Below are 56,812 nucleotides of genomic sequence, written 5' to 3' on the forward strand. Positions count from 1 at the left end.
CGCGCTACACCGCCTACGTCGTCGGCGATGTGGACTACCTGCTGGGCTCGTGGCACCCCAGTACCCGCCCCGCCGAGCTCGAGCTCGATCCGGACCAGCGATGGCTGTTCCTCGAGATCGTGGGCACGCAGCGTGGCGGGCCGTTCGACGACAACGGCACCGTGGAGTTCATCGCCCACTACACACTCGACGGCGCGCGGGACACTATGCACGAGCTGAGTACCTTCGTGCGGGTCGACAGGGCCTGGGTCTACCTCGACGGGACATTCCAGGCCTGATCAGGGGATACTGCTCGGGTGCCCCGTATCGCGATCGAATACTGCACCCAATGCCGCTGGCTGCTGCGCGCGAGCTGGATGGCGCAGGAACTGCTCACCACGTTCGCCACCGAACTCGGTGAGGTGGCGCTCGTGCCCGGTCAGGGCGGCATCTTCCGCATCACCCTCGACGGCGAACAACTCTGGGAACGCAAGGCGGACGGCGGTTTTCCCGATATCGCCGTCCTCAAGCAGCGCGTGCGCGACCGGATCGCACCCGATCGCGACCTCGGCCACGTCGACCGCCGCGACTGACGGCCGGGCAACCGGCGGGGTCAGCAGCAGCCGCCGCCACCGCAGCAGCCCCCACCCGCCGGACGTGGCGCGGGCGCGGGGGCGGGCGCCGAGCCGCGTCCCACCGCCGCGAAGGTGGTGAGCAGTTTGACGGTGTCGTCGTGGCCGGCCGGGCACGTGGCCGGATCCGAGGACTGCGCCATCGGCCGGTTGACGTCGAACGTGTCGCCACAGGAGCGACACCGGAAGCTGTAGTTCGGCATCGGCCCAGTGTAAGGCCGATGCTTGCGATCACGCTGCGCCGAACGCTTCGTCGTGGCCGCTGCGCTCCGTACCGTGAGCGAACAGCGGTGATGGCGAGGTGGCGCATGGCGAACAGTAGCGCGGGGGCGGTATTGCGGGCGGTGCTCGACCTCGGGTCGGCACCGCGCAGCGTGGTGGCCAGACACGCCGGGGTTTCCCCGGCCACGGTCACCTGGCAGAGCCGGGCGCTGGTCGAGGCGGGACTGCTCGTCGAACTGCCGGAGTCACCCGGGCCGGGTGGCGTGGGCAGGCCACACAGTCCGATCGCGCTGGACGCGGGCGGCAATGTGGTGATCGCGGTGCACATCGCGGCGGTGCAGATCACCGTCGCGGTGGTCGACATCGCCGGTGCGGTGCTGCACAGCGAGCAGGTGCCCCATCGCACCCATGCCCCGTACGACATCCTCGACGCCGTGCTGGAGCGAGTGCGCGCGGTCGGGGCCGCCCTCGCCGACCAGGTGCGGATCCGCGGGCTCGGGGTGGCGATCGGCGGCCGTGTCGACACCGCCACCGGTTCGGTCGTCGAACACTCCTACCTGCGCTGGCGTGATGTGCCGGTGCGCGAATACCTGAGTGCCCGAACGGGTTTACCGGTCAGTGTGGACAGCCATACCCGCGCGACGGTGCACGCCGAGCAGCTCTACGGACGCCTGCGTGGCTCGGCGAGCTCGATCGTGCTGTTCGTCGGCAATGTCATCGACGCCGCCATCGCCGTGCACGGCCGCGTCCACTGCGGGCCACATTTCGGGGCGGGCTCCATCGCCCGATTGCTCGGCACGACCGACAGATTCGCGCTCGAGGCTCTCGGTGACCACGCGTTGCTGGCGCGTGCCGAAGCGGCCGGCCGGTACGACGGCTTCCCCGCATTGGTGGCGGCGGCCGCGGCGGGTGGCCCGGAACGCGAGTACTTCATCGAGCGCGCCACAGTGATGGGCGAGGTCGCCGCGGCACTGATCGATCTGATCGACCCGGAAGCGCTGGTACTGATCGACCGTGGCCTGATCACGGTTCCCGGCGTCCGCGAAGCCTACGACGACGCGGTGCGCGCCCACTCGACCATCAGCGCCGACCCGTCCGAGGTGATCTTCGCGTCGACGTTCCCCGGTCAGGTGCTGGTGATGGCGGCGGCCGGGGTGGTGTTGCAGGAGTTGTTCAGTGATCCTCTGAGCACGGTTGTCGCGCAGGCAGTTTGATTCGTGGTTATTTTAAGACAGTCGAATATTGACCGGAAGCGGCGTCACCCGCGACAGTTGACACTATGAACAAAATGCAGTCCGGCGTCGCCCGGGTTACGTCGGATGTGCTGTGTTGTCGCGGTTCGAATTCCGTCGCCGACAATTCTTCCATCAAATCCGGGAAATCACCTTGCGTAAAAATATTCGACGAATAGCACTTCTCGCCGCGGCGGCTTCGCTGCTCGCGGTCTCCTGCGCCACCGGCGACGAGGGCGGCGCCGCGCTGACGAATCCGCTGCCCACCCAGGTCCCCGCCGGGGTCTCGCTCGCGGTCGCGGCCAATACCGCCAAAGTGGCGCTGACCGCGTCGGGAGAACTGAACAAGCTCGGGTTCACGGTGTCGTCGTGGCCCGCCGTGCAGGCCGGCCCCGATGTCATCCAGGCTTTCCGTGGTGGCTCGGTCGACCTGGCCACCAACGCGGGCATTCCGCCGATCCACGCGCACGCCAGCGGGCTCGACGCGAAGATCGTCGGTGTCAAGGTGCGCACGACCCCGCTGTACAAGCTGGCCACCGCCCCCGGATCGACCTTTACCAACCTCGATGGGCTGCGCGGGAAGAAGATCGGCTTCTCGCCGGGCCAGGCGCAGGGGTTGGTGGTGTTGCGCACGCTGAAGGCGGCGGGCATCCGCACCGACGAGGTGCAGCTCGTGGAGCTGCCGAGCACGAAGTTCCTCACCGCCCTGCAGGCCAAGGAAATCGATGTCGCCCCGTTCGGCGAACCGACCCTGACCAAGTACCTCGACAAGTACCGCGTCGACGGTGCCACCGCGATCGACACTCCCGCCGTCGACGCGCTGACCGTGCTGTGGGCGCCGACCTCGGTGCTGCGTGACGACAGCAAAGCCGCTGCCGTCGCCGAATTCGTGAAATTCTGGGCACGCGGCGAAGTCTGGGCCTGGGAGCATCCCACGGAATGGATCGACGCGTACTACGTCAAAGATCAGTCGGTCTCGGCCGAGGACGGCAAACGCATTGTCGCCACGACGGAAAAGCCGTATTTCCCGGAGAATTGGAACGAGGCGATCACCTGGGAACAGGAGACGATCGATCTGGTGACGAAAGCCGGCTTCTTCGGTAATTCCTTCCCCGCCGGCGAACTGTTCGACCGCCGATTCGAGAAGATCGCGTTCGACGCGGTGTCGGCGCCGTATCGCACCAAGGGGCAGCAATGACCATCGCCCTGTCTCGCACCGCGATTCCGGTTTCCGCACCGTCCGGTGACGGATTCGTCGAGCGGCGCACGCTGCGCCGGCTCGGACTGCGCAAGGCCTTCCCCGCCGCCCGCCTGCTCGGTGTGGTCCTGGTGGTCGCGGCCTGGGCCGCGGGTTCACTGCTCGAACTGATCGACCCGCGCAAACTGTCAGCGCCGTGGACTGTCCTGGCGACCGGCTGGGAGTTGCTGGTCGACGGGCCACTGCTGGCCAACCTGGGGGTGTCGCTGCAACGGGTGCTGATCGGCATGGTCCTCGGCGTGCTCATCGGCACCACGCTCGCCGTGATCGCGGGACTTTCCCGGTGGGGTGAATCGCTCATCGACGGCCCGGTCCAGATCAAGCGGGCCATTCCCACCCTCGGCCTGATTCCGCTGATGATCCTGTGGCTCGGTATCGGCGAGGAATTCAAGCTCGTGCTCATCACCCTGGGCGTGGTCGTGCACATGTACATCCAGACCCACGCCTCACTCACCACGATCGACCAGAAACTGGTGGAACTGTCGGAGGTGCAAGGCGTTTCACGCGCGGAGTTCATTCGCAGCGTGGTGCTGCCCGGATCGCTGCCCGGCTTCTTCCTCGGTCTGCGGATGTCGGTCACCAGTGCTTGGCTGGTGCTGATCGTGGTCGAGACGGTCAACGCCATCGACGGTCTCGGCAAGATGATGTCGAACGCGCAGAACTACGGGCAGGCCGATGTGATCCTGGTCGGCTTGGTCGTCTACGCCGTCTTCGGACTGGCCTCGGATTCGGCGATCCGCCTGGTGGAACGGAGGGTGCTGTCATGGCGACGCACTATCGCGGGGTGAGCGAGCCGAAGGTCGCGGGTGTCGAAGTGCGCTCGCTCACGCGAAGATTCGGCGATCGCACGGTGCTCGACTCGATCGACCTGACCATCGCGCCCGGCCAGTTCGTCGCTTTGCTCGGACGCAGCGGCTCCGGCAAGAGCACGTTGCTGCGGGCGCTCGCCGGGCTGGACTACGACGTCGACGGCGGCGGCACACTGCGCATCCCGGCGAAGACCTCGGTGGTATTCCAGGATTCACGGCTGCTGCCCTGGCAGCGGGTGCTGCCGAACGTGCTCTACGGGCAGCCGCGCACGCGCCGCGCCGCCGGCGAGCAGGTCCTGGCCGAGGTCGGCCTGGCCGGTCGGGAACGCGCCTGGCCCAGAGAGCTCTCCGGCGGTGAGCAGCAACGAGTGTCGCTGGCCCGCTCCTTGGTCGGCGAACCGGATCTGCTGCTGGCCGACGAACCCTTCGGCGCGCTCGACGCGCTCACCCGGATCAAGATGCACGCTCTGCTGCGCGACCTGATCAGCCGGCATCGTCCGACCGTGCTGCTGGTCACCCACGATGTCGACGAGGCTGTCGCACTGGCCGACCGGGTGATCGTGCTCGACGACGGAAAGCTCGCGGTGGACATTCCGGTCGACCTGCCCGGCGAGCGTGATCCGAGCCAGCCCGCGTTCCAGCGCATCCGCCGCACTCTGCTCACCGCACTCGGGCTTGCCGAGACCGCGGCCTGAAAGGCACCCATCATGTCGAAGAAACTGCACCTCAACGCTTTCCTGATGTCGGTCGGTCACCACGAGGCGGCCTGGCGGCTGCCGGAGAGCGATCCCCACGCGCACACCGACATCAACTACTACGTCCGGCTCGCCCAGACCGCCGAGCGCGGCAAGCTCGACTCGATCTTCTTCGCCGACAGCCCGGTACTGATGGGCGACCCGGGTCGTCGGCCGAGCGGCAAACTGGAGCCGACCGTCATCCTGACCGCGGTCGCCGTGCAGACCAGCCGGATCGGCCTCATCGCCACGGCCTCCACCAGCTACAACGACCCCTACAACCTCGCCCGCCGGTTCGCCTCGGTGGACTGGGCGAGCAACGGCAGGGCGGGCTGGAACATCGTCACCACCGCCGGTGCCGACGCGGCCCGCAACTTCGGTCTCGACGACACCCCCGACCATCGGCTGCGCTACGAGAAGGCCGCCGAATTCGTCGACGTGGCAACGAAACTGTGGGACAGCTGGGACGACGACGCCATCCTGGCCGACAAGGAACTCGGCATCCACACCGATGCCTCGAAGGTGCGCAAGATCCTGCACCACGGCGAGCACTTCCGAGTGGACGGCCCGCTGAACCTGCCGCGTTCCCCGCAGGGATATCCGCTGCTGGTGCAGGCGGGATCATCGGAGGACGGCAAGGAGTTCGCCGCCCGCTACGCCGAAGCCGTGTTCACCGCGCAGCAGACGCTCGACGATGCCAAGGCCTTCTACACCGACCTCAAGGCCCGCACCGTCGCCGCGGGCCGCGACCCGGAGAGCATCAAGATCCTGCCCGGCATCGTCCCGATCATCGGCGACACCGAGGAGCAGGCCCGCGCACTCGACGAGGAACTGGCGCGGCTGATCTCGCCCGAATACGCGCGCAAGCAACTCGCCGAGCGGTTCAAGCTGCCCGTCGACGAGCTCGACCTCGACAGTGAGCTCCCCGAGGAGCTGCCCACCGAGGACGACATCGAGGGCGCCAAGAGCCGCTTCACCCTGATCGTGAATCTGGCTCGGCGCGAACGGCTCACGGTGCGCGAGCTGATCGCCCGGCTCGGTGGCGGACGCGGGCACCGCACCTTCGCGGGCACCGCGGTCCAGGTGGCCGACGCCATCGAGGACTGGTTCCGCCAGGGCGCCGCCGACGGCTTCAACATCATGCCCGCGGTACTGCCGTCGGGGCTCGAGCGCTTCGTCGACGAGGTGGTCCCGATCCTGCAGGAGCGCGGCCTGTTCCGCACCGAGTACACCGAGACCACGTTGCGCGGCCACTACGGTCTCGCGCGACCGGCGAACCAGTTCGACGACGCGGACGCGCTCGTGGCCGCCCGATGAGATCGGACTGGATCCGGTACCTGACCCGCCGCTGTCTCGAGCACCGGCGGCTGGTGATCGTCAGCTACACCGGTGCGCTGGCGGCGGCACTGCTCACCGCGGCGCTGCCGCTGGTGGTGCGGCATGTGGTCGACACACTCAGTGCCACCGCGGCGTCGGTGACGCCGTGGGTGGTGCTGTTGCTGGTGATCGGGGTGGCCAGGTTCGCGTCGTCGTACGCGCGCCGGGTGGCCTCCTCCGAGCTGTCGCTGGGGGTGCAACACGACCTGCGCCGCGACCTGTTCGCCGCGTTGCTGCGGCTCAACGGGCGCGAGCAGGCACAGTTGCGCACCGGGCAGGTGGTGAGCAGGGCGATCACCGATGTCACGTTGATCCAGATGTTCCTGCAGCTCATCCCGATGATCGCGGGCAATGTGGCGCTGCTGCTGGCGGTGCTGGTGCTGATGGCCGTGATGTCGCCTGCGCTCACCGTGATCGCGCTGGTCGTGCTGCCGGGGCTGTGGATCGTCACCCGGCGCAGCCAGCGTCAACTGTTCCCCGCGAACTGGGACGCGCAGGCGCGGGCCGCCGAAGTGGCGATGCAGGTCGAGGCCGCCGTGGCCGGTGTGCGGGTGGTGAAGGGTTTCGGGCAGGAGCAATACGAGCTGGATCAGCTGGGCGCGCGTGCGCGGGTGCTGTACCGGTCGCGGTTGCGGGTCGCCCGGATCACCAGCCGGTTCACCCCCGTCGTGCAGGCGGTGCCCGCGGCGGGGCAGGCGCTGATCCTGATCGTCGGCGGGTTGCTCGCGCTGCGCCAATCCATCACGCTCGGCACGTTTCTCGCGTTCATGACCTATCTGGGCGCTTTCGTGGGGCCGGTGCGGCAGTTCTCGATGCTGCTGACCGTGAGCCAGCAGGGCAAGGCGTCCCTCGACCGGGTGCGCGAGGTGATCGAAGCGCCGGACGACGCGGGCGCGGCGCTCGGCGCGACGGGGACGCCGGTCGCCGTCTCGAGCGGACTCGGCGCCACCGAGCCGCCGTCGATCGAATTCGACGCGGTCACTTTCGGTTTCGACGACACGATGATCCTGGACGGCGTCGACCTGCGGATCGGCTCGGGCGAGACCGTCGCCGTCGCGGGTGGTGCGGGCAGTGGCAAGTCGATCCTGGTGTCGTTGCTGCCCGCCCTGCTCGAGCCCGATTCCGGCGCGGTGCGTTTCGACGGGATCGACCTGCGAATGCTGCCCGACCCACGCGCGCAGGTGGCGATGGTCTTCGAGGACACGCACCTGATGGCCGATTCGATCCGGGCCAACGTCGCCTACGGCAGACCCGACGCGAGCGACGAACAGGTCTGGCACGCGCTGTATCTGGCCGCGGCCGACGAATTCGTCACCGCCCTGCCACAGGGCATCGACACCACCATCGGTGAACGCGGACAACGGCTCTCGGGTGGTCAGCGCCAGCGCATCGCGCTCGCCCGGGCCCTGCTCACCGAGGCGCCGGTCCTGGTGCTCGACGACGCCACCTCCGCCATCGACGCCCAGGTGGAGGAACAGATCTACCGGCGGATCGGCGCCGAGCTGCGCAAGCGTACGACCATCGTCGTCGCGCACCGGATCTCGACCCTGGCGCTCGCCGATCGGGTCGCGGTTCTCGACGGCGGTCGCGTCGCCGAACTGGGCACACTGCGCGAACTACAGCAGTCCGGCGAACTGTTCCGGGCCCTGTTCACTCCGCCGGAAGTCGTCGGCATCGGCGTCGATCCGCACCGCGACAGCACGCGGGTCGCCACCGAAGAGCTCTGGGTGGCACCGGAAGTCGACTCCGACGACGACCGCACGATGGAACACCTGGCCAAGGCGTTCGCGCGGCGCTCGGCCGGCGCGCCCGCGGGTCCCGGCGGTGGCGCGGGCGGGGGCATGATGGCGAGCGCGCCACCCAGCGGCGATATCGTCGCCCTGCTCGACCGGCTGCCGCCGGTGTCCGGCGAACCCGAGGTCGACCCGTCGTTCTCCCACACCCCCGACACCGCGTTCTCCCTGCCGCGACTGCTTCGCCCGTTCACCTGGCCGCTGCTCGCCGGACTCGGTCTGGTCGGACTCGATGCCATCGCCCAGGTGCTGATCCCGTTCCTGGTGCGCTACGGCATCGATCACGGCGTCCTGGCCGGTGCGCGCGACGTGGTGATCGGCGCGGCCGCGCTGGCGATCGTGGTCGTGGTGGTGGACTGGGCGATCAGCGTCGCCCAGGTGCGCGTCACCGGGCGGGTCGGGGAGCGGCTGCTCTACGGTCTGCGGCTCAAGACCTTCGCCCACCTGCAACGGCTCGGCCTGCAGTATTACGAGCGCGAGCTCGGTGGCCGGATCATGACCAGGATGACCACCGACGTGGACGGGCTGTCGGCGTTTCTGCAGACCGGCCTGGCCACCGCGCTCACCAGCACGGTCACCATCGCGGGCGTGGTCGCCGCACTCCTGGTGATCGACGCCGAGCTGGCCGTGGTGGTCCTCGTGTTGCTGCCGGTGCTCGGCGTGGCGACCGTGGCCTTCCGGCGCGCGTCGATTCCCGCGTACAACCTGGCCAGGGAGCGGGTCAGCGCCGTCAACGCGTATCTGCAGGAGAACGTCGACAACATCACCGTCACCCAGGCGTTCCGCCGGGAGTCGGTGAACCAGAACGAGTTCGAGCGCCGGTCGTGGGCCTATCGCGACGCGCGGCTGCGTTCGCAGGTGCTGATGGCGGTGTTCTTCCCGTGCATCGAGCTGATGTCGGTGATCGCCACGGCCGCGGTGCTCGCGGTGGGCGTACACCAGGTGCGCGACGACGTGCTCACCGCGGGCACGCTCATCGCGTTCCTGCTCTACATCGAGTTGCTGTTCGCCCCGATCCAGCAGCTCTCGCAGGTGTTCGACAGCTATCAGCAGGCGGTGGTCGGCGTCGACCGCATCGGTGACCTGCTGCGCACCCCCGTCGACACCCCCGAGGCCGCCGATCCGCTCCCGGTGACCGGCCTGGACGGCGCGATCGAACTGCGCGCGGTGAGTTTCGGGTACTCGTCGCGGGCTCGCACGGTGCTCGACGGACTGGACCTGCGGATCGAGCCGGGCCAGAAGGTGGCCCTGGTGGGAGAGACCGGGGCGGGCAAATCGACGCTGGTCAAGCTGCTCGCCAGGTACTACGACCCGACCGAGGGAGCGGTTCTCGTCGACGGTGTCGACATCCGCCGGTTCCGGCTGCGCGACTTCCGCAAACGTCTCGGTGTCGTCCCGCAGGAGCCGTTCCTGTTCGGCGACACCGTGCGCGAGGCCATCGCCTACGGCAACCCCGATGCCGAGCCCGCCGAGATCGAGTGGGCCGCCCGCGCGGTCGGGGCGCACGAGATGATCGCGGCGCTCGAACACGGGTACTACCAGCCGATCGGCGCGCACGGGCGCAGTCTGTCGGCCGGGCAGCGGCAGCTGCTGGCATTGGCCAGGGCGCAGCTCATCGACCCGGACATCCTCATCCTGGACGAGGCCACCGCCTCGCTGGATCTGGCCACCGAGGCACGGGTGCGTGCCGCGGTCGACGTGCTGACCGCGGGCCGCACCACGATCGTCGTCGCGCATCGGCTCGCCACCGCCGCTGATGCCGATCTGATCGCGGTGGTCGGCGGGGGCAAGCTCGTGCAGATCGGCGCTCATGCCGAGCTGGTGGCCGTCGATGGACCGTATCGGCGCCTGTGGGCCGCCTATGTCGGTGACGAAGCCCAGCACATTTCCAGCTAATCGGCGAGAGGTCGGCCGCTGTCCGGTGGGGGAGATCCGGATGGCGGCCGACCTCGGTCCCCCCGGGAGTGGCGGGCAGGGGCGGCATCCGCCGCCGAACCCGCGTCACGACCGCCGGGTGTCGGCGCGGAACGGTACTTTCGCGTGTACCGCGGAGTAACTGTTACCTGCGGAAATGGCGCGTAGGGCACGCGTTCGGGCGGTATCCACGTACGCTCGTAGGAAGTCACCAGGTGCTGCGACCAGCGGGAGCAAATACACAGGCACCCGTGCGGTCGTGCCGGCTAGGAGGTGTGCGATGAGCATTCAGCCCGATTTCGACCCGGACACGCGGACCCGTGATGCCGACCCACTGGCGGAGACCGAGTACGGCACGGTCGGTGGAACCTGGGATGGACCGGTCGCCGTATGGCGCAGCATTCCCTACGCCGCCGCTCCCGCTGGGCCCGCTCGTTTCGCGAAACCCGAACCCCCGAAGCCCTGGGACGGCGTGCGCGACTGTGTGGTGTTCGGCGATATCGCACCGCAGGCCATGGGCGCGATGGTGCCGGTGGATTCCGACCTGCAGATGGGCGAGGACTGTCTGTGGGTCAACGTCTGGTCACCGCGGCCCGAGCCCAGCGACGACGCACCGCGTCCGGTCATGGTCTGGGTGCACGGCGGCGCCTACTGCCTCGGCACCGCCGCCCAGGCCATCTACGACGGACGCAAGCTGGCCGAGGCGGGCGACGTGGTGGTCGTCTCGGTGAACTACCGCATTGGGGTGTTCGGCTTCCTCGATCTGTCCTCGTTCGGTGAGCAGTTCACCGCGAACCTCGGTCTGCACGATCAGCTCGCCGCCCTCGCGTGGGTGCGAGACAATATCGCCGCCTTCGGTGGTGATCCGGGCAATGTGACCCTCTTCGGTGAGTCCTCGGGCGCGGGATGTGTCACCGCGCTGCTCACCTCGCCCGCCGCGGCCGGGCTGTTCCACAAGGCGATCGCCCAGAGTCCGCCCGCTACCACGGTTTTCGGGCAGGAACGGGCGGCGGTCGTCGGACAGCGCTATCTCGAGCTGCTCGAACTCGGGCCCGGCGAGGCGAATCGGTTGCTGGAATTGCCGATCGAACAGCTCGTCGAGATCGGGTCCGTGCTGCTGGACGAGGTGCCCATCAAGGAACCGGGCAGGCTCGCCGCGGCACCGGTCGTCGACGCGGACCTGTTGCCCGGCTACCCGATCGACCGATTCCAGCAGGGGCATTCGCATCGGGTGCCGTTGCTGATCGGCACCAATCGCGATGAGGCGTCGCTGTTTCGGGTGCTGCGCTCACCGATCATGCCGGTGACGCCCGACGCGGTGAACGCGATGCTGCGCGACGTCGCCGCCTCGCATCCGGAGATGTCGCCCGAGCGGATCGCCGAGATCACCTCCGCCTACCCTGACCTCACCAAAACCCGTGGCGCACTGGCGATGTCGACCGACGCGGCCTTCCGGATGCCCGCGGCCTGGGTTGCCGAGGGGCATGCCCAGCATTCGCCGACCTGGATGTACCGCTTCGACTACGCCACCCCGATGTTGAAGGCGGCCAGGGTGGGAGCCGGTCACGCCACCGAATTACCGTATGTCTTCGGCAATTTCGGTACCTTGAACCACGACCCCACCTTCTGGCTCGGTGGACGCAAGGCCTCGGTCGCGGTCTCGGGCCGCATGCAGCGTCGCTGGCTGGCCTTCGCCGAACACAGTGTCCCCGCCGCCATCGACGGCTCCAAACACTGGCCCCGCTACCGCCCCACCGCCCGCACCACCCTGCTGATCGACACCATCGACCGCATCGTGGACAACCCCGACGCCGACCTCCACACCGCCTGGGGCGACCACGCCGTCGGCTTCAGCTAGACCCGGCGCGAGCGCGTTCGATCTCGTTGATGTGGGTCTCGGTCCACTGCCTCAGGGCGGTGATCGGCTCGGCGAGGCTGCGACCCAGCGCGGTGAGCGCGTAGTCGACCCTGGGCGGAATCGTGGGATACACCGTGCGGGTGACGAATCCGTCGGCCTCGAGACTGCGCAACGTCTGGGTGAGCATCTTCTGGGAGACGCCCTCGATGCGCCGGCTGAGGTCGGTGTAGCGCTGCGTGCCGTCGAGGAGCGCGTCGATCACCAGGATCGTCCATTTGCCCGCGATGTGATCGAGCACCTGCCGGGTCGGGCACTTCGCCGAGTAGGCGTCGGCGGGCAGGCCCGAGGACTCCACGAAGGTTGTCATCGGGGGATAGTAACGCACTATTTAGTGCCTACTTCCCAATGGAGAGTGACTCTCTGATAGTGGGTGCATGACATCGAAAACTCTGTCGGTCGCCGAAGCGATCCGCACCCGACGCACCGTCCGCCACTACCGCCCGGATCCGGTTTCGACGACCGATCTCGAGGTGCTGCTCGATCTCGCCATCGAGGCGCCCACCAGCTGGAACTTGCAGGATCGCGCCATCGTCGCCATCACGAGCGAGGCAGGTCGGGCCGGTCTGGCCTGGGCGACCGGTGACCAGCCTCAATCGCGGGAGGCGCCACTGATGCTGGTGTTCGTCGCCGAACCGGAGTCCTGGCGCGCGGACCATCGCGACGTCTACGACCAGGCTCGCGGCAACGGCGCGTGGACCGAGGAGTTCATCGAGATGTTCGCCTCGGCGTCACACGAGTTCCAGACCGATCTCGCGCGGCGCGGGCTACTGCGTGAATACGCGGTCAAGGACGCCATGATCGCGGCGACCTACGTGATGCTGGCGGCCACCGAGCTGGGGCTGGCCACCGCACCGATGAACGGCTGGGACGAAGCGAAGGTGAAGAAGACGATCGGGATCGGCGACCGTGACGATCTCGCGATCGCGCTGCTGCTGGCGGTCGGTCATCCGGCCGAGCGCCGCGAGCATCCGGGCCGCCGGGCCAGGGAGCGCAATGTCTTCCGTGAGGCGTATGGGCTCGCGTGAACAGCACAACGCCGGGTCGCCGGCCGAGGGAATCGGCGGTGACCCGGCGTCGCGAGGATCAGACGTCGGTGGAGAAGCGGATGCCGCCGTCGGGGATGACCACGCCGGGCCACACCCGGGCGCCACGCAGGAGCTCGCAGCGGGCGCCGACATGGGCGCCGTCACCGATCACACCGTCGCGAACCAGTGCGCGGGGGCCGATGCGGGCACCGAAGCCGATGATCGAGCGTTCGACGGTAGCGCCCGCCTCGACCACCGCGCCGTCGAAGATCACCGCGCCGTCCAGTCGCGCACCCGCGCCGATTTCCGCGCCGCGCCCGACCACGGTCCCGCCGATCAGCAGCGCGCCCGGTGCCACACCCGCGCCGGGGTGGACAAGAGACTCGCCACGCTGGCCGGGCAGAGCGGGGGAGGGAGCGATGCCGCGGACCAGGTCCGCGGAGCCGCGCACGAAGTCCTCCGGGGTGCCCATATCGCGCCAGTAGGAGGCGTCGACGTGGCCCTGGACGCGGGCGCCCTCGGCCAGGAGCGCGGGGAAGACCTCGCGTTCCACCGAGACCGGGCGACCCGTGGGGATCTTCTCGATGTACTCGCGGCGGAACACGTAGCAACCCGCGTTGATCTGGTCGGTCGGCGGATCCTGGGTCTTCTCCAGGAACGCGGTGACCCGGCCGTCGTCGTCGGTCGGCACGCAACCGAAGGCGCGCGGGTCGCTGACGCGGACCAGGTGCAGGGTGACGTCGGCGTTGGTCGACTCGTGGGTGTCGAGGATCGCACCGAGATCGGTGCCGCCGAGAACGTCGCCGTTGAACACCATCACGTTGTCCGCGCGCAGCTTGGGCAGCACATTGCGGATACCGCCGCCGGTGCCGAGCGGTTCGGTCTCGGTCACGTACTCCAGGTCCAGGCCCAGCTCCGAGCCGTCACCGAAGTGCTCTTCGAAGACCTCGGCCTTGAAGGACGTACCGAGCACCACGTGGGTGATCCCGGCTTCGGCGATCCTGGCCAGCAGGTGGGTCAAGAACGGCAGCCCGGCCGTCGGCAGCATGGGCTTGGGCGCCGAGAGGGTGAGCGGACGCAGCCGCGTGCCCTGTCCGCCGACGAGGATGACCGCGTCGGTGCCTGCATTGCCTGCCATCGAGTTTCCCCTGTTCACAGTGGACCGGTACCTACTCAGGCTCCGGTTCGCGCTTGCTCACGCAGCGCCGATCGAACCGCAATCTTGGAGCGAACCGCAAGTCCGGCCCGCAACGCGCCCCGCAACGGTGCCTGCCACCAGTGCGGATGCCGGTCCGCCTGGAAGCGGTAGGCGCTGGCGTGGTGGGCGGGCAGCATCAATTCGGGATGCTTGCCCGCGGCATGACCCTTGGCGTGGGTCACCTCGGCGTCCGGGACGAATACATTGTGCCAGCCGGCCTTGCCCATGCGGTCACCGAAGTCCACGTCCTCCATGTACATGAAGTAGCGCGAGTCGAAACCGTCGATGGTGTCGAAGGCGGCGCGGCGCACCAGCAGGCAGGAGCCGGACAGCCAGCCGACCACCCGCTCGGAGATCTGCTCGTTCTCCTGGCGGTAGCGCACCGACCAGGGGTTCTTCGGCCAGACCGAGCCCAGGATCGCGTGCCCGGCGCCATCGGCCAGGCCGGGGACCCGGCGTGCGGACGGGTAGATGCTGCCGTCGGGCTCACGAACCATCGGCCCGATCGCGCCCGCCCGCGGCCAGCGTGCGGCGGCTTCGAGCATCTTGTCGATGGAGTCGACGCCCCAGCGGATGTCCGGGTTGGCCAGGATGACGAATTCGATGGACGGATCGATCTCGGCGACGGCCCGGTTGATGGCGCCGCCGTAGCCGATATTGCCGCCGGTGTGCAGCAGCGTCACGTGCGAGTTGGCCTCGGCGACGAGTTCGGGGACGCCGTCGGTCGAGCCGTTGTCGGCCAGGATCACCTGCGGCTTCTCGCTGGTCGCGTCGGCGAGAGTGGTGATGAAGTGCTCGAGGTGCTCACCCGGTGAATAGGTCACCGTGACCACGGCAAGGCCGGCGGTGGCTGGAGAATCGGCTGCGTCTGCTGCGTTCACGACTGCGGAGCCTAGTCGGACAACCGGCGCAGTGTGTCGGTGAGTGCGATACGCCAGGGGCGCAGCGGGGTGAGGCCCGCCGCGTTCCAGGCGGCGGGGGACAGCACCGAATACGCCGGGCGCGGTGCGGGTCTGGGGAATTCGCTGGAGGCGCACGGCAGTACCCGGTTCGGGTCGGCGCCCAGGTCGGTGAAGACCGCCGCGGCGAGGTCGAACCAGGTGGCGGTGCCGGAATTGGTGGCGTGCAGCACACGGGGGGCGTCGGGGCGGGTGCTCAATTCGAGCAGGCCCGCGGCGAGATCGGCGGCGCTGGTGGGAGAGCCGAGCTGGTCGTTCACCACGGTGACGGTGTCGCGTTCGGCCTCCAGCCTGCGCATCGTCGCGACGAAATCCCCCTCGACACCGGAATAGACCCAGGCGGTGCGCACGACCTGGGCGCCCAGCGCGAGCACCGCCTGCTCACCGGCGAGCTTGGATCGGCCGTAGACGGTGCCCGGTCCGGTGGGGTCGTCGGGTTCGTACGGGGTGCGCGCGGTCCCGGGGAAGACGTAGTCGGTGGACACGTGGATCAGCCGCGCGCCCGCCGCGGCGCAGGCGGCGGCCAGGACGCCCGGTCCGGTCGCGTTGGCGGCGAAGGCGGCGTCGACGTCGGTTTCGGCGGCGTCGACCGCGGTGTAGGCCGCGCAGTTGATCAGTACGGCCCCCGGGGTGAGGACGGCGTCGACGGCGGCGCGGTCGGTGATGTCGAGTTCGGCCCGCCCGAAGCCGCGCGCCTCGGGTGCCAGGCGCAGGATCTGTCGTCCCAGCAGACCATGTGCGCCGGTTACGATCAGGTGAGCGGGGGCGGGGAAATCGACGTTCACGCGGCCAGTCTGGCACGCCGGGGCACGTGCGGTTGGGCCCGAGTGTGGTAACTGTTGGTTAGCCTGTGATGGCCGGTGTCCTCGGACGAGCCCGGGTTAACGACAAAGGCGGAGTTTGCCGGGGGAAGAGCGGGCCGGGCGCGGAGTTCGTCGAGAGGATGCACGAGTGCGAGAGTCGACAAGACCGGTCAGCGCGCCTGCGGGCACCTTCGGTCCGGCCAAACTGATGGTGGCGATTTCGGCGGTGCTGGTGCTGGCACTCACCGGATTCGCCTGGCGCAGTGTCGATAACCTGATCGCCAACATCGACCGGATCGGCGGCCTCGGCCTCGGCGGTGAGCGCGACGGCGCTGTCGACATCCTGCTCGTCGGCGTCGACAGCCGCACCGATGCGCACGGCAACCCACTCACCAACGCCGAACGCGCGATGCTGCACGCGGGCGACGAGGTGGGCACCAACACCGACACCATCGTGCTTATCCGCGTGCCCAACGACGGCCGCTCGGCCACCGCGATCTCCATCCCGCGCGACTCCTACGTCGATGTCGGCGGCCAGGGCAAGGCCAAGATCAACTCCGCGTACGGCTCGACCAAGGAGGCCGAACGCGCCGAACTGCTCGCCGACGGCAAGTCCGAGGCCGAGGCCGAGCGTGAGTCGACCAAGGCGGGCAGGCAGGCGCTGATCAAATCGGTCGCGACCCTGACCGGCATCACCGTCGATCACTACGCCGAGGTGAGCCTGCTCGGCTTCGTGCTGCTCACCGACTCGGTGGGCGGTGTCGAGGTGTGCCTGAACCAGGCGGTGGACGAACCGATGTCGGGCGCGGACTTCCCGGCCGGGCGTCAGCGGCTGGACGGTCAGGAGGCATTGAGTTTCGTGCGCCAGCGCCACGATCTCGAACGCGGTGACATCGACCGGATCGTGCGTCAGCAGGTGTTCATGGCGCAATTGGTCGGCCAGCTGCTCAACGCCAAGACCCTGGCCAATCCGGGCAAGCTCAGCGAGATCAGCGAGGCGGTCGGGCGCACCGTCGTGCTCGACGACGACTGGGACGTGCTGGCCTTCCTGCAGCAGCTCAAGGATCTGTCCGGCGGCAAGGTGGAATTCGAGACCATTCCCGTCTCCGATCTCAACAGCATGACCTCGGCCGGAGAGTCGGTGGTGAAGGTCGACCCGAAGACGGTGCAGAGGTTCGTCGCGGGTCTGGTGGGGGAGGAGAAGAAGGAAGAGGAAGACACCGCTCCGAAGATCGATACCTCGACCGTCACGGTGAACGTGCTCAACGCGGGCGGCGCCACCGGACTCGCGGGCAAGGTGTCCACTGCCCTGACGGGCAAGGGATTCCGGGAAGGCACGGTCGGCAACTACACCGACGGCAGCGTGAGCTCGAGCCGCGTGCTGGCCGCCGACGCCGACGACCCGAAGGCGGCGGCGGTCGCGCAGGCGCTGGGTGGCTTGACGGTGGTCGCCGACAAGACGGTGTCGGCGGATACAGTGAGCGTGGTGTTGGCGAGCGACTATTCTGGTCCCGGCTCGGCCGCGGCAGGCATGTTCGATCTCGACGCGACATCCTCGGCGACCGCGACACCGATACCGCCCGCCCCGCCGATCGACGCAGGCCAGAACGGACCGAAATGTGTGAATTGACCCATGCGTGAGCCGAATTCGACCCTGACCGACGCCCTCCTCGACCCCATTCTCGAACGTGATCCCGCCGGACCGCGCGTCACCTGGTACGACGACGCCACCGGTGCGCGGATCGAACTGTCCGGGCTGACGCTGGCCAACTGGGCAGCCAAGACCGCGAACCTGATCCGCGACGAATTCGCGCTCACCCCGGGCGCCAGGGTCGCGGTGCTGTTGCCCGCGCACTGGCAGACCGCCGCGGTGCTGCTCGGTTGCTGGTGGGCCGGCACCGAGGTGGTGCTCACGCCCGATCCCGACGCCGACCTCGCGCTGGTCACGCCCGACCGACTCGACGACGCCGACGGTGTCGACGAGGTGGCGGTGCTGTCGCTGGACGCCATGGGGACGCCGGTGCGCGACCTGCCGGTCGGAGTCACCGACTTCGCGACCGCGGTGCGCGTGCACGGCGATCAGTTCCTGCCCGGTGGATTTCGGGCCGCGCTCGACGGCCTCTCGGTGCCGGAAGTGCTGACGATGGCCCGGAAATCTGCTGCGCTGCAAGATTTTTCCGCTGGCGACCGAGTGCTGTCGAGTACGCCGTGGGAGACGGTGGAGGAGCTGATCGACGGCTTCGTCGCGGTGTTGTTCGCCGGCGCCTCGCTGGTGCAGGTCGTCAATCCCGATCCCGCCGGTGTCGAACATCGGGTCGTCACCGAGAAGGTGACCGTCCGGCGCTGACTCCTACCCAGGTATAGGTTCGGGTCCACCTGGGGGACGTGTCGCGTGTCACACCCCGTCCGTACTGTGGAAGCAAGACTTCGGCAGAGTGGCAGGGGTGGCGATGATTGCGAAATACTGGGTTCGATGGTCGGCCGAACACGGGGCGCCGCGCGCGATTCTTCGCTGGCAGGCGCGTCGCGGCGATCCGTTCTCGACGTTGCTCAGCGGTCAGCGGGGCCTGCACGATCCGTATCCGCTGATCGATGAACTGCGTGGTCGCGGCGGATTGATCAAGACGTCGGTGTCCTATGCCACGTTCGATCACGCGCAGGTCCGAGCGATTCTGCGTGCCCCTGAATTCGGTGTGCGCCCTGCCCTCAACGCGGATCTGCCCGCCGCGTGGCGCAAGCTCGCCGGGGTGGTCACGGTGCCGCCCAACCCGGTCGAGCCGCCGTCGATGCTGGTCCTCGACCCGCCGGAGCACACCCGGATGCGCAAGCCGGTGGCGTCGGCGTTCACCCCGCGCGCTATCGCTCGGCTGCGCGAGCGCGTGGAGGTGGTCACCGCCGAACTGCTCGCGGCGATGCCCGCGAACGGCTCGGTCGACCTGATCACCGATTTCGCGGCCAGGGTGCCGATCGCGATCATCGCCGACATGCTCGGCTTCCCGCCCGCGGACCGCGAGATGTTTCTGCGCTGGGGCGACAAAGTGACCCCGTTGCTCGATCTCGGCACCTCATGGCGAACCTATCGAGCCGCGATGACCGCGATCGAGACCATGGACGACTACCTGGCCGACCACATCGCCACGTTGCGTCGCGCACCGGGCGAGGACATCCTGTCCACCCTGGTCCGCTCGGGTGATCTGAGTCTGCGGGAACTACAGGCGGGCGCGAGTCTGCTGATGGGCGCCGGTTTCGAGACGACGGTGAACCTGATCGGCAACGCGGTCGCCGCGCTGTCGGCCCATCCCGATCAGCTCGCCCTCGCCCAGGACGATCCCGAACGCTGGCCCGACGTGGTGGAGGAAACGCTGCGGTTCGATCCTCCCGTCCAGACCACCGCGCGCCAGACGCTCGAGGATGTCGAGATCGATGGTGTGCGAGTGCGGGCGAACAGTACGGTGATCCTGTCGCTGGCCGGGGCCAACCGCGACCCGGCGGTCTTCCCCGACCCGCACCGCTTCGACATCGACCGCCGTAATGCCAAGGAGCACTTGGCGTTCAGTAGCGGCGTGCACTCCTGCCTGGGTGCGAGCCTGGCCAGGATGGAAGCGGTCCACGCCCTGCGCGCGCTCTACACCCGCTACCCGAATCTGCGTTTGCGCGGCGAGCCGGTCCGTCGAAACCTGTTCACGCTGCACGGTTTCGAGCACATGCCGGTCGACCTGGGTCCGGTCGCGCGCATCTCGGCCCCCGATGACCTGGCGGGGGCGTCCCGTCCGGCCTGAGTCCGGTGCTCACCGGTCGTCGGCCGGACTTTCGCGCTTGCCCGCACCGGGCCGAGCTCGGGTGCGCGGCTATGAGCTCGTACGCCAGCGGTAGCGGGTCTTCGGCCGGCCGGCCCGGCCGTAATCGGCGCGACGCTCGGCCAATCCGTCGTCGGCGAGCTTCTCGAGATACCGCCATGCCGTGATCCGCGAAACACCAACGGCCGCTGCAGCATCGGTGGCCGTGATGCCGGATTCGGCCGCGCGTACCGCGCGCGACACCTCTTCGAGGGTGTGCTGGACAACGCCTTTCGGCGCACCGGCCTTCTGGTCGGCGGTGCGCAGCGCACCGAGCGCGCGGTCGATGTCGTACTGCGACAGGGCCGCCTCACCCGCGGGCAGCGCGGTGTCGAAACCGCGGTAGCGTTCCAGCTTTTCCCGGAACGCGGCGAAGGTGAACGGCTTGAGCAGGTACAGCACCACGCCGTGCGCCACCGCGCTGCGCACCATGTTCAGCTCGCGCGCCGAGGTGATCGCGATGACATCGGGGCGCGGCTGGAGTCCGTTGAGCGCGGCGGCCACATCGAGGCCGCTGATGTCGGGTAGGCCGATGTCCATCAGCACCAGATGGAACGGATTGCCGTCGGCGATCGCCTCGGCCGCCACCCGCAGCGCGTCGCGTCCGGTGTGGACGACCCCACCGGTGACGAAACCGTCGAGCCGTTCGAGATAGGCCCGATGTGCCTGGGCGATCAACGGCTCGTCCTCGACGATCAGGACGCGGATCATGGTGTCTCCCTCAGCGGAATGCGAACGATGACCGCGCTGTGTGGTGCGGCCGTGGTGGTGATGGTGCCGCGATGTCGATCGACGAGGCGGTGCACCAGCGCGAGGCCGAGGCCCGCGTGGTCGGATTTCGTGGTGTAGCCGCGTTCGGCGGCTCGCGAGAACATCTGGGCCGACATGCCGGGTCCGCTGTCGGACACCTGGACCCACAGCGCGCCGTCACGATGGCACACCGACACCTCGACGCGCTTGTCGACGGTGCCCGCCGCCGCGTCGATCGCGTTGTCGATCAGGTTGCCCGCCAGGGTGACGGTCTCGTGCGCGGACAGTGGATCGGTGGAGTCCAGCGCGGTGTCCTCGCTGATCGCCAGGCTCACGCCACGTTCGGCGGCCTGGTCGACCTTGCCGAGCAGCAGCGCGGCCAGCGCCGCGTCGCCGACGGCGGCCAGCAGCCGGTCGATCAGCACCTGCGAGAGCTGGAGTTCCGCGGTCGCGAAGGCCACCGCTTCCTCGGGGCGGCCCAGCTCGACCATCGTCACCACGGTGTGCAGCCGGTTGGCCGCCTCGTGCGCCTGTGCGCGCAGCGATTCGGCGAAGCCGCGCACCGAGTCGAGTTCGCCGAGCACCGTGCGCAGCTCGGTCTGATCGCGGATGGTGAGCACGGTGCCGATATCGCGGCCCTCCCAACTCACCAGGTCCTGGTTCACCAGCAGGATGCGGTCGGTGGTCACGTGCGTCTCGTCGCGCACCACGCCCCCGCTCATCTGCTGCAGCGAGACCGGCAGGTCGCTGCGCAGGACTGGACCGTCGGGCAGGTCGAGCAGCGTGCGCGCCTGATCGTTGACCACCTCCGCGGCCTCGGATTGGTCACCGAACACCACCAGTCCCTCGTGGACGGAGTGCAGTACCGCGTCGTGGTGCTCGTAGAGCGCGCGTAGTTCGTCCGGGGCCAGACCGTGGGTCTGGCGGCGCAGCCTGCGGCTGATCAGGAACGACGACAGCGCGGCCAGCGCGAGACCCATCGCGGCGACGCCGAGGATCAGTGGCAGCTGGGAGGCGACCTGGGTGCTGATCTTGGCTCGGGTGACACCGGCCGAGACCAGCGCGACCACCCGGCCGTTGTCGTAGACCGGGGTGACCGCGCGGATCGAGGGGCCGAGGGTGCCGGTGAAGGTCTCGGTGAGGGTCTGGCCCGCCAGGGCGCCGTCGATGCTGCCGACGAACGGCTTGCCGATCAGGTCGGGGTTGGTGTGGGTGTAGCGGGTGCGGTCGGGGGCCATCACGACGATGAAGTCCATGCCGGTGGCCGCTCTGATCCGCTCGGTGGTCGGTTGCAGCAGTCCGCTCGGGTAGGGCGAGTTCACCGCGGCCAAGGTCGACGGCGACCGCGCCACCGTGACCGAGACATCTCTGACCTGCATCTCCGCGGCCAGGTCATGGTCGCGCCGGGCATCGAGCACGGCCAGGATCGTGCCGATGGCTATGAGCAGCGCCAGCACCACCAGCTGCCATACGAAGGCCTGTCCCGCGAGCGACAGTCGTCCTCGTCGCACCTCTTGCCTCCGACCTGGATTTCTCGAACGTTATGCGCAGATATGAAACTTATGGACCAAAGTGACGGCCGTCACAATAGTTGCTCATGCTCGTCGGCATGAGTGATACCACCGCAGCGCGGAAACGCGACCATACCCACTGGCTGTACATCGCGGTGATCATCGCCGTCGTGGCCGGCGTCGTTGTCGGCCGGGTGGCCCCGGAATTCGGTCAGTCACTCGCGCCGCTGGGCACCGTGTTCGTGAACCTGATCAAGATGATGATCGCACCTGTCATCTTCTGCACGATCGTCCTGGGCATCGGTTCGGTGCGCGCGGCTGCCACCGTCGGCAAGGTGGGTGGGCTGGCCATCGGCTATTTCCTCGCGATGTCGACGGTCGCGCTCGGCATCGGGCTCGTGGTCGGCAACCTCATCGACCCGGGCGAGGGCCTGAACGTCGGCGCCACCGGAGCGGGCGCGAAATACGCCGATCAGGCGCACAGCGCGGGCGGTACCTGGGACTTCATCCAGAACATCGTGCCGACCACGCTCGTGTCCTCGCTCACCGCGGGCAGCGTGCTGCAGGCGCTGTTCGTCGCGCTGCTGGTCGGGTTCGCCGTGCAGGCGATGGGCGCGGCGGGCGCGCCGATCCTGCGCGCGGTTTCGCTGGGCCAGAAGCTGGTGTTCCGGATCCTGTCGATGATCCTGTGGCTGGCGCCGATCGGCGCGTTCGGCGCGATCGCGAACGTGGTCGGCCGCACCGGCTGGTCGGCGGTGGTGCAGCTGGCGACGCTGATGATCGCGTTCTATCTGACGTGCCTGGTGTTCGTGTTCGGTGTGCTCGGCGTGATCCTGCGGATGGTCTCGGGCGTCTCGATCCTGAAGCTGTGCCGCTACCTGTCGCGTGAGTACCTGCTGATCGTGGCGACCTCGTCGTCGGAGTCGGCGCTGCCGCGCCTGATCGCGAAGATGGAACACGCGGGGGTCGAGCGCACCACCGTGGGTGTTGTGGTCCCGACCGGGTATTCGTTCAACCTCGACGGCACCGCCATCTACCTGACGATGGCCTCGATCTTCATCGCCGATGCCATGGGTAAGCCGCTCGAGCTCGGTGAGCAGTTCGGCCTGCTGCTGTTCATGATCATCGCGTCCAAGGGCGCCGCGGGCGTCACCGGCGCCGGCCTGGCCACCCTCGCCGGTGGCCTGCAGAGCCATCGCCCCGACCTGCTCGACGGCGTCGGCCTGATCGTCGGCATCGACCGTTTCATGTCGGAAGCCCGTGCGCTGACCAACTTCTCGGGCAACGCGGTGGCCACCCTGCTCATCGGCACCTGGACCAAGACCGTCGACGCCGACCGGACCCGGCGCGTGCTCGATCGTGAGCTGCCCTTCGACGAGGAGACGATGGTCGACGACCACCTCGACAACCACGTCGACGACCATCGCGTCGACATCACGAAACCTGTTCCGGCCCAGGTGGTCGACGCGCAGTAAGACAGCCGAAAGGCCCCGCGACGAGATCGCGGGGCCTTTCGGCGGTGTCGGATCGTTCAGTTCCTGGACCGGCTAGATTCTGGACCACTTGCCGGGGTTGAGGTGGAACTGCACCAGGGCGGTGGCATGACCGTGGCCGAGGCCGTGCTCGGACTTCAGCCAGGTGACCAGAGCGGTGTGCCCGGTCGGCTCGGCCGCGTCGAGCAGGGCGAACCACTCGTCGACGGTGCGTCCGTACTTGGTCTCGATGGTGGGAAAGTAGGACGCGGGGCCGTGCGGCGCGTTCGCCATGGTGGTTCCTCCTCGACAGGTGATCGTTATCGGTGGTGACGGTGCGGCGGTGCGGAATTCATCGCTGCCGGGGTCATGCCGCGACGAGTGCGCGATCGGTGGTGGTCGAGCGGCGTTCGCGGATCAGCAGTACGCCGGCAAGCGCGACGAGTACGGCGGTGAAGCCGTGGACGCCGAACGCGGTGGCGGTGGAGCCGTGCCAGCTCAGGACGGTGGCCATGTCGCCGAACGGGGTGAGCGAGGTCGCCAGCATCGCGACGCCGAGCGCGAAGCGCTGTTTGGTGGCCAGCAAGCCGAGGATCACCAGGCCGCTCACCACGTCGCGGACGCCCTTGAGGTTCAGGAAGGCCACCGCGTCGCCCTCGGGTACGGCGGGGAGGCCGAAGCCCGCGGCCGTGATCTCCGGGGCGATGAGGTAGTTGATGCCGACGTAGATGATGAACAGGCCGCCGAGCAGGGCGAGAGCGGTGGCGATGCGCGAGGTGGTCATGAGGTGCTCCTGAATCTTATTGCTTGCTCTGAAATCTAGCGGCGCTAGGTGTTGAGAGAACAATAACCTGATCCTCGCTATCTTGTCTAGCGTTGCTAGAATATCGAGCATGAGCACTCAGCAGCGCAAGGAACGCGAACGCGCCGAACGGCATCAGCGGATCATCGACACCGCGCGCGAGATGGCCGAAGCGGAAGGCTGGGACGCGGTCACCATCCGCAAACTGGCCGACCGCATCGAATACAGCCAGCCCGTGCTCTACAGCCATTTCGCGAACAAGGCGGCCATCGTGGGCGCCGTCGCCCTGCAGGGCTGCGTCGAGCTCGCCGAGCAATTGAAGCAGGCCCGCGAGGCGGCGACCACCCATTCCGAGGTGATCGCCAACGTCGCGCGCGCCTACCTCGACTTCGCCACCGCCAACCCGGCCCGCTACGACGCCATCTTCCAGCAGAAGACCGACCTCAACTTCGGCCTCGACGCCCCGCAGCCCCTGCGCGACGCCTTCGCGGGCCTGGAAGCGATGTTCTCCCCGTATGCGGAGGGCGACGATCTCGGTGCCCGCACGGAAGTGGCCTGGGCCTCACTGCACGGCCTGGCCACCCTCGACCGAGGTGGACGGCTACGCCCCGAACTCCGGGAACGACGCCTCACCCTGCTGGTCGACGGGACCAGCGAGGCGACAGCCGATCCGGCCTGAGCGAGGCGACGGCGCGTCGAACCGACTGGGTGACCCAGCGCACCTGGACGGGCTCGTCGCTCCGCGTAGGTTGGAGGCAACGACGCAGGTTGGCAGAGCGGGGCGAGGGTGAAGGGACGGCGGATGGCGGAAGTCGTAGTAGTGGGGTCGGGGCCGAACGGTCTTGCCGCGGCTGTGATCGCCGCTCGCGCCGGGTTGTCGGTGCGAGTCCTCGAAGCGCAGGAGCAGGCGGGCGGCGGTTCGCGCACGGCCGAGCTGACCCTGCCCGGATTCCATCACGACATCTGTGCGGGCGCGCATCCGATGGCATTGGCATCACCGTTCTTTCGTGCTTTCGACCTCGAGGCGCACGGCGTCGACCTGCTCACCCCGACTGTCTCCTACGCGCACCCCCTCGACGGCGGGATCGCCGGATTGGCGTGGCGCAACATCGAATCCACCGTCGCCGACCTCGGCCGTGACGGTCGGCCATGGCGCGACCTGTTCGCGCCGCTGGTCGAGCACTGGCCCGATGTCGTCGACCTGGCCATGTCGGATCTGCGGCACCCGCCACTGCGCGTCGGCACCGGCATCAAGTTCGCGACCCGCCTGCTCGAACAGGCGTCCCCGCTGTCGGACAGCCGTTTCAGCGGTGACGTCGCGCCCGCGATGTTCAGCGGGGTGGCCGCCCACGCCATCACCTCACCGCGCGCCTTTCCCGCCGTGGGCGCGGCCCTGCTGCTCGGCACTCTCGCGCACGCGGGTGGCTGGGTGATCCCGCGCGGTGGCAGTCAAGCCATCCCGAACGCGATGATCGCCGAGATCGAACGTCTCGGTGGCGAGGTGCGCACCGGGCACCGGGTCGACGATTTCGCCGAACTCGCCACCGCGCGCACGGTGCTGTTCGATACCTCGCCCGCCGAACTCCTTCGCGTCGCCGGTGACCGTCTGCCCTCGCGATACCGCAACAGCCTCGGGCGTTTCCAGTACGGCAATGCCGCGTGCAAGGTCGACTTCGCCCTGTCGGGACCGGTGCCGTGGGCCGCCCCCGGCGCCGACCTGGCGGGCACCCTGCACCTGGTCGGCACCAGGGCGCAGGCGATGCACGCCGAACACCAGGTCGCCACCGGCACTTTCGCCGATCAGCCCTTCGTACTGGCCATTCAGCCCGGCGTGGTCGACCCCACCCGGGCGCCGGAGGGGCAGCACACCCTCTATACCTACGCCCACGTCCCCAACGGCACCGATCGCGATATCAGCGATCAGGTGATCGACCAGGTCGAACGTTTCGCACCCGGTTTCCGCGACCTGATCCTGGCGAAACACGTGACACCGGCGGCCTTCATGCCCGCGCACAACGCCAACTACATCGGCGGCGACATCTCGGCAGGGGCGATGACCACGCGTCAGACCCTGTTCCGGCCGCTCGCTCGCTGGAATCCTTACTCCACCCCGATTCCGGGCACCTACCTGTGCTCGTCATCGACTCCACCGGGTCCCGGTGTCCATGGGATGCCGGGCCTGCACGCGGCGCATCACATGCTGCGCAACCGATTCGGCATCGTCACCGACCCGCTCGACCTGTTGCGCGGCGAGGCGCCCGCCTACCGGTAGGGCTTCATCGGTGCGTCGTGGATCTTGTCGGGCTCGAACACATCGGGCTCGAGGTAGATCGTGCACGTATTCGGCACTGCGGCGTGAATGCGGTCGTCCGCGGCATCGATCACCTCGGCGACCTGGGTGATGTCGAGGCCCGCGTGTAGCGCGATCTTGGCGTTGATCAGCAGATCCTGGGGCCCGAGGTACTGGGTCTGCATCCGGATCACGCGCTCGATCCGCGGATCGGCCAGCAGCGCCGACCGAATCGCGGTGTCGTCCTTGGCCGTCGCGCCCTCACCGATCAGCAGACTCTTGGTCTCCACGATCAGGATCACCGCGTTCACGCCGAGCAGGATGCCGATGAACAGCGTGCCGACACCGTCCCACACCGCGTTGCCGGTGAGCACCGACAGACTCACCCCGGTCAGGGCGAACAGCAGGCCGATGATCGCGCCCGCGTCCTCGAGCAGCACCACGGGCAGTTCGGGATTGCGGGTGTGGCGGATGAAATACCACCACGAATTCTTGCCCTTCAGCGGCGCCGACTGCTTGCGCGCGGTACGGAAACTGGCGCTCTCCAGCACCAGCGACACCCCGAGGATCCCGATCGCCACCCAGGCCGACACGATCTGCTCCGGGAACCGGATCTTGTGGATCGCCTCGTTGATCGCGAACAGCGACCCCATCACGAACAGGACGAGCGCGACGACGAACGAATAGAAATACCGATTGCGCGAATACCCGAAGGGGTGCAGCGTATCCGCGGGCTGGTCGGCCCGATTGCGGCCGACCAGCAGCAGCGCCTCGTTCCCGGTATCGGCCACCGAGTGCACCGCCTCGGCCAGCATCGCCGACGAGCCGGTGATGAACGCGCCGAGGAACTTCGCGACCATGATCCCCGCGTTCGCCCCGAGTGCGGCGAGGATCGCGATCTTGCTGTCTCCACCTTGCTCGGCCATATCGGAACGCTACCGCCGACACCGAGCCACGCACCGACCCCGGCACCGTGTCGTCGGCCCGGCGTTCTCGGCGCGCCTCCGCCTCTGGACTGAGCGGAGGGTGCGACTAAGGAGTGCCCGGAGGGAGGGAAGAGGCGGAGTCAAGCGCCGAGAACCGCGGCTCCAGCCGCTATTTAACCCTGTACAGGTCGGGTTCCAGGTAGATGAGGCGGGCGGTGGGGACTGCTGCGCGCACGCGCGTCTCGGCGGCGTCGATCGCTTCGGCGACATCGGCGATGTCCAGGTTCGGGGCGAGGGCGACCTTCGCGGCGACCAGCATCTCGTCCGGGCCGAGGTACTCGGTCTTGAGGTGGATCAGCGAGGTGATCCTGGTGCCGTCGACCAGGTTCTCGCGGATCGCCCGACCCTGTTCGGGGGTGGCGCCCTCACCGATGAGCAGGCTCTTCATCTCCACGATCAGCACGATCGCGATGATGCCGAGCAGGACACCGATCGACAGGGTGCCGATGCCGTCGAAGATCGGGTCGTCGGTGGCCATGGTGAGCCCGACGCCACCGAGGGCGAGCACCAGACCGATCAGCGCGCCGGTGTCCTCGAGCAGCACTACCGGCAGTTCGGGGCTGCGCGAGTTGCGGATGAACCGCCACCAGCTCGCGTTGCCCTTGAGTGGCTTGGATTCGCGCACCGCGGTGAGGAAGCTGAAGGTCTCGAGGCCGATCGCGATCACCAGGATGACGATCGCGACGATCGGCTGACTCAGCTCCTCGGGGTGCTGGATCTTGTGGATGCCTTCGTAGATCGCGTACACCGAGCCGAGGGTGAACAGCACCAGCGCCACGACGAACGAGTAGAAGTAGCGATTGCGGCCGTACCCGAACTGGTGCAGTTCGTCGGCATCCTTGGCGGCGGCACGCTGGCCGAACAGCAGCAGGCCCTGATTCGCGGTGTCGGCGACCGAGTGCACGCCCTCCGCCATCATCGAGGCCGAACCCGTGATGAACGCGCCGACGAACTTCGCCACCGCGATCCCCGCGTTGGCCGTCAACGCCGCGACGATCGCCTTCTTGCCACCACCAGCCGACATGCCGGCCCGCCCTTCTGTTCACTGAACACGACTCGCCACAGCCTAATCGGACACAGCGGCGAACCGGTCATCAGTCCCGTGCGGCACGGCCGCGGCGAAGGCGGTTCAGTTGTCGCCGACGCAGGCGCTGAACAGCTGGGCGGGGCCGCGCAGCGCGCGCGCCTTGATGTCGGTGTCGGTAGCGGAGATCCAAGCCGCGCTGCCACGTTCGACGATGAGCGTGTGCCCGTTCTCGGAGAGTTCGAGCGTGCCCGCCGTGCACAGCACGATGCCGGGGCCCGCGTCGGCGAGCACGACCGGCTCGTCGTCGGCGCTGAGGTCGAAACGGCACAGGGCGAATTCCGGTGCGGGCGTGCGGTATCGGATACCGCCGTCGCTACTGGGTTCGGGTTCGATCACCGGCAGGTCGATCGGCTCGAAGTCCAGCACCCGCAGCAGTTCTGGCACGTCGACGTGCTTGGGGGTGAGCCCACCACGCAACACGTTGTCGGAATTGGCCATGATCTCCACGCCGACCCCGCGCAGGTACGCGTGCAGATTGCCGGCCGCAAGGAACAGCGCCTGGCCGGGTTCCAGGGTCAGCCGGTTGAGCAGCAGCGCGGCGAGGACACCCGCGTCGCCGGGGTAGACCTCGGCCAGTTCGAGCGCGGTGCGCACCTCGGCGGTGAACTCGCGCGCGCCCTTGGCCGACAGGTAGTTCACACAGCCCTCGAGCACCGTGGGCAGCAGCTTCGACAGCACGGCGGGCGGCAGCGTGATCCAGGTGGTGAACAGGGTGCGCAGACCGGCCGAATCGGGCTGGGCGGCAAGCAGTTCGGCGTAGATGTTGAGGCCGGGAACATCCAGCGCGCGCAACAGGTCGACGGTGCGGTGCGGATCGCGGAACCCGGCCAGCGCTTCGAAACGTTCGAGTGCGACAACGAGTTCGGGCTTGTGGCTGTCGTCGCGGTAGTTGCGCAGCGGCGAATCCAGTGCCACGCCGGTGCGGTTCTCGCGTTCGAAACCGGTACGCGCCTGCGCCGAACTCGGGTGCGCCTGGAGCGAGAGCGGTTCCTCGGCGGCGAGGATCTTCAGCAGGAACGGCAGCCGGGCGCCGAAAGTGTCGGCCGCTGCTCCCAATTCACCCGCCGGGTCGGCCATGAGGACCTCGAGCAGTGAACGTGTGCCCGAGCCGGTCTGCACGTGCGCGGGATCGGCGGGGTGCGCGCCGAACCACAGTTCGGCTTCGGGATGGGCCGATGGCACCGGCCGTCCGCACAGCTGAGCGAGCGCGGTGCGCGACCCCCATGCGTAAGAACGCAGCGCACCAACGAGTTCCTGCACTAGTAGCGTCCCCCGTCGTATCGATCCGGTTCGGGCGCGGCGGCACCGCGCGCACCGGTGAGTCGAAGATAGGCCGCGGCCATGTCGAGCCGCAGCGCGAGCACAGCCAGTTGCTCGAGTTCACTGCCGTGTCCGCCCCCTGCGGCGGAATCGGCAGCGGTGCGTTCGATCGCGGGTGCGGCGCCGGGGTCGGCGAGCTGGGATTGCAGCACGTCGACATCGGCATGGACGAGATCGGCGTCGACCAGGCCCGCGCCCGCGCCTTCGAAGACCGCGAGCTTGCGCCGGGCGGCGGCCTGATCGGGATGCACGCTCAAGGCCAGCACCCGGACCCGGTCGACCGGTGCGGGACCGTCGAGTTCCTCGTCATGGAACAGCGGATCGAAGCCGGGCGCGGTGCCGCCGGTGGCAGCGGCCAGGCGCCCGACCGCGGCGACGGCGTCGGCGAGATCGGCGGCCGAAGCCAACCGGCCCGCGGATTGCAGCAGCACTTCGGCGCCGTGACCGGCCAGCTCCACCGCGGCGGGCGAGTCGCCCGCGAGGACGACACCCACCCCGTGCATCCGCGCGGCGAGGGTCTTGGCCGGGTTGTGGAAGACCTCGTTGGTCGGGCCGTCGCGCAGCGCTTCGGCGTCGAGCATGTCGGCCAGCGCGGTGAGATCGGGCGTGGCCGGGCCGCTGCGCTGGGCGTCGACCCCACGCAGGACGGCGATGCCGACGGCGAGGAAACGCAGCAGCCGATTCTGGTCGAGAACGGGCACCCGCGGTTCGAGCACGATCGCGCGACCGGCGGCGACCGCGCGCAACGGACCCTCGTTGGGCGCGGCGATCACCACCTCGGCACTGCGGCGCAGCGCACGGTCGACGGCATCGATCAGCCGCGGGTCACCCGCGTCGTCGCCGGCCACCAGGACCACGTCCAGCGGACCGACCCACGGCGGCAGCGCGGTGACGGGCACGATCGGCAGCCCGGCCCGATCGCCGAGCGTGGCGACGAGCAGTCCGGCCGCGCGCGCGGCGCGACCCGATCCCGCGACCAGCACCAGGCTGCGCGGGCGCAGGTCGGAGAGCCGTTCGATGAGCGAGGTTTCGGCGACCGCCGCCGCGGTGGCCCGCACCTGGGCGCCGCCGGAGGCCGCCGAGCGCAGGGCGCCGCCGGTGTCGGCCGCCGCCAGTGACTCGGCATCGTCGAGGTCGAATACCGGTGTTCCAGCGATCATCGCCGAATCCACCTCCCCTCATCGCGCTGTGTCGTCTGTGACTCCACTATTCCAGCCGGGCACCGGCAATGCTCGTGATCTGCCGTCGCCGAATACCGGGCATGTGATTCCACGGGTACTGGTTTCATCTTCCCAGTCAGGCGCGGACGATGCTCAGGATCTCGGTCACGAGTGCGTTTACATCGTCGCGCGATCCGGCCTCGACATTGAGTCGAAGCAGCGGTTCGGTATTCGATGCGCGCAGGTTGAACCAGGCGTGGTTGCCCAGGTCGACCGTGACGCCGTCCATCCGGTCCACCGACTCGGTGCGGTCGGCGAACGCGGCGAGCACGGCGGCGGTGCGGTCGGCGGCGTCGGCGACGGTCGAGTTGATCTCGCCCGAGGCGGCGTACACGTCGTAGGCGGCCATCAGGTCCGAGACCGTCCGCTCGCCCTCACCGAGCGCGGCCAGCACGTGGAGCGCGGCCAGCATGCCCGAGTCGGCGCCCCAGAATTCGCGGAAGTAGTAGTGCGCGGAGTGCTCGCCACCGAACACCGCGCCGGTCGAGGCCATCTCCTGCTTGATGAACGAGTGGCCCACCCGCGTGCGCACCGGCTTGCCGCCCAGCTCCTCGACCAGCTCGGGCACCGCGCGCGAGGTGATCAGGTTGTGGATCACGGTCGCGCCCGGCTCCTTGGCCAGCTCACGCTGCGCCACGATCGCCGTGATCGCCGACGGCGACACGGGCTCGCCGCGCTCGTCGACGACGAAGCAACGATCGGCGTCGCCGTCGAAGGCCAGGCCGATGTCGGCGCCGCTGGAGCGCACCAGTGCCTGCAGGTCGACGAGGTTCTTCGGGTCGAGAGGGTTGGCCTCGTGGTTGGGGAACGAGCCGTCGAGTTCGAAGTACAGCGGCACGATCGTGATCGGGCCCAGGGTGCCGAGGACGGCGGGCACGGTGTGGCCGCCCATACCGTTGCCGGCGTCGACCGCGATGGTGAGCGGGCGGATCTCGTCGAGGTTCACCAGTTCGCGCAGGTAGTCCGCGTAGTCGGCGAGCAGATCGGTGCTGGTGGCGGTGCCGGGCGCGCCGTCGTAGGCGGGCACACCCTCGATCACCTCGGCCGCGATGGTCGCCAGCCCGGTGTCCTGCCCGACCGGCAGCGCGTTCGCGCGGCACAGCTTGATGCCGTTGTACTCGGCCGGGTTGTGACTGGCGGTGAACATGGCGCCGGGACAACCGAGCTTGCCCGAGGCGAAGTAGAGCTGGTCGGTGGAGGCCAGACCGATGTGCACCACATCGAGGCCCTGGGCCCGCACGCCCTGTGCGAACGCCTCGGACAGCGCGGGGGAGGACTCGCGCATGTCGTGGCCGATCACGACCCGGGTGGCGCCTTCTTCGCGCATCAGACGCGCGAAGGAAGCGCCGACATCGCCGACGAACGCCTCGTCGATCTGTTCGCCCACCACCCCGCGGACGTCATAAGCCTTGATCACGGCATTCACGAGTTCGCCAGAGCGCGCGAGGGTCGTCATGGGGCTAACCCTAGCGGGCTGCGCCGACTCTTCGGGATCCTGGCCGGACTAGCTACGGATCCGGCAGAACCCGTAGGTGGCCGCGGCGGCCCGTGCGCGCGGTGCGGGGGGCCGCGGCGGCGTTGTCGCGGTAGCCCGGCTGGTCGGCTTCGGCGGCGGGGCGGCGACGCAGGCCCGCTTCGCGGACGGCTTCGGCCAGCGCGGTGAGGTCGTCGTCGTCCGGGGTGCTCGAGGAGAAGCCGCCTTCGTGGCGGACCAGTTCCCAGCCCTTGGGCGCGGTGATGCGGCAGGCGTGCGTTTCGCAGAGATCCCAGGAATGCGGTTCGGCGACGGTGGCCAAGGGCCCGACGACAGCGGTCGAGTCGGAGTACACATAAGTCAGCGTCGCTACAGCCGGGTTCTTGCAGCCGGGTCGGCAGCAACGACGCATAGGGATCACGACGTCGAGATTAGCCCTCCGCGGCCCGAAAGTGGATACGGACACGCCCTAATGGGCGAAGGCGGAGGTACGCATGATCGGCACGGCCGCGCAGCGTTCGTCGGTCTCGAGTGCACGGCCGGAGCGAAGGCGGAGGTACGCCTATTCGGGCTCGGGATCGATCAGATCGGGGTCTACACCGAGGTAGGTCGCGATCTGCTGGACGAGGACCTCGCGCAGCAACTCGACCAGATCGTCGGGATCGGCGGCCCGCAATTCCAGCGGCTTGCGGAACAACACCACTCTGGCGCGAGTGGCCGCACCGTGCCGGTCGACGCCCGCGGGGATCAGCCGCGACAGCGGCACCGGTCCGTCGGCGACCACCTCGTCCGGCCAGGTGACCGAATCAGGATGCAGTGGACGGATTTTCGGCACATCGTCGACGGCGATATCGAGCTTGGTGAGGCGATCGTGCCAGCGGGTGTCGAGTGGGGCGAACGCCTCGAGCACGAGCCGATCGAATTTCTGGCCCCTGGTGCGCCACGCGGGCACTGTCGGCGGAAGCATGGGGCCTCGGACTCCGCGGCCGCGGCGGGTCACCGAACGAGCGGTGGGTGCCGGAGAATGACGCCGGGAACGTGCCATGGGTCTTTCACCTCTCTCGCCTGCACCGTGAAGATCAACAAGGGCGTTCGCCCGGAGACACCGACGTACTGCGCCTGCGTGGCTCCGGGCCAGGCCTGGAGAGAGTCTACTTTCGAACAGTCACTTAACCGATTCCGCGCTTCAGCCTGCGACGCTCTCGTTCCGAGAGACCGCCCCAGATGCCGAAGCGTTCATCATGTGCCAGTGCGTATTCCAGGCACTGGTCACGTACTTCACAGCCCAAGCAGATTCGCTTGGCCTCACGCGTCGAGCCGCCCTTCTCGGGGAAGAACGCCTCGGGGTCGGTCTGAGCGCAGAGGGCACGTTCCTGCCACTGCTCTTCGATCGACTCGAACATTTCGTCGAAGCCCGTAACGACCAGACTCAGCCGGGGAGCCGCGACTTCGCTTACCACGTCCGGTTCCTGCCAGCTCATGTCAGCGCAGACAGCGTGAGCTGCGCCTGCTGTGGAATCGGTCGGCGAGACCAGATCTTCGGTCATCGTTCCGCCTCCTCACTATGTGTTAGCGCAGAATGATTCTTTCCGTCGGTCCGAATGAGATCTCCGACGGCCCAACACCGCGACGTAGTCTCGCGGGCTTCCCCGAGCCTGCCTTCCGGCGAGTGGGAACCTTCTCGCAAACGTCCCCTGCGCTATGTCCTCGCGCCGTGGCCGTTTCCGGCGACGTGGAACCCTCTCGCAAACGCCCCCGCGCTATGCCCTCTCGCGGTGACCGGAATGACATGTCTGTGATTAGACACGCCGCACTTGCCGGTGGTCAACCCGCCGTCACCCTTCCGTTACACTCCGCACCCGCCTTTCGTGTTGATCTTGTTATGTGCCGTGGCAAATGACCAGCAACTTCGCTGTAATTCGGCGCGGAAGCGACGGGCAACCGTCACTCACTAGGCTGTGACCCTGTGACTGCACAACACGCGGTGCGCGAGCCCAAGATCGCCGTTCTCGTCGGCGGTGTCGGCGGTGCCCGGTTCCTCCAAGGCGTCCGGCAGCTGCTGCCCGAAGCCGACATCTCGGCCATCGTCAACGTCGGCGACGACGTCTGGATGCATGGCCTTCGCATCTGTCCCGACCTCGACACCTGCATGTACACCCTCGGCGGTGGCATCGACACCGAGCGTGGCTGGGGCCACGCCGACGAAACCTGGCACGCGAAAGAGGAGCTGGCGAAATACAACGCCCAGCCCGATTGGTTCGGCCTGGGCGATCGCGATATCGCCACCCACCTCATTCGCACCGAAATGCTGCGTGCCGGATATCCGCTGTCCGCGGTCACCGAAGCGCTGTGCAATCGCTGGCAGCCGGGGGTGAAGCTGATTCCGGCTACCGACGATCGCTGCGAAACCCACGTGGTGGTCAGCGATCCCGACAATGCTGGCGAACGTCGCGCGATCCACTTTCAGGAATGGTGGGTGCGGTACCGCGCGGCGCTCCCGACGCACGGATTTGCCTCGATCGGCGCCGAGCAAGCCTCGCCGGCGCCGAATGTGACCGAAATCATAGGCTCCGCTGACGCCGTGTTACTGGCCCCGTCCAACCCTGTCGTGAGCATCGGCGCGATCCTCGCCGTGCCCGGAATCAGAGGCGCGCTACGCACCAGCGAAGCCAAGGTGATCGGGCTCTCGCCGGTGATCGATGGAAAGCCGTTGCGAGGCATGGCCGATGAGTGTCTGACCGCGATCGGCGTGGAGTCCACCGCGGAGGCGATCGGCCGCCACTACGGCGCCCGCTCGGCCACCGGCATTCTCGACGGGTGGCTGGTGCACTCCACCGACTCCGCCGATGTTCCCGGCGTGGAGGTGCGCAGCGTTCCGCTGTTGATGACCGACCCCGAGGCCACCGCTGAAATGGCGCGCGCCGCATTGGAATTGGCGGGAGTGAAGGTATGAGTTCGCAGACGAACGACACCGGCGGCGCGTTGCCCGACCACGCCGCCGACGAGTTGCGGATCCTCCCGGTGACCGGGTTGCCGGAGTTCCGGCCCGGCGACGACATCGCCGAACACCTTGTGGCACAGGCGCCCTGGCTCGCCGACGGCGACATCATCGTGGTCACCAGCAAGATCGTGTCGAAGGTCGAGGGGCGCATCGTCGTCGCGCCGGTCGACCCCGAGGAGCGCGACACCGCTCGTCGCAAGCTGGTCGAGGACGAAGCCGTGCGGGTGCTCGCGCGCAAGGGCCGCACCCTCATCACCGAGAACCGGCTCGGCATCGTGCAGGCGGCCTCCGGGGTGGACGGCTCCAACGTGGCCGAGGGTGAATTGGTGCTGCTGCCTGTCGATCCCGACGGCAGCGCGAAGTCGCTGCGCACCGCGCTCGCCCAGCGGCTCGGCGTCGACGTGGCCGTGGTCATCACCGACACCATGGGCCGGGCCTGGCGCAACGGGCAGATCGACGCGGCCATCGGGTCGGCCGGGCTGCGGGTGCTCCATGATTACGCCGGCTCGGTGGACGGGCAGGGCAACGAACTGCACGTCACGCAGGTGGCCGTCGCCGATGAGCTCGCCGCCGCCGCCGATCTGGTCAAGGGCAAGCTCGGCGGAGTCCCGGTGGCGGTGGTGCGCGGGCTGCGGACCGACGACGACGGGTCGACCGCGGCGGCACTGCTGCGCGGTGGCATCGACGACCTGTTCTGGCTCGGCACCGCCGAAGCGCTCGAGCAGGGTCGCAAAGAGGCTGTGCCGCTGCGTCGTTCGGTGCGCGCGTTCACCACCGAGGCGGTGGACCCGGAACGGATCCGCGCCGCCGTGGCGGTCGGCCTCACCGCGCCCGCGCCGCACCACACCCGCCCGGTGCGCTTCGTCTGGCTGCGCAAGGCGACGCTGCGGACCCAGCTGCTCGATGCCATGACCGAGAAGTGGAGCGAGGACCTCACCGCCGACGGGCTCGACCCCGAACGCGTGCGGCGTCGGATCGCGCGTGGCCGAATCCTTTTCGACGCGCCGGAAGTGATCATCCCGTTCTGCGTGCCCGATGGCGCCCACGACTATCCCGACGCTCGTCGTCAGGCGGCCGAGCAGACGATGTTCACGGTGGCCGTCGGCGCGGCGGTGCAGGGGCTGCTGGTGGCGCTGGCCGCCGACGGCCTCGGCAGCTGCTGGATCGGCTCGACCATCTTCGCGCCCGAGGTCGTTCGCGAGGTCCTCGGGCTCGACGAGGACTGGATGCCGCTGGGCGCCATCGCGATCGGTCATCCCCTGGAGGAGCCGGTGGCGCGCACCGTCGGCTCGCCAGGCGCGGGCCTGGTGGAACTGTGAGCGCGGAGTCGCTGCACGCGTCGGCGACCGAGTTGCTCACGCACTGGGAACCCGAGGCCCGCGCGGATCACTCACTGCGCGAAGCGATTCTGGCCTTCCTCGGCTCGGCTCCCCGCGGGTGTCTGCGCGAACACGCGCCCGGCCACATCACCGCGTCGGCGATCATGTTGTCGCACGACCGTCGCGACATCCTGCTCACCCTGCACCCACGCGTCGGTCGCTGGATCCAGCTGGGTGGTCATTGCGAACCCGATGACAAGACCGTGCAGGACGCGGCGCTGCGGGAGGCGGTGGAGGAATCCGGCATCCCCGACCTGATTCTCACGCCGGGTCTCTACGGCGCGCAGGCGCACCCGATCACCTGCTCGCTCGGCGTGCCGACGCGGCATCTGGACCTGCTCTTCGAGATCGTGGCGCCCCCCGGTGCGGTGCCGGTCCGCAGTGCCGAATCGACCGATCTGCGGTGGTGGCCGGTCGACGGGCTACCACCGGGCGCGGACGTGCTACTTCCGGTCAGAGGCCGAATGTAAAGGCCCCTGAAAAGGTCACTGACCTGTAACGACGGCGACCGTGTCCAGTTCGGGCACGGTCGCCGTCCGCGTTATCGAGTCGTCACCGCTTTACAAATTGGCCAATTTGTCTAGACAGCGGACGCATCCGGACATATCGTCTGTGACAGAGAGTTACGCACATCACACGTGTGAGATGTGCCTCGGGACTGGAGACGATGATGTCGACTGATGCCAACGCGTCCGAGCAGCGGGTCGCACCGCCGCAGTGGCGAGATTCCAAGCGATATTTGTGGCTGTGGGGGCTGTTCGCCCCGACCGGCCTGTTCACGATCGCGATCCCCCTGATCTGGGGCCTCAACCAGCTCGGCTGGCATCGCATCGCCGAGATCCCGTTCTGGCTCGGGCCGGTGCTGGTCTACCTCGTGATCCCGCTGGCGGACCTGTTCTTCGGTCCCGACGGCAACAACCCGCCCGACGAGGTGATGGAGTACCTGGAGAACGACAAGTACTACCGCTACCTCACCTACCTGTACCTGCCGTTCCAGTACGCCTCGCTCATCTTCGCCTGCTACATCATCACCGCGCCGAACCTGCACTGGCTGGGCTTCCCTGGCGGCGCCAATGTGGTCGACAAGATCGGTATCGCGATCAGCGTGGGCATGATCGGCGGCATCGGCATCAACACCGCGCACGAACTCGGTCACAAGAAGGTCGAACTGGAACGCTGGCTCGCGCGCATCGCGCTGGCCCAGTCGTTCTACGGGCACTTCTACATCGAGCACAACCGTGGTCACCACGTGCGGGTCGCCACTCCGGAGGACCCTGCGAGTTCGCGCATCGGTGAGTCCTTCTGGGCATTCTGGCCGCGCACGGTCTGGGGCAGCCTGCGCTCGGCCTGGCATCTCGAGAAGCAACGTCTGGGTCGGCTCGACAAGAGTCCCTGGACGCCGCGCAACGACGTGCTCAACGCCTGGGCGATGTCGGTGGTGTTGTGGCTCGGATTGATCGCCGTATTCGGCATCGAGGTGCTGCCGTATCTGATCCTGCAGGCCGTGATCGGGTTCAGCCTGCTCGAGTCGGTGAACTACCTCGAGCACTACGGCCTGGTCCGGCAGAAGACTGCCGGCGGACGCTACGAACGACCCGCGCCCGCGCACAGCTGGAACAGCGACCACATCGTCACCAACATCTTCCTCTACCATCTGCAGCGCCACAGCGACCATCACGCGTATCCGACCCGGCGCTACCAGACGCTGCGCAGCTGGGACGGTGCGCCGAACCTGCCCAGTGGCTACGCCAGCATGATCCTGCTCGGCTACTTCCCGCCGATCTGGCGCAAGGTGATGGACAAGCGCGTGCTCGCACACTACGGCGGGGACGTCACCCTCGCCAATATCGAACCCAAGCGCCGGGAACAGGTGCTGGAAAAGTACGGAACCGAGGTCGGGTCGTGAGCGCCTACAAATGTCCGGTGTGTGATTTCGTCTTCGATGAAGCCAAAGGCGCGCCACGCGAAGGATTTCCGCCTGGCACACTGTGGACGGCCGTTCCCGACGACTGGTGCTGTCCGGACTGTGGGGTGCGGGAAAAGATCGACTTCGAGGCGGTAGGAGTTTCGCAGTGACCGACTACAAGCTGTACCAGTGCGCACAGTGCGGTTTCGAGTACGACGAGGCGCAGGGCTGGCCCGACGACGGCATCGCCCCCGGCACCCTCTGGGAAGACATCGCCGACGACTGGACCTGCCCGGATTGCGGTGCCCGCAAGTCCGACTTCTTCATGGTCGAGATCGAACGTTCGTGAGCGTCGCGGGTACCCCGCGCACCGGTTCGCGCATCCCGTACCAGGAGGCCGCGCGCGAACTGCTGCGCAACTCGGTCCTGGACGGGATGCGCGAACTGCTCACCGAGCGTGACTGGTCCAAGGTCACGCTCGGTGACGTCGCGGCCAGGGCCGGGGTGAGCAGGCAGACGCTCTACAACGAGTTCGGTTCGCGCGCGGGGCTCTCGCAGGCCTACGCGCTGCGCCTGGCCGACGACCTCGTCGACCATGTGCGCGAGGCGCTCGATGCCAATGTGGGCGATGCCCGCGCCTCGATCCGGGTCGGGATGACCGGCTTCTTCCTCTCCGCCGCGGGTGACCCGCTGGTCCGCTCGCTGCTGAGCGGGGAGATGAAGCCGGACCTGTTGCGGTTGATCACGCTGGACGCGGCCCCGCTGCTCGAGCACGCCACCACGCGTCTGACTCAGGTTTTCGTGCACAGCTGGGTGAACGCGACCGATGCCGAGGCCGATGTGCTCGCGCACGCGCTGGTGCGGATCGCGCTGAGCTACATTCCGAATCCGCCCGTGCCCGAACGCGACGCCCCGGCCGAGATGAGCGCACTGCTCAGCCCGTACGTCGAGGCAATTGTGCAGGTACGGGGCATCCGTGTCCCATCCGGTGAAGTGGATCACTGAGAGAAGTCACAAGCTCTGATTCGCCCCTGTGTAACCATCACCACGTTTGAGGATCTGCCGCTGTGTAACGCGCCTACGGTCTGTCAGTATTCACATCGGTCGGCGATTGGTCTTTTTGTAGCGGAGCGGGTGTGCAAACGGTTGGCAAACCGGGGGGTCTTCGTGATCCCAAACGGTATCTCTGGGCTTTAGGGCTGATCGCCCCGGCGAGCGCGCTGTTGCCCTCCCAGCTGGTGTTCCATACCAAGGCTGAAGTGTTCTGGTGGATAGGGCCTGTCATCGTCCTGATCGCCATTCCCGTGCTGGACTGGATCGTCGGCGAAGACGGCAACAATCCCCGCGACGAGGACTACGCGGCGCTCTCCGCTGACCGGTACTACCGGTGGTGCACCTACCTGTTCCTGCCGATCCAGTTGATCAGCCTCGGCGTGGCCTGCTTCATGTGGACGAGCCCCGAGCTGGCCCTGGTCGACAAGCTCGGATTGGCCGCCACGGTCGGCTTCGTCAGCGGCATCGGCATCAACGCCGCCCACGAATTGGGTCATCGGGTGGAGAGTGCCGAAAAATTGCTGTCGAAGATCGCGCTGGCCCAGTCGGGCTACGGGCACTTCTTCGTCGAGCACAATCGCGGACACCACGCCCGCGTGGCAACCCCTGAGGATCCGGCCAGCGCCCGGCTGGGCGAATCGCTGTGGGAGTTCCTGCCGCGCAGCGTGATCGGCGGGTTCCGGTCGGCCGTGCACCTCGAGCGCGCCCGCCTGCTCCGGCAGGGTCGCGGCTGGTGGAGCGCCGACAACAACATCCTGCAGGCCTGGGCGATGACGGCGGTGCTGTTCGGTTCGCTGACGCTCGTGTTCGGCCCGTCCATCCTCCCGTGGCTGGCCGTCCAGGCCGCGATCGGCATCGCGCTGCTCGAGACCGTCAACTACGTCGAGCACTACGGGCTGCTGCGCGCGCGCAAGCCCAACGGCCGCTACGAACGGTGCTCCCCGCGCGACAGCTGGAACTCCGATCGCCTGGTCACCAACATCTTCCTGTTCCATCTGCAGCGCCACAGCGACCACCACGCCAACCCGGGCCGCCGCTACCAGACCCTGCGCAGCAGCGAAGAAGCTCCGCAGCTGCCCGCCGGGTACGCCACCATGATCGTGCTCGCGGCCGTTCCGCCGCTGTGGCGTGCGGTGATGGACCCCAAGGTCGCGGCGCACTACGGCGGCGACCTGAGCCTGGCCAATGTCTCGCCCGCGAAGCCGCGACGGTTGCTGGCCCGATACCGCGCGGCGGCCTGAGACTCCACCTCGGCGGAGGAGGGGAACTCGCGCGGCCCCAGACGGTAACCTAGCCAACGTGACGACCTCAGAACTCCCCGCGCGCACCGAGCTCACCCCCGACGTCCGCAACGGCATCGACTACAAGGTGGCAGACCTCTCGCTGGCCGAATTCGGCCGCAAGGAGATCCGCCTCGCCGAGCACGAGATGCCGGGCCTGATGGCGCTGCGCCGTGAATACCACGACGTCCAGCCGCTGAAGGGCGCGCGAATCTCCGGATCGCTGCACATGACGGTCCAGACCGCCGTCCTGATCGAAACCCTCGTTGCTCTCGGCGCCGACGTGCGCTGGGCCTCCTGCAACATCTTCTCCACCCAGGATCACGCCGCCGCCGCCATCGTGGTCGGCCCGAACGGCACCGTCGAGGAGCCCAAGGGCATCCCCGTCTTCGCCTGGAAGGGCGAGACGCTGGAGGAGTACTGGTGGGCCGCCGAGCAGATGCTCACCTGGCCGAACGCCCCGGCCAACATGATCCTCGACGACGGTGGCGACGCGACCATGCTCGTGCTGCGCGGCGCGCAGTTCGAGAAGGCCGGTCTGGTTCCGCCCGCCGACGCCGATCACTCGGCCGAGTACACGGTGTTCCTCGACCTGCTGCGCGAGAGCCTCGAGGCCGACAAGACCAAGTGGAGCGTCATCGCCGACTCGGTCAAGGGCGTCACCGAGGAGACCACCACCGGCGTGCTGCGGCTGTACCAGTTCGCCGCCGCGGGTGAGCTGGTGTTCCCGGCGATCAACGTCAACGACTCGGTCACCAAGTCCAAGTTCGACAACAAGTACGGCACCCGCCACTCGCTGATCGACGGCATCAACCGCGGCACCGATGTGCTCATCGGCGGCAAGAAGGTGCTGATCTGCGGTTACGGCGATGTCGGTAAGGGCTGCGCCGAGTCGCTGGCCGGCCAGGGCGCGCGCGTGCAGGTCACCGAGATCGACCCGATCAACGCGCTGCAGGCGCTGATGGACGGCTACGACGTGGTCACCGTCGAGCAGGCGATCGGCGACGCCGACATCGTCATCACCTCGACCGGCAACAAGGACATCATCACCCTCGACCACATGAAGGCGATGAAGGATCACTCGATCCTGGGCAACATCGGCCACTTCGACAACGAGATCGACATCGCGGCGCTGGAGCGTTCGGGCGCGACCCGGATCAACATCAAGCCGCAGGTCGACGAGTGGACCTTCCAGGAGACCGGCAAGGCGATCGTCCTGCTGTCCGAAGGTCGCCTGCTGAACCTGGGCAACGCCACCGGCCACCCCTCGTTCGTCATGTCCAACAGCTTCTCCAACCAGGTCATCGCCCAGATCGAGCTGTGGACGAAGCCGGAAGAGTACGACAACGAGGTCTACCGCCTGCCCAAGCACCTCGACGAGAAGGTCGCCAAGATCCACGTCGAGGCCCTCGGCGGCACCCTGACCAAGCTCACCAAGGATCAGGCGGAGTACATCAACGTGGACGTGGAAGGCCCGTACAAGCCGGAGCACTACCGCTACTGATCACTGACAACGGTGGCCCGTCGAACCAGCTGGTCGACGGGCCACCGGCATGTTCGGCCTCGACTAGCCGATGATCAGACCCGTGCAGAAGATGTTGTGCTCGCTGCTGATCCCGAGCAGCGCGCACATCACCGAATTGAAGGCTGCCGACGACCCCGCGTCGGGGGCGGCGGTCGGGGCCGCTGTCTGTGCGGAGGCGGTGCCGCAGGCAACGGAGGCGGTGCCGCAGGCAACGGCGGCGGTGATGGCGAGCGCGGCGGCGGTGGTGCGGACGATCGTTGTCATGGGGGGATCCTCGTTCGCCGGGCCGGTAGGCGACCAGACCGCAATTCTGGGGTGACGGTGAGGTGCGAGGGCTTGCGCGCGAGCGCGGTAATCTCACCGCATGGGTGTATTGATCGCGGTGGAAGGGCTCGACGGGGCAGGCAAACGCACGCTGATCGATGGACTGATCGCCGAATTGTCGGCCAAGGGGCTGCGGGCGGACAGTCTGGCCTTTCCGCAATACGGGCATTCGATCCACGCCGATCTGGCGGCGGAGGCGCTGCGCGGGGGCAACGGCGACCTGGCCGGCTCGATCAACGGCATGGCGATCATGTTCGCGCTCGACCGGGCGGCGGCGCGCGCCGAGCTGTCGGACCTGTTGGGCGGCAACGACATCGTGATCCTGGACCGGTGGGTGGCGTCCAACGCGGCCTACTCGGCCGCGCGGGCGCACCAGGACGCCGACGGCCAAATCGTGTCGTGGGTGGGCGATCTGGAGTTCGGCAGACTCGAACTGCCGACGCCGGATCTCACCGTTCTGCTCGACGTGCCCACCGAGGTGGCGGCCGAACGCGCCCGGCTCCGAGGCGAACTCGACGACACCCGCGCCCTCGATGCCTACGAACGGGACGGCGGTCTGCAGCGGCGCACCGGCGAGGTCTATCGTGAACTCGCCGACCGCGACTGGTTCGGCCGGTGGTGGACATACCGATCCGATGACGATAGGCCTGCGTTACTCACCCTCTGCTCGGAAATCTTTTCCGGATAAGGTTGGATACGCGACGGGTTCACACCATTAATGGCGTGGCGGCCCGATCCTGGCCATGGAGATGACAACATAGGACTATGAAGCCCAAGATTCTGGTCGTCGACGACGATATGGCACTCGCTGAGATGCTGACCATCGTCTTGCGCGGGGAAGGGTTCGACCCGCATGTGGTGGGCGACGGCACACAGGCCCTGTCAGCGGTGCGGGAGATCCGCCCCGACCTGGTACTGCTCGACCTGATGCTGCCCGGCATGAACGGTATCGACGTATGCCGGGTGCTGCGGGCCGATTCCGGCGTTCCGATCGTCATGCTCACCGCCAAGACCGATACGGTCGATGTGGTCCTCGGCCTGGAGTCCGGTGCCGACGACTACATCGTCAAACCCTTCAAGCCCAAGGAGCTCGTCGCCCGGGTGCGGGCGCGTCTGCGCCGCACCGAGGACGAGCCCGCCGAGCTGCTCTCGATCGCCGACATCGTCATCGACGTGCCCGCGCACAAGGTGACCCGCGGCCCCGGGCAGATCTCGCTCACCCCACTGGAGTTCGACCTGCTGGTCGCGCTCGCGCGCAAGCCGCGTCAGGTGTTCACCCGCGAGGTACTGCTCGAACAGGTGTGGGGCTACCGGCACGCCGCCGACACCCGTCTGGTGAACGTGCACGTGCAGCGACTGCGCGCCAAGGTCGAGAAGGATCCGGAGAACCCGGAGATCGTGCTCACCGTGCGCGGCGTCGGTTACAAGGCCGGACCGCCGTGATCGGTCACTGCGGGGCGCCGCTGTGACCACTGGTCCAGTGGCGCAGCTGCGGCGATGGGCGAGCCCGATCATGGCCTGGTTCCAGGCCGTCGGGACCGCACTCGGCCACCTGTGGCGCCGATCGCTGCAGCTGCGGGTCATCGTCTCGACGTTGACCCTGTCGCTCATCGTGATCACGATCCTCGGGGTCGTGCTCACCGGTCAGATCACCGACCGGCTCCTCGAAGCCAAGATCAACGCGGCTGTCGAGGAGATGGATCGTGCCCGCAGCACGATCGAGAACAAGATGTCCGGCGTTCCGTCCGGTAACAGCCAGGATCAGCAACTCGCCGACGCGCGAGCCGCGCTGTCCAGCCGTGGTGGCACCGGGCAGTCCAGCGGCGCCGCGGGCAGTTTCGACTCGGCGCTGGCGATGGTCGGCGGCACTCCGCCACACGAGATCGCGGCCGGACCGCTCGCCGAGGTGCCGCAGGAGCTGCGCCGATTCGTCCAGCGCAATCAGGTCTCCTACCAGTTCACCACCGTCGCCGACCCCGACGGCTACCGCGGGCGCGCGCTGGTCATCGGCAGCCCGAGCGCCGAGGTCGCGACCCTGGAGATCTACCTGATCTTCCCGCTGGCCAGCGAGGAATCGAGCCTGTCGCTGATGCGCGGCACGATGCTCATCGGTGGCGTGGTGCTGCTGGTGTTGCTCGCCGCGATCACCGCGCTGGTGACCAGGCAGGTGGTGCTGCCGATCCGGTCGGCGGCGCGGATCGCGGGCCGATTCGCCGACGGCCGACTCAAAGAACGCATGCTGGTGCGCGGCGAGGACGACATGGCCCGGCTCGCGCAAGCGTTCAACGAGATGGCCGAGAGCCTGTCGAACCAGATCACCCAGCTCGAGGAATTCGGCAATCTGCAGCGCCGCTTCACCTCCGATGTCAGCCACGAACTGCGCACCCCACTCACCACGGTGCGCATGGCGGCCGACCTCATCCACGGCTCCAGCGACGATCTCGATCCCGCCCTCGCGCGCAGCTCCGAACTGCTCGTCAACGAACTGGACCGGTTCGAGGGCCTGCTCAACGACCTGCTCGAGATCTCCCGCCATGACGCGGGTGTGGCCGAACTGCAGATCGAATCGCTGGATGTGCGGATGTGCGCGCGTGCCGCGATCTCCACGGTCCGCCATCTGGCTCGCGACGCCCAGGTCGAGGTGGTGATCGATCTGCCGGAGGAGCCGGTGGTCGCCGAGGTCGACCCGCGCCGCGTCGAGCGCGTGCTGCGCAACCTGCTGGCCAACGCGATCGACCACTCCGAGGGCAAGCCGGTGCTGATCCGCATGCGCGGCGACGCCGAGTCCAACGCTGTCGCGACTGTGGTGCGCGATCAGGGCGTCGGGCTGCGGCCGGGCGAGGAAAAGCTGGTGTTCAACCGGTTCTGGCGCTCCGACCCCTCGCGGGTGCGTCGCTCGGGTGGCACCGGGCTCGGCTTGTCGATCAGCGTCGAGGACGCGAATCTGCACGAGGGCAGGCTCGAGGCATGGGGCGATCCCGGCGTCGGCGCGAGCTTCCGGCTGCTGCTCCCGATGGTGCGCGGCCGCAAACTCGGGCAGAGCCCGCTCGCCCTGGAACCGATGCTGCGCAAGGTCCCCGCGCTGCCGGAAGCCGAACCCGAGCCGACGACCGTCGAAGCAGAACCGGCCGGACCGACCGCGGACGAGGCGACGGGATCGGAGACGGCCGACGTGGAGCCGACCGGAGCCGACTCGGCCGGACCCGCCTCGACTGTTGTCGAACTGACGGTCGTCGAGCCGGGAGACGAACCGGGCGACGAACCGCGAGACGACCCCTCGGCCGACGATTCCGGTATCGAACCGCCTGCGGCAGGCGCGCACCCGGCGACCAACGGCCACGACGCGGCCCCCGCCGACGCCGACCGCGACGAGTCGACGCCCACCGAGACCAGAGACAGGAAGTCATGACTAGTGCGCGTGGTGATCGTCGGGATCGGCACGGCGCCGCACTGGTCGCGGCGGTTCTGGCCGGGCTGATGGTGCTCACCGGGTGCGCCAGCCTGCCGGAGTCCTCCGCACCGCAGGCACTCGGCACGATCAACCGCGCGCCCACCTCCGAGGGCCCGACCCCGCCGACCTCCGGCCGCGACCCCGACCTGCTGCTGGGCGACTTCCTCACCGCCAGCGCCGACCCCACCAACCAGCACGCCGCGGCCCGCCAGTACATGGCGCCCGAGACAGCGGGCAGCTGGAACGACGAGGCGAGCACCACCATCGTCGACGATCGCCCCGACACCCTGCGCGAGTCGCGGTCGGGCGACAAGGCCAGCTATGTGCTGCGCGCCCGCAAGGTCGGCGAGCTCGCCCGCGACGGCGGTTACCGCGCCACCGAGGGCACGCTCGAGAACAAGATCGAGATGAGCAAGATCGACGGCGAGTGGCGGATCACCGAGCTGCCGCCGGGCGTCGTGATGGGCAACGACGCGTTCGTCAAGTCCTACCACCGCTACGTCCTGCACTACATCGACCCGGGTAACTCGCTCCTGGTCCCGGATCCGCGCTGGATCTCGGTGCCGCGCGCCCAGCTCACCGAGCGATTGATCGGCATGCTCGCCGAAGGCCCGCAGTCCACGATCGCCCCGGTGGTGCGCAACCAGTTGGCGCAGCCGGTCTCGCTGCGCGGTCCGATCACCAAGGCCAACAACGAACCGGGTGACGTCGGTGTCGGCATCGGGGGAGTGCGCATCGACTTCGCCGGGATCGGCGGACTCGGCCAGCGCGATCGCGAACTGCTCGCCGCGCAGGTGGTACTCACCCTGGCCGGCGCCGACATCCTCGGACCGTACGTGTTGCTCGCCGACGGTAAACCGCTCGACGACCGGTACGCGGCCAACGGCTGGTCGGTCGCCGATGTCGACCAGTACAGCGCCTCGGCGCCCGGCCAGAACCGGATCGGCCTGCACGCCTTGCGCAACGGCGCCCTGGTGCAGGTCACCCCGGACGGGATCGTCACCCCGAGTGGTTCCTTCGGCGAGGCGACCAACCTGCAGTCCGTCGGCATCTCGGCCGACGGACAGTTCGTCGCCGCGGTCGCCGACTCCGGCAAACCGCTGCCAGAAGCCGCCCGCACCCTGCTCATCGGCAACTACGGGGCCAAGGCGTTCGCGGTCGCCGAGGGTGCCAGCATCGCCCGTCCGTCCTGGACCAGCGACGGCGGCGCCGCCTGGACTGTGATCGACGGTGACCGGGTCATCCGGGCGGTCACCGATCGGGCCACCGGCAATGTCTCCACCGAGGACGTCGACATCACGGCCCTGTTCGAAGGCGCGGGCGCTCCACGTCCGCCGATCAGCGAGGTGGTGGTTTCGCGCACCGGCGTGCGCGCGGCGCTGATCGCCGACGGCAAGGTGTATGTGGCGGTGGTCCAACGTCGCCCCGACGGCAAGTACGCGCTCACCTCACCGCTGCCGGTCGCGCTCGGCCTGAGCTCGCGCGCGGTGTCGTTGAGCTGGGTCACCGGCGACACGATCATGGTGGCCCGCGAGGGCAATGTCGACCCGGTCTTCACCGTCTCCATCGACGGTTCGCAGTTCAGTGCGGTGACCTCGCAGAACCTCACTCCGCCGGTGCGGGTGGTGACGGCGGCCCCGGCCACGCAGTACGTGGCCGATTCCCGGGCCGTCCTGCAGCTACAGACCGCCGATCCGACCCGCAACGACCGTTTCTGGCGTGAGGTACCCGGATTGACCGGAGAACGGGTTGTGCCGGTCTTGCCGAGCTGATCATGTCGGTGCCCGCTGTCATGCTCGTGCGCTATGAGAACCCTGCTGGACCTGATCCTGCCCGATCGGTGCGGTGGCTGCGGTGCGGTCGGCGAGAGTTGGTGCGCCGAGTGCGCGGCCGAACTCGGCCGCGATCCCGTCCGGGTGCGGCCGCGCGCTGATCCCGGTGTTCCGTGCTGGGCGCTCGGTCCTTACGCCGGTGTGGGCAAGCGGGCGGTGCTGGCAGCCAAGGAACAGAACAGGCGCGACCTCGCTGCCCCACTCGGGCTGGCGCTCGCCCACGCGCTTGCCCGCTTGCGTGCCCCCGATCGCCCGCTGTTGCTCGTGCCCGCGCCGACCAGAACCGCGGCGGCGCGCCGACGCGGTGGTGACCCGGTGGCCTGCTCGGCCGAGGTCGCGGCACGGTGGCTGATCGATTGCCGGAGCGTGCCGCTGCTGCGGATGGCACGCGGTGTCCGGGATTCGGTGGGCTTGACGACGCATGAGCGTTCCCACAATGTGCGCGGCAAGATCATGACTGTCGCCGAACCGGACGAATGGGTCGCCGTCAGCGCGAAAGCCCAGGTAGTGCTGGTAGACGATGTGCTCACCACCGGTGCCACCGCCTGCGAATCGACACGTGTTCTCAGCCGGATCGGCATAGTTCCGCGCGCGGTTTTGGTGACCTGCGCGGCTTGACTGATGAAAGTTCGCGTGAACAGTGGCGGACTTGCCGATGGCGGACTAGCGTCGCGAGCACACACCGAACCACAAGTTTGGGAGGTGGTGCCGCGGATACAGGTGCCGGGCGATTCCCGATCGGCACAGCTCAATCCCGCCGCCCTACGTTGGTAGTTGTGCGGCCATATCCGGGAGGTACGCGTGACGACTTCTTCACGGGCATCAGTGCAAGATGCTGAACCCACCACGGCACTCCAGAACGGTGCCACCGAGACGATCGACTTCGAGACCCCGAACGCCGAAGTGGTGGTCTCCGGTCGCAACGTCGAAATCCCTGACCACTATCGAATCTACGTCGCGGAGAAGCTGTCTCGGTTAGAGCGCTTCGACCCGTCGATCTTCCTCTTCGATGTGGAACTGTTCCACGAACGCAACCGTCGTCAACGCAAGGCCTGTCAGCGTGTGGAGATCACCGCGCGCGGCCGTGGACCGATCGTGCGCGCCGAGGCGTGCGCCGACAGTTTCTACGCCGCGCTCGAATCGGCCACCCAGAAGATCGAGAGCAGACTGCGCCGGGCCAAGGACAAGCGGCGCGTCGTGCACTACGGCGACAAGACGCCGGTCTCGGTCGCGCAGGCCACTGCCACACTGGTCGACGAGTCGCTGTTCACCCCGCCGGACGGTTCCGCTGCCCACGACCACGACGAGGCAATCGACGAGACGGGCCCCGGCCACATCGTGCGCACCAAGGTGCACACCGCGACGCCGATGTCGGTGGACGACGCCCTCTATCAGATGGAATTGGTCGGTCACGACTTCTTCCTCTTCCATGACAAAGAGACCGACCGCCCGTCGGTGGTCTACCGCAGACACGCCTTCGACTACGGCCTGATCAAGCTGGCCTAGAACCCTGACCGATCCGGGCATCCGCTGTGCGGGTGTCCGGATCTTGTTAGTTCAGCCGCCGAAGGTCTCGTGATGTACGGCCTCGGTCAACGATCGGCCGGACCGCCACCCGAAACGTTCCAGGTCCGGCACCTGCTGGAACGCGTCGACCGGGCCCACGCACAGCCAGGCCACCGGCTTGATCCCGGTGGGCAGGCCGACGAGTTCGCGCAGGAATTCCGGATCGTAGAACGACACCCAGCCCACCCCCACCTGCTCGGCGGTCGCCGCGAGCCACAGATTCTGGATCGCCAGCACGGTGGAGTACACGCCGGTCTCCGGCACACTCGCCCGCCCGAGCACCTGCGGCCCGCCACGCGAATCATCGTGCGTGACAACCACACCCGTACCGCTCTCGACGATTCCGTCGATCTTGATCGGCGCGAAGGTCATCGCGCGCTCGGCGGGCAGCGCCGCGCCGAACTCGACCCGCTTGTCCGCCACATGGTCGGCGAAACGGCGCAGGGTCTCGGCCTGACGAACCACCACGAAGTCCCACGGTTGTGAGTTCCCGACGCTGGGCGCGCGATGCGCGGCGTCGAGGATCCGCAGGAGGGTGTCGTCGTCGACGAGTTCGCCGGTGTATTCGGCGCGCACGTCACGACGCAAACGGATCGCGTCGTAGACGCTCAGCTGATCGGCACTCACGCCGACCATACAACCGCAGCCGGTCAGGCCATGGTCCGGCGGGCCAGCTTGCGGCCGGCGGCCAGCGCGGTGCGCAGTCCCTGGCGACGCCCGGTCACCGGGTCGATCGAGGGGGTGGTGTTGCCGGCGAACAGGCGTTCGGACTTGGTCTCCGGCGCATCGTCGGTGGTGTGGCGCAGGTACTTGTTCGGCAGCGACAGCTTGAGGATGGTGCGCCACGACTTGAAGTACTGCACCGGCAGCGAACCGGTGGTGTAGGGCAGGTCGTACTTCTCGGCCAGCTCGCGCACCCGCACCGCGATGGCGGCGTAGCGGTTGCTCGGCAGGTCGGGGAACAGGTGGTGCTCGATCTGGTGGCTGAGGTTGCCGCTCATGAAGTGCAGCAGCGGTCCGCCGCTGATGTTGGCGCTGCCCAGCATCTGGCGCAGGTACCACTCGCCCTTGGTCTCGTTCTCGATGTCGGCCTTGGTGAACTTCTCGGCGCCGTCGGGGAAGTGACCGCAGAAGATGATCGCGTTGGTCCACACATTGCGCATCACGTTGGCGGCGATGTTGGCGGTGAGCGTGGTGACGAACGACGGGCCGGTGAGCAGCGGGAAGACCACGTAGTCCTTGGCGGCCTGCTTGCCGATCTTCTTCAGGACCAGGGTGCGGTCGGCCTCGAACTGCTTCCACTCGGGCGAGTCCTTGGCCCACTTCTTCTTGGCGACCTTGCCCAGCTCGAGGTGCTGGATCGCGACGCCGTACTCGAACAGCGCCTGCAGCAGGAAGTTGTAGATGGGGTTGCCCAGGTAGAACGGCATCCAGCGCTGGTCACGGGTGACGCGAAGCAGGCCGTAGCCGATGTCGTCGTCCATGCCGAGCACGTTGGTGTACTTGTGGTGCAGGAAGTTGTGGGTGATCTTCCAGTGCGCCGACGGGCCGGCGTTGTCCCATTCCCAGGAGGTGGAGTGGACTTCCGGATCGTTCATCCAGTCCCACTGCCCGTGCATGACGTTGTGCCCGATCTCCATGTTCTCGATGATCTTGGCGGAGCCGAGCAGGGCGACGCCGGCCAGCCAGGCCGGGGGCAGGAAGCTGGCGAACAGCACCGTGCGGCCGCTGATCTCGAGCGCGCGCTGTAGCCGGATGACGTTGCGGATATAGCGCGCGTCGGCTGCGCCGCGAGAGGATTCGATCTCCCGGCGGATCGCATCGAACTCCGCGCCTAGAGCTTCGACATCCGCTGCGGTGAGGTGCGCGTATTCCTTGACATCCGAGATCGCCATGGCGGCTACAGTACCGTAAGTTACGAGAGCGTAGGTTGGCGATTTTCGGGACGAAATGTGTGATAAGTCCTATTGCGCGATCGAGATGGAAATGTTATCGAGCATGGCGAGCCATGCGACGAGCTGCCTTGTCCCGCAACACGCCCCGTTCGCGCACGGCGCGTTCACCCAATGCCCGCTTGGCCTCGCGCAGCGCCAGCTTCTCCTGCCGGGCTCGAGCCTTGAGCGCCGTCTTCGCCTCGCGCAGCACTTCCTTCTCGTGCCGCGCCTTGATCTCCAGCGAGACCTTGGCATCGTGCAGCGCCGAGCGCAGACCGAAACGCTTTCCGGTCTCCGGGTCGACCCGCAGGCTGTCGGGCAGCGAGATGCCGGCGAACTTGCGCTCCGACGACGTCTCGGGCGCATCGTCGGCGGTGCGCTTGAGGAAGCGATCCGGCAGCGCCAGCTTGTGGATGGTGCGGAAGGCCAGCAGGTACTGCTTGCCCAGCGATCCGGTGGTGTAGGGCAGGTCGTACTTGTCGCACAGTTCGCGCACCCGGACCGCCACCTCCGAGTACCGATTGCTCGGCAGGTCGGGGAACAGGTGGTGCTCGATCTGGTAGCAGAGGTTGCCACTCATGAACGCCATCACGGGGCCGGCCTTGAAGTTGGCGCTGCCCAGCATCTGGCGCAGGTACCACTCGCCCTGGGTCTCCCCGTCGAGCTGCTCGGCGGTGAACTTCTGCGCGCCGTCGGGGAAGTGGCCGCAGAAGATCACGGCGTACGACCAGAGATTGCGGACGAGGTTGGCGGTGGCGTTGGCCTTGAGCGTCGACTTCCAGGCCGGGCCGGTCAGCGCCGGGTAGATCACGAAATCCTTGGCGACCTGACGGCCCGCCTTGCGGTAGAACTCGATGTCGGGCGGCGAGGTCATCGTGACGCCCTCGACGCCGGCCAGCTCCTTCTCGATGCCGAGATCGTGCAGCGCGATACCCCACTCGAAGGTCGCGGCCAACAGCAGATTGGCGGCGGGCTGGACCAGATGCACCGGACGCCACGCCTCGTCGCGGGTCATCCGCAGAATGCCGAAGCCGAGGTCCTCGTCCTTGCCGAGCACGTTGGTGTAGGTGTGGTGCGAATAGTTGTGCGCCCGGCGCCACTGCGCCGAGGTGCCGGTCATGTCCCACTCCCAGGTGGTGGAGTGGATCTCGGGATCGTTCATCCAATCCCATTGGCCGTGGCTCACATTGTGGCCCAGCTCCATGTTCTCGATGATCTTGGCGACCGAGAGCATCGCGGTGCCGCCCAGCCACGCCCAGCGATTGCGGCTGCCGAACAGCACCGCGCGCCCGGCGACCTCGAGAGCTCGCTGGGCGGCGATGGTGCGGCGGATGTAGCGGGCGTCGCGCTCGCCACGGGAGGTCTCCACCGAACGGCGGATCGAATCGAGTTCTTTCCCCAGTGTCTCGATGTCGGCCGCCGTCAGATGGGCGAAGGCCTGAATATCGGTGATGGCCACCGGGGGTCCTCCTGTTGATTATCAGCAGCTGATGCCGCGGGTTCTCGGCCTGGGAACCTCGATCTTGCCTGGTCGAGGGCGCTGCTCGGTCGCACTCTTCGGCGAGTCCGGAATCGAGACGCCGAAAAACCCGGCGCTGCGCGCCTAGGGCTGTCGCCTCGATGCTGTTCGGCCTGTGAGTGATCCTAAGTCGCGCCCTCAGGCATTGATCGAAGTGAGGGGCCTAAGCGATAGCCGCCGGTCACGGGTTGTGGCCGACGCATAGGTCAAGGGTACCCGCTCGGCGGTTCGGCAACCGGTTAGATGTCCAGCGTGCAGTCGCCGGCGGCGGCGGAGATGCAGGTTTGCACCTTGTCGCCGGGCTGACGTTCGTCGCCGTTGCGGAGGTCGCGGGCGTGTCCCGCGGACAGCGTCACCACGCAGGTCTGGCAGATGCCCATCCGGCAGCCGAAGGGCAACTGCACGCCGACGGACTCACCGGCTTCGAGCAGGCTGGTGGCGCCGTCGACGGTGAGGGTGCGTCCGGTGGTGCCGAAGGTCACCGTGCCGCCCTCGCCGATCGCGGAGCGTTCCACCTCGAAGCGCTCGATGTGCAGCTGGTCGCCCACACCCGCGTTCTTCCAGTGGCTTTCGATCGCGTCGAGCATCGGGGCAGGCCCGCAGGCCCAGGTCTCGCGTTCGCGCCAGTCGGGGTAGAGCTCGTCGAGGCTGGCCAGGGAGAACAGGCCGTGGGCATCGGTGAGCTGCAGGTGGGAGACGAAGCTGGGGTGCTTGTCGTGCAGGGCGCGCAGTTCGGCGCCGAACATCACGTCGGCGTCGGTGGGTGCGGAGTGGACGTGCACCACATCGTTGACGCCGTCGCGCCGGTCCATCGTGCGCAACATCGACATGACCGGGGTGATCCCGCTGCCCGCGGTGAGGAACAGCACCTTCGCCGGCGGCGGCTCCGGCAGCACGAACCCGCCCTGCGGCGCGGCCAGCCGCACGATGGTGCCCGCGGCCACCCCGTTGACAAGGTGGCTGGACAACTTGCCTTCCGGCATCGCCTTCACCGCGATGGAGATGAGCCGCTTGCCGCCCTCGCCGGTCCAGTCCGGCGGGCAGGTGAGCGAGTAGGAACGCCAGTTCCAGCGGCCGTCGATCAGGATGCCGATGCCGATGTACTGCCCGGGGCGGTACTTGAAATCGAAGCCCCAGCCCGGCTTGATCACCAGGGTCGCCGAGTCGGCGGTCTCCTTCTGGACCTCGACGATGCGCCCGCGCAGTTCGCGTGCCGACCACAGGGGGTTGGCCAGATGCAGATAGTCGTCGGGCAGCAGGGGAGTGGTGACCCGGGCTACCGCGCCGCGCAAGATATTCAGCTTGCCGCCGCGGTCGGCGACCTGCGCCGCCGGTGCTTCGAGCCATTCCCGGAACTTGTCGATGACCATGCTGTGCGATTTCTCCCTGTCGTGCATCCGGTCCACCGTGGGGTAGCCCTCTCGCAGCCAGGTTACGGCATCGTAGGTTCAGCGCCAGTTGTGAACATTGGGCAACCCCGCCGCCGCCCGCCGCAAATTACAACAGCTCGAGCAGGAACGGCAGTTCTTGTGGTGCGTACCAGGCAAGCTGGTGGTCCTCCGCGTCACCGAGCACGAATTCCGCGTCGGTATCGCCGAGGTCAGCGGCGTCGATGACGTCCACCGCCTTGGCTACCTGCGGCTCGGCCTCGGCCAGGTCCACATGCACGGCCGCGACCTGTTTGAAGGTGACCGGCCCCGACAGCTTCACCACAGCATCGTCGAGATCGGGCCGCAGTTTCGCCCCCGCTACATCCGCCGCGATCACCGCGCGCCGATACACCGGGCCGCCCGGGGTGGCGGCCGAGCCCTCGGCGTCGTCGTCGAGATCGTCGAGTCCGTCGCGCTCGGCGCCGATCAACCGCATGGAGGCCCGGGCGGCTTCCTGCATCGCCACTTCGGCGAGCTCCTCGTCGTCGCCCGCGGCGTAGGCCTCGCGCAGCGCGGGCGTCACGGCGAACGCGGTCGCGCCGAGCGGGAGCAGTTGCTGCTCGTCGACGAGTTGGCGCAGCAGCGGAATCGTCGCCGGGATGTAGACGCGCATCGTGTCGTTCTCAGAGACAGGCACCGAGCAACTCCTCCATCGATTCGTGCACCGATGCCGCGAGGACATCGATATCGGCCATGGCGTCGCGGTCGGCGTTGAGTCCGTAGAAGACCTGACCGTCGTACGAGGTGAGCCCGAAACTCAACGTCTGATTGCGCAGCAGCGGTGATACCGGATACATCTCCAGCATGCGCGCGCCGCCGATGTACATCGCGGTCTGTGGTCCCGGCGCGTTGGTGATCACCAGATTGAAACTGTTGTCGGCGAAGGTACTCGCCGCTCGCACACTCATCGCGTGCAGGCTCGCGGGCGCGAACCCGGCCAGGTGCACGAGTGTGCGCGCCCGCACCCCGCGGCGCTGCCTGCCCGCCGCTTCGGTGGCATGCGAGATGTGCGAGAGCCGCATCGTCGGATTCGGCTCGCCCACGGGCAGATCGATGAGGAACGAGGACACCTCGCTGGCCGGGGTCAGCTGATTGTCGCCGTCGACATAGACCGACATCGGCACCACCGCGCGCAGATTGGTCGACTCGACCAGTGCCTCGTTGCGCGAGAGCAGCCAGTTGCGCAGCGCCCCGGTGACCACCGCGAGCACCGCGTCGTTGATCGAGCAGTCGAAATGCCTGCGGATCGTGCGGTAGTCGTCCAGATCGGTGCGCACCACGTCGAAGCGGCGGCTGCGCGAGGTGCGGGCGTTGAGCGGGCTGTCCGGCGCCGCGCTCGAGGTCGCCGCGCGCACCACGCTGGCCGCGGCCTTCACCGCCATCCGCGTGCCGCGCACCACCCCGAACGCGTTCGATCCGGCGTCGCGCATCACGCTGTAGGCCTCGCGCGGTTGCGCGGCCAGTTGCGAGAGCGCTCCGGCGAGCAGTTCCACATCGGTGGGTTCGCGCGGCGCACGCCACGAGTCGTCGGCCAGTTCGCGCGGCAGCGGGGAGTTGTCGAGGATCACGTGCCCGATCTCCAGGGCGGTGTCACCGTCGACGAGTGCCGAGTGCGACTTGGTGAACACCGCGGCGCGCCCGTCGGCGAGGCCCTCGATCAGGTACATCTCCCACAATGGTCGCCCCTGGTCCAGGGGTCGCGACGCGAGCCGGGCGACGAGATCGTAGAGCTGGCCGTCGCTGCCGGGACTCGGCAGCGCGGAACGCCGGATGTGATAGCTGATGTCGAAACGGCTGTCCTCGACCCAGACCGGCCTGCCCATGGCGAGCGGGATCTCGCGCACCTTGCGGCGGTAGCGCGGCACCATCGGCAGCCGGGATTCGACCAGGTCGACGAGCCGTTCGTAGTCCAGTACCTGGCCTGTGCTGTCGGGGGAGGAGTTGTTCAGGATCGCGAGAGAGCCGATGTGGATCGGGTTACTGCTCGACTCGAGCCGATAGAACGACGCGT

At 68.0% G+C, this 56,812-nt stretch carries 55 protein-coding genes (2 of these 55 cut by a window edge); 31 read left to right on the plus strand and 24 right to left on the minus strand.

What is annotated here, in order from left to right:
* Positions 1-278: the 3' portion of a YchJ family protein gene (locus ACFVVI_RS28310; protein ID WP_387447533.1), read on the plus strand. Its footprint begins 112 nt before the window's first position; the window shows 278 of its 390 coding nt (coding positions 113-390); its start codon lies off the left edge, out of view; its stop codon occupies positions 276-278.
* An 18-nt stretch (positions 279-296) separates the two neighbouring features.
* On the plus strand, positions 297-572 hold the full coding sequence (locus ACFVVI_RS28315) for a SelT/SelW/SelH family protein (protein WP_132369677.1): 276 nt from the start codon (positions 297-299) through the stop codon (positions 570-572).
* A 20-nt stretch (positions 573-592) separates the two neighbouring features.
* Here ACFVVI_RS28315 and ACFVVI_RS28320 read toward each other — a convergent pair whose 3' ends face one another.
* The gene (locus tag ACFVVI_RS28320; RefSeq protein ID WP_379223472.1) at positions 593-814 is read right to left on the minus strand and encodes a zinc ribbon domain-containing protein; all 222 of its coding nucleotides are present in this window, start codon (positions 812-814) and stop codon (positions 593-595) included.
* A 105-nt stretch (positions 815-919) separates the two neighbouring features.
* Here ACFVVI_RS28320 and ACFVVI_RS28325 point away from each other — a divergent pair, with 105 nt between their 5' ends.
* The 7 genes from ACFVVI_RS28325 to ACFVVI_RS28355 all read left to right on the plus strand — a co-directional run bounded on the left by ACFVVI_RS28325 (position 920) and on the right by ACFVVI_RS28355 (position 11,808).
* On the plus strand, positions 920-2,047 hold the full coding sequence (locus ACFVVI_RS28325) for an ROK family protein (protein WP_387447534.1): 1,128 nt from the start codon (positions 920-922) through the stop codon (positions 2,045-2,047).
* A gap of 172 nt (positions 2,048-2,219) precedes the next feature.
* Positions 2,220-3,263, plus strand: coding sequence for an ABC transporter substrate-binding protein (locus tag ACFVVI_RS28330; RefSeq protein WP_387447535.1), 1,044 nt, complete (start codon positions 2,220-2,222; stop codon positions 3,261-3,263).
* On the plus strand, positions 3,260-4,111 hold the full coding sequence (locus ACFVVI_RS28335) for an ABC transporter permease (RefSeq protein WP_379311950.1): 852 nt from the start codon (positions 3,260-3,262) through the stop codon (positions 4,109-4,111). The genes ACFVVI_RS28330 and ACFVVI_RS28335 overlap by 4 nt, the downstream gene beginning before the upstream one ends.
* Positions 4,087-4,827 carry an ABC transporter ATP-binding protein gene (locus tag ACFVVI_RS28340; RefSeq protein ID WP_387447536.1) on the plus strand — a complete coding sequence of 247 codons (741 nt, stop codon included), beginning with the start codon at positions 4,087-4,089 and terminating at the stop codon, positions 4,825-4,827. Before ACFVVI_RS28335 ends, ACFVVI_RS28340 begins: the two co-directional genes overlap by 25 nt.
* A 12-nt stretch (positions 4,828-4,839) precedes the next feature.
* Entirely contained in the window at positions 4,840-6,183 is a 1,344-nt protein-coding gene (locus ACFVVI_RS28345; protein WP_378993498.1) for an LLM class flavin-dependent oxidoreductase, read from the plus strand.
* The gene (locus tag ACFVVI_RS28350; protein WP_387447537.1) at positions 6,180-9,932 is read left to right on the plus strand and encodes an ABC transporter ATP-binding protein; all 3,753 of its coding nucleotides are present in this window, start codon (positions 6,180-6,182) and stop codon (positions 9,930-9,932) included. The genes ACFVVI_RS28345 and ACFVVI_RS28350 overlap by 4 nt, the downstream gene beginning before the upstream one ends.
* Positions 9,933-10,230: 298 nt before the next feature.
* Positions 10,231-11,808, plus strand: coding sequence for a carboxylesterase/lipase family protein (locus ACFVVI_RS28355; RefSeq protein ID WP_387447538.1), 1,578 nt, complete (start codon positions 10,231-10,233; stop codon positions 11,806-11,808).
* Here the strand turns inward: ACFVVI_RS28355 and ACFVVI_RS28360 are convergent.
* Positions 11,801-12,175, minus strand: a complete 375-nt coding sequence (locus ACFVVI_RS28360; RefSeq protein WP_387447539.1) for a winged helix-turn-helix transcriptional regulator — start codon at positions 12,173-12,175, stop codon at positions 11,801-11,803. The two genes, ACFVVI_RS28355 and ACFVVI_RS28360, sit on opposite strands and share 8 nt — an antisense overlap.
* Positions 12,176-12,242: 67 nt before the next feature.
* On the opposite strand from ACFVVI_RS28360, the gene ACFVVI_RS28365 reads away from it, so the two are divergent.
* A complete protein-coding gene (locus ACFVVI_RS28365) occupies positions 12,243-12,893 on the plus strand; it encodes a nitroreductase family protein (protein WP_379317119.1) in 651 nt (216 codons plus the stop codon).
* A 58-nt stretch (positions 12,894-12,951) separates the two neighbouring features.
* Here ACFVVI_RS28365 and ACFVVI_RS28370 read toward each other — a convergent pair whose 3' ends face one another.
* From ACFVVI_RS28370 to rfbD, 3 genes are read right to left on the minus strand one after another with little or no spacing between them, the layout of a single operon-like run.
* Positions 12,952-14,031 carry a sugar phosphate nucleotidyltransferase gene (locus ACFVVI_RS28370; RefSeq protein WP_378993504.1) on the minus strand — a complete coding sequence of 360 codons (1,080 nt, stop codon included), beginning with the start codon at positions 14,029-14,031 and terminating at the stop codon, positions 12,952-12,954.
* Positions 14,032-14,066: 35 nt separating this feature from the next.
* On the minus strand, positions 14,067-14,972 hold the full coding sequence (locus tag ACFVVI_RS28375) for a glycosyltransferase family 2 protein (RefSeq protein WP_379317961.1): 906 nt from the start codon (positions 14,970-14,972) through the stop codon (positions 14,067-14,069).
* A gap of 11 nt (positions 14,973-14,983) precedes the next feature.
* On the minus strand, positions 14,984-15,835 hold the full coding sequence (gene rfbD, locus ACFVVI_RS28380) for a dTDP-4-dehydrorhamnose reductase (protein ID WP_387447540.1): 852 nt from the start codon (positions 15,833-15,835) through the stop codon (positions 14,984-14,986).
* Positions 15,836-16,061: 226 nt separating this feature from the next.
* On the opposite strand from rfbD, the gene ACFVVI_RS28385 reads away from it, so the two are divergent.
* The 3 genes from ACFVVI_RS28385 (at position 16,062) to ACFVVI_RS28395 (ending at position 19,632) form a co-directional block, all read left to right on the plus strand.
* Positions 16,062-17,483: an LCP family protein gene (locus tag ACFVVI_RS28385; RefSeq protein ID WP_387447574.1), complete on the plus strand. Its 1,422-nt coding sequence runs from the start codon at positions 16,062-16,064 to the stop codon at positions 17,481-17,483.
* Between the two features lie 3 nt (positions 17,484-17,486).
* Positions 17,487-18,200 (plus strand): TIGR03089 family protein, encoded by a 714-nt coding sequence (locus tag ACFVVI_RS28390; RefSeq protein WP_379317333.1) that lies wholly within the window; start codon positions 17,487-17,489, stop codon positions 18,198-18,200.
* Positions 18,201-18,303: 103 nt separating this feature from the next.
* Positions 18,304-19,632, plus strand: coding sequence for a cytochrome P450 (locus ACFVVI_RS28395; RefSeq protein ID WP_387447575.1), 1,329 nt, complete (start codon positions 18,304-18,306; stop codon positions 19,630-19,632).
* A 69-nt stretch (positions 19,633-19,701) separates the two neighbouring features.
* Here the strand turns inward: ACFVVI_RS28395 and ACFVVI_RS28400 are convergent, their stop codons facing one another.
* Positions 19,702-20,400, minus strand: a complete 699-nt coding sequence (locus tag ACFVVI_RS28400) for a response regulator (RefSeq protein WP_378993508.1) — start codon at positions 20,398-20,400, stop codon at positions 19,702-19,704.
* Positions 20,397-21,950 (minus strand): ATP-binding protein, encoded by a 1,554-nt coding sequence (locus ACFVVI_RS28405; RefSeq protein ID WP_378993509.1) that lies wholly within the window; start codon positions 21,948-21,950, stop codon positions 20,397-20,399. The genes ACFVVI_RS28400 and ACFVVI_RS28405 overlap by 4 nt, the downstream gene beginning before the upstream one ends.
* A gap of 98 nt (positions 21,951-22,048) precedes the next feature.
* On the opposite strand from ACFVVI_RS28405, the gene ACFVVI_RS28410 reads away from it, so the two are divergent.
* Positions 22,049-23,425: a cation:dicarboxylate symporter family transporter gene (locus tag ACFVVI_RS28410; RefSeq protein WP_387447541.1), complete on the plus strand. Its 1,377-nt coding sequence runs from the start codon at positions 22,049-22,051 to the stop codon at positions 23,423-23,425.
* Between the two features lie 72 nt (positions 23,426-23,497).
* Here the strand turns inward: ACFVVI_RS28410 and ACFVVI_RS28415 are convergent, their stop codons facing one another.
* Both ACFVVI_RS28415 and ACFVVI_RS28420 read right to left on the minus strand, forming a co-directional pair.
* A complete protein-coding gene (locus ACFVVI_RS28415; RefSeq protein ID WP_378993511.1) occupies positions 23,498-23,716 on the minus strand; it encodes a DUF4287 domain-containing protein in 219 nt (72 codons plus the stop codon).
* A gap of 73 nt (positions 23,717-23,789) precedes the next feature.
* Entirely contained in the window at positions 23,790-24,206 is a 417-nt protein-coding gene (locus tag ACFVVI_RS28420; RefSeq protein ID WP_387447542.1) for a DUF4267 domain-containing protein, read from the minus strand.
* Positions 24,207-24,315: 109 nt separating this feature from the next.
* Here ACFVVI_RS28420 and ACFVVI_RS28425 point away from each other — a divergent pair, with 109 nt between their 5' ends.
* A complete protein-coding gene (locus ACFVVI_RS28425) occupies positions 24,316-24,903 on the plus strand; it encodes a TetR/AcrR family transcriptional regulator (RefSeq protein WP_378632549.1) in 588 nt (195 codons plus the stop codon).
* Between the two features lie 123 nt (positions 24,904-25,026).
* Positions 25,027-26,496, plus strand: coding sequence for a phytoene desaturase family protein (locus tag ACFVVI_RS28430; RefSeq protein WP_387447543.1), 1,470 nt, complete (start codon positions 25,027-25,029; stop codon positions 26,494-26,496).
* Here ACFVVI_RS28430 and ACFVVI_RS28435 read toward each other — a convergent pair.
* From ACFVVI_RS28435 to ACFVVI_RS28470, 8 genes are all read right to left on the minus strand, one after another.
* Positions 26,487-27,440, minus strand: coding sequence for a cation diffusion facilitator family transporter (locus ACFVVI_RS28435; RefSeq protein ID WP_387447544.1), 954 nt, complete (start codon positions 27,438-27,440; stop codon positions 26,487-26,489). The two genes, ACFVVI_RS28430 and ACFVVI_RS28435, sit on opposite strands and share 10 nt — an antisense overlap.
* 169 nt (positions 27,441-27,609) lie before the next feature.
* Entirely contained in the window at positions 27,610-28,524 is a 915-nt protein-coding gene (locus ACFVVI_RS28440; protein WP_378993515.1) for a cation diffusion facilitator family transporter, read from the minus strand.
* A gap of 105 nt (positions 28,525-28,629) precedes the next feature.
* A complete protein-coding gene (gene manA, locus ACFVVI_RS28445; RefSeq protein WP_378993516.1) occupies positions 28,630-29,847 on the minus strand; it encodes a mannose-6-phosphate isomerase, class I in 1,218 nt (405 codons plus the stop codon).
* On the minus strand, positions 29,847-31,067 hold the full coding sequence (locus tag ACFVVI_RS28450; protein ID WP_378993517.1) for a tobH protein: 1,221 nt from the start codon (positions 31,065-31,067) through the stop codon (positions 29,847-29,849). Before ACFVVI_RS28450 ends, manA begins: the two co-directional genes overlap by 1 nt.
* Before the next feature lie 136 nt (positions 31,068-31,203).
* Positions 31,204-32,583, minus strand: a complete 1,380-nt coding sequence (locus ACFVVI_RS28455; protein ID WP_378993518.1) for a phosphomannomutase/phosphoglucomutase — start codon at positions 32,581-32,583, stop codon at positions 31,204-31,206.
* A 52-nt stretch (positions 32,584-32,635) separates the two neighbouring features.
* A complete protein-coding gene (locus tag ACFVVI_RS28460; protein WP_378652435.1) occupies positions 32,636-33,013 on the minus strand; it encodes a DUF3499 domain-containing protein in 378 nt (125 codons plus the stop codon).
* A 150-nt stretch (positions 33,014-33,163) separates the two neighbouring features.
* On the minus strand, positions 33,164-33,646 hold the full coding sequence (locus tag ACFVVI_RS28465) for a metallopeptidase family protein (protein WP_194826429.1): 483 nt from the start codon (positions 33,644-33,646) through the stop codon (positions 33,164-33,166).
* Between the two features lie 124 nt (positions 33,647-33,770).
* Positions 33,771-34,004: a WhiB family transcriptional regulator gene (locus ACFVVI_RS28470; protein ID WP_133733920.1), complete on the minus strand. Its 234-nt coding sequence runs from the start codon at positions 34,002-34,004 to the stop codon at positions 33,771-33,773.
* Between the two features lie 563 nt (positions 34,005-34,567).
* Here ACFVVI_RS28470 and cofD point away from each other — a divergent pair.
* From cofD to ahcY, 9 genes are all read left to right on the plus strand, one after another.
* Complete coding sequence (gene cofD / locus ACFVVI_RS28475) at positions 34,568-35,554, plus strand: 2-phospho-L-lactate transferase (RefSeq protein WP_378993519.1); 987 nt, start codon at positions 34,568-34,570, stop codon at positions 35,552-35,554.
* Positions 35,551-36,921: a coenzyme F420-0:L-glutamate ligase gene (locus tag ACFVVI_RS28480; protein ID WP_387447545.1), complete on the plus strand. Its 1,371-nt coding sequence runs from the start codon at positions 35,551-35,553 to the stop codon at positions 36,919-36,921. Before cofD ends, ACFVVI_RS28480 begins: the two co-directional genes overlap by 4 nt.
* Positions 36,918-37,451, plus strand: coding sequence for an NUDIX hydrolase (locus ACFVVI_RS28485; RefSeq protein ID WP_387447546.1), 534 nt, complete (start codon positions 36,918-36,920; stop codon positions 37,449-37,451). Before ACFVVI_RS28480 ends, ACFVVI_RS28485 begins: the two co-directional genes overlap by 4 nt.
* A 197-nt stretch (positions 37,452-37,648) precedes the next feature.
* On the plus strand, positions 37,649-38,887 hold the full coding sequence (locus tag ACFVVI_RS28490) for an alkane 1-monooxygenase (RefSeq protein WP_387447547.1): 1,239 nt from the start codon (positions 37,649-37,651) through the stop codon (positions 38,885-38,887).
* A complete protein-coding gene (locus tag ACFVVI_RS28495; protein ID WP_082844102.1) occupies positions 38,884-39,057 on the plus strand; it encodes a rubredoxin in 174 nt (57 codons plus the stop codon). The genes ACFVVI_RS28490 and ACFVVI_RS28495 overlap by 4 nt, the downstream gene beginning before the upstream one ends.
* Positions 39,054-39,236, plus strand: coding sequence for a rubredoxin (locus ACFVVI_RS28500; RefSeq protein WP_378632574.1), 183 nt, complete (start codon positions 39,054-39,056; stop codon positions 39,234-39,236). Before ACFVVI_RS28495 ends, ACFVVI_RS28500 begins: the two co-directional genes overlap by 4 nt.
* The gene (locus ACFVVI_RS28505; RefSeq protein ID WP_378993523.1) at positions 39,233-39,892 is read left to right on the plus strand and encodes a TetR family transcriptional regulator; all 660 of its coding nucleotides are present in this window, start codon (positions 39,233-39,235) and stop codon (positions 39,890-39,892) included. Before ACFVVI_RS28500 ends, ACFVVI_RS28505 begins: the two co-directional genes overlap by 4 nt.
* A gap of 131 nt (positions 39,893-40,023) precedes the next feature.
* A complete protein-coding gene (locus ACFVVI_RS28510) occupies positions 40,024-41,181 on the plus strand; it encodes an alkane 1-monooxygenase (RefSeq protein WP_387447548.1) in 1,158 nt (385 codons plus the stop codon).
* Positions 41,182-41,239: 58 nt separating this feature from the next.
* Positions 41,240-42,724 (plus strand): adenosylhomocysteinase, encoded by a 1,485-nt coding sequence (gene ahcY / locus ACFVVI_RS28515; RefSeq protein WP_387447549.1) that lies wholly within the window; start codon positions 41,240-41,242, stop codon positions 42,722-42,724.
* Between the two features lie 63 nt (positions 42,725-42,787).
* Here the strand turns inward: ahcY and ACFVVI_RS28520 are convergent, their stop codons facing one another.
* Positions 42,788-43,009 (minus strand): hypothetical protein, encoded by a 222-nt coding sequence (locus ACFVVI_RS28520; RefSeq protein ID WP_387447550.1) that lies wholly within the window; start codon positions 43,007-43,009, stop codon positions 42,788-42,790.
* Between the two features lie 100 nt (positions 43,010-43,109).
* Here ACFVVI_RS28520 and ACFVVI_RS28525 point away from each other — a divergent pair, with 100 nt between their 5' ends.
* From ACFVVI_RS28525 to hpf, 6 genes are all read left to right on the plus strand, one after another.
* Complete coding sequence (locus tag ACFVVI_RS28525) at positions 43,110-43,757, plus strand: dTMP kinase (RefSeq protein WP_378993525.1); 648 nt, start codon at positions 43,110-43,112, stop codon at positions 43,755-43,757.
* A gap of 77 nt (positions 43,758-43,834) precedes the next feature.
* Positions 43,835-44,512 carry an MtrAB system response regulator MtrA gene (mtrA, locus tag ACFVVI_RS28530; protein ID WP_056813049.1) on the plus strand — a complete coding sequence of 226 codons (678 nt, stop codon included), beginning with the start codon at positions 43,835-43,837 and terminating at the stop codon, positions 44,510-44,512.
* 70 nt (positions 44,513-44,582) lie between these two features.
* A complete protein-coding gene (gene mtrB, locus ACFVVI_RS28535) occupies positions 44,583-46,478 on the plus strand; it encodes an MtrAB system histidine kinase MtrB (RefSeq protein ID WP_387447576.1) in 1,896 nt (631 codons plus the stop codon).
* On the plus strand, positions 46,475-48,292 hold the full coding sequence (lpqB, locus tag ACFVVI_RS28540) for an MtrAB system accessory lipoprotein LpqB (protein WP_387447551.1): 1,818 nt from the start codon (positions 46,475-46,477) through the stop codon (positions 48,290-48,292). The genes mtrB and lpqB overlap by 4 nt, the downstream gene beginning before the upstream one ends.
* Before the next feature lie 33 nt (positions 48,293-48,325).
* Complete coding sequence (locus tag ACFVVI_RS28545) at positions 48,326-48,970, plus strand: ComF family protein (RefSeq protein ID WP_387447552.1); 645 nt, start codon at positions 48,326-48,328, stop codon at positions 48,968-48,970.
* 258 nt (positions 48,971-49,228) lie between these two features.
* Positions 49,229-49,858, plus strand: coding sequence for a ribosome hibernation-promoting factor, HPF/YfiA family (hpf, locus tag ACFVVI_RS28550; RefSeq protein WP_378993572.1), 630 nt, complete (start codon positions 49,229-49,231; stop codon positions 49,856-49,858).
* A 51-nt stretch (positions 49,859-49,909) separates the two neighbouring features.
* Here hpf and bluB read toward each other — a convergent pair whose 3' ends face one another.
* From bluB to ACFVVI_RS28580, 6 genes are all read right to left on the minus strand, one after another.
* Positions 49,910-50,554 carry a 5,6-dimethylbenzimidazole synthase gene (gene bluB, locus ACFVVI_RS28555; protein WP_387447553.1) on the minus strand — a complete coding sequence of 215 codons (645 nt, stop codon included), beginning with the start codon at positions 50,552-50,554 and terminating at the stop codon, positions 49,910-49,912.
* Positions 50,555-50,568: 14 nt separating this feature from the next.
* Positions 50,569-51,813, minus strand: coding sequence for a fatty acid desaturase family protein (locus ACFVVI_RS28560; protein WP_387447554.1), 1,245 nt, complete (start codon positions 51,811-51,813; stop codon positions 50,569-50,571).
* Between the two features lie 94 nt (positions 51,814-51,907).
* Positions 51,908-53,311: a fatty acid desaturase family protein gene (locus ACFVVI_RS28565; RefSeq protein ID WP_378993529.1), complete on the minus strand. Its 1,404-nt coding sequence runs from the start codon at positions 53,309-53,311 to the stop codon at positions 51,908-51,910.
* A 299-nt stretch (positions 53,312-53,610) separates the two neighbouring features.
* Complete coding sequence (locus ACFVVI_RS28570; RefSeq protein ID WP_378993530.1) at positions 53,611-54,768, minus strand: ferredoxin reductase; 1,158 nt, start codon at positions 54,766-54,768, stop codon at positions 53,611-53,613.
* 100 nt (positions 54,769-54,868) lie between these two features.
* Complete coding sequence (locus tag ACFVVI_RS28575) at positions 54,869-55,414, minus strand: DUF6912 family protein (protein ID WP_387447577.1); 546 nt, start codon at positions 55,412-55,414, stop codon at positions 54,869-54,871.
* Between the two features lie 10 nt (positions 55,415-55,424).
* On the minus strand, positions 55,425-56,812 hold the 3' portion of the coding sequence (locus ACFVVI_RS28580) for a wax ester/triacylglycerol synthase family O-acyltransferase (protein WP_378993531.1). 25 nt of this gene lie beyond the right edge of the window; only the last 1,388 of its 1,413 coding nucleotides appear in the window; the start codon falls outside the window, past its right edge — the gene reads right to left on this strand; the stop codon is at positions 55,425-55,427.

The organism is Nocardia sp. NPDC058114, from assembly GCF_042884695.1.
In the GTDB taxonomy this organism is placed as follows: domain Bacteria; phylum Actinomycetota; class Actinomycetes; order Mycobacteriales; family Mycobacteriaceae; genus Nocardia.

What these genes read in the sequence shown, in the direction of transcription:
- ACFVVI_RS28575 (WP_387447577.1), bottom strand. Translation starts at nt 55,414, where the DNA reads ATGCGCGTCTACATCCCGGCGACGATTCCGCTGCTGCGCCAACTCGTC.
- ACFVVI_RS28440 (WP_378993515.1), bottom strand. Translation starts at nt 28,524, where the DNA reads ATGTCGGCTGGTGGTGGCAAGAAGGCGATCGTCGCGGCGTTGACGGCC.
- ACFVVI_RS28410 (WP_387447541.1), top strand. Translation starts at nt 22,049, where the DNA reads ATGAGTGATACCACCGCAGCGCGGAAACGCGACCATACCCACTGGCTG.
- ACFVVI_RS28345 (WP_378993498.1), top strand. Translation starts at nt 4,840, where the DNA reads ATGTCGAAGAAACTGCACCTCAACGCTTTCCTGATGTCGGTCGGTCAC.
- ACFVVI_RS28340 (WP_387447536.1), top strand. Translation starts at nt 4,087, where the DNA reads ATGGCGACGCACTATCGCGGGGTGAGCGAGCCGAAGGTCGCGGGTGTC.
- ACFVVI_RS28400 (WP_378993508.1), bottom strand. Translation starts at nt 20,400, where the DNA reads ATGATCCGCGTCCTGATCGTCGAGGACGAGCCGTTGATCGCCCAGGCA.
- ACFVVI_RS28420 (WP_387447542.1), bottom strand. Translation starts at nt 24,206, where the DNA reads ATGACCACCTCGCGCATCGCCACCGCTCTCGCCCTGCTCGGCGGCCTG.
- ACFVVI_RS28365 (WP_379317119.1), top strand. Translation starts at nt 12,243, where the DNA reads ATGACATCGAAAACTCTGTCGGTCGCCGAAGCGATCCGCACCCGACGC.
- ACFVVI_RS28435 (WP_387447544.1), bottom strand. Translation starts at nt 27,440, where the DNA reads ATGGCCGAGCAAGGTGGAGACAGCAAGATCGCGATCCTCGCCGCACTC.
- ACFVVI_RS28320 (WP_379223472.1), bottom strand. Translation starts at nt 814, where the DNA reads ATGCCGAACTACAGCTTCCGGTGTCGCTCCTGTGGCGACACGTTCGAC.
- ACFVVI_RS28520 (WP_387447550.1), bottom strand. Translation starts at nt 43,009, where the DNA reads ATGACAACGATCGTCCGCACCACCGCCGCCGCGCTCGCCATCACCGCC.
- mtrA (WP_056813049.1), top strand. Translation starts at nt 43,835, where the DNA reads ATGAAGCCCAAGATTCTGGTCGTCGACGACGATATGGCACTCGCTGAG.
- ACFVVI_RS28460 (WP_378652435.1), bottom strand. Translation starts at nt 33,013, where the DNA reads ATGCGTCGTTGCTGCCGACCCGGCTGCAAGAACCCGGCTGTAGCGACG.
- ACFVVI_RS28545 (WP_387447552.1), top strand. Translation starts at nt 48,326, where the DNA reads ATGAGAACCCTGCTGGACCTGATCCTGCCCGATCGGTGCGGTGGCTGC.
- ACFVVI_RS28570 (WP_378993530.1), bottom strand. Translation starts at nt 54,768, where the DNA reads ATGCACGACAGGGAGAAATCGCACAGCATGGTCATCGACAAGTTCCGG.
- ACFVVI_RS28370 (WP_378993504.1), bottom strand. Translation starts at nt 14,031, where the DNA reads ATGGCAGGCAATGCAGGCACCGACGCGGTCATCCTCGTCGGCGGACAG.
- lpqB (WP_387447551.1), top strand. Translation starts at nt 46,475, where the DNA reads ATGACTAGTGCGCGTGGTGATCGTCGGGATCGGCACGGCGCCGCACTG.
- ACFVVI_RS28465 (WP_194826429.1), bottom strand. Translation starts at nt 33,646, where the DNA reads ATGGCACGTTCCCGGCGTCATTCTCCGGCACCCACCGCTCGTTCGGTG.
- ACFVVI_RS28560 (WP_387447554.1), bottom strand. Translation starts at nt 51,813, where the DNA reads ATGGCGATCTCGGATGTCAAGGAATACGCGCACCTCACCGCAGCGGAT.
- ACFVVI_RS28325 (WP_387447534.1), top strand. Translation starts at nt 920, where the DNA reads ATGGCGAACAGTAGCGCGGGGGCGGTATTGCGGGCGGTGCTCGACCTC.
- ACFVVI_RS28390 (WP_379317333.1), top strand. Translation starts at nt 17,487, where the DNA reads ATGCGTGAGCCGAATTCGACCCTGACCGACGCCCTCCTCGACCCCATT.
- ACFVVI_RS28415 (WP_378993511.1), bottom strand. Translation starts at nt 23,716, where the DNA reads ATGGCGAACGCGCCGCACGGCCCCGCGTCCTACTTTCCCACCATCGAG.
- ACFVVI_RS28385 (WP_387447574.1), top strand. Translation starts at nt 16,062, where the DNA reads ATGGTGGCGATTTCGGCGGTGCTGGTGCTGGCACTCACCGGATTCGCC.
- mtrB (WP_387447576.1), top strand. Translation starts at nt 44,583, where the DNA reads ATGGCCTGGTTCCAGGCCGTCGGGACCGCACTCGGCCACCTGTGGCGC.
- ACFVVI_RS28355 (WP_387447538.1), top strand. Translation starts at nt 10,231, where the DNA reads ATGAGCATTCAGCCCGATTTCGACCCGGACACGCGGACCCGTGATGCC.
- ACFVVI_RS28335 (WP_379311950.1), top strand. Translation starts at nt 3,260, where the DNA reads ATGACCATCGCCCTGTCTCGCACCGCGATTCCGGTTTCCGCACCGTCC.
- ACFVVI_RS28395 (WP_387447575.1), top strand. Translation starts at nt 18,304, where the DNA reads ATGATTGCGAAATACTGGGTTCGATGGTCGGCCGAACACGGGGCGCCG.
- ACFVVI_RS28470 (WP_133733920.1), bottom strand. Translation starts at nt 34,004, where the DNA reads ATGTTCGAGTCGATCGAAGAGCAGTGGCAGGAACGTGCCCTCTGCGCT.
- ACFVVI_RS28425 (WP_378632549.1), top strand. Translation starts at nt 24,316, where the DNA reads ATGAGCACTCAGCAGCGCAAGGAACGCGAACGCGCCGAACGGCATCAG.
- ACFVVI_RS28430 (WP_387447543.1), top strand. Translation starts at nt 25,027, where the DNA reads ATGGCGGAAGTCGTAGTAGTGGGGTCGGGGCCGAACGGTCTTGCCGCG.
- ACFVVI_RS28525 (WP_378993525.1), top strand. Translation starts at nt 43,110, where the DNA reads ATGGGTGTATTGATCGCGGTGGAAGGGCTCGACGGGGCAGGCAAACGC.
- ACFVVI_RS28455 (WP_378993518.1), bottom strand. Translation starts at nt 32,583, where the DNA reads ATGACGACCCTCGCGCGCTCTGGCGAACTCGTGAATGCCGTGATCAAG.
- ACFVVI_RS28490 (WP_387447547.1), top strand. Translation starts at nt 37,649, where the DNA reads ATGATGTCGACTGATGCCAACGCGTCCGAGCAGCGGGTCGCACCGCCG.
- ACFVVI_RS28360 (WP_387447539.1), bottom strand. Translation starts at nt 12,175, where the DNA reads ATGACAACCTTCGTGGAGTCCTCGGGCCTGCCCGCCGACGCCTACTCG.
- ACFVVI_RS28350 (WP_387447537.1), top strand. Translation starts at nt 6,180, where the DNA reads ATGAGATCGGACTGGATCCGGTACCTGACCCGCCGCTGTCTCGAGCAC.
- bluB (WP_387447553.1), bottom strand. Translation starts at nt 50,554, where the DNA reads ATGGTCGGCGTGAGTGCCGATCAGCTGAGCGTCTACGACGCGATCCGT.
- ACFVVI_RS28450 (WP_378993517.1), bottom strand. Translation starts at nt 31,067, where the DNA reads ATGATCGCTGGAACACCGGTATTCGACCTCGACGATGCCGAGTCACTG.
- ACFVVI_RS28480 (WP_387447545.1), top strand. Translation starts at nt 35,551, where the DNA reads ATGAGTTCGCAGACGAACGACACCGGCGGCGCGTTGCCCGACCACGCC.